This window comes from Kocuria soli (genome assembly GCF_003797835.1).
GTDB classification, from domain to species: Bacteria; Actinomycetota; Actinomycetes; order Actinomycetales; family Micrococcaceae; genus Kocuria; species Kocuria soli.
Window position 1 is genome coordinate 57672 of the sequence record NZ_RKMF01000003.1, and the last position, 55883, is coordinate 113554.

The 55883-nt window shown below is 64.7% G+C and carries 56 protein-coding genes (2 of these 56 cut by a window edge); 35 read left to right on the plus strand and 21 right to left on the minus strand.

Going from position 1 to position 55883, the window contains the following annotated elements; genetic code table 11:
* Together EDL96_RS03070 and EDL96_RS03075 are read left to right on the plus strand one after the other, a co-directional pair.
* Positions 1-58, plus strand: the end of a protein-coding gene (locus tag EDL96_RS03070; protein ID WP_123824355.1) for a hypothetical protein. Its footprint begins 314 nt before the window's first position; the window shows 58 of its 372 coding nt (coding positions 315-372); its start codon lies off the left edge, out of view; it ends in the stop codon at positions 56-58.
* Between the two features lie 105 nt (positions 59-163).
* Positions 164-958 (plus strand): hypothetical protein, encoded by a 795-nt coding sequence (locus EDL96_RS03075; RefSeq protein ID WP_123824356.1) that lies wholly within the window; start codon positions 164-166, stop codon positions 956-958.
* Positions 959-1012: 54 nt separating this feature from the next.
* Here EDL96_RS03075 and EDL96_RS03080 read toward each other — a convergent pair whose 3' ends face one another.
* Both EDL96_RS03080 and EDL96_RS03085 read right to left on the minus strand, forming a co-directional pair.
* On the minus strand, positions 1013-2725 hold the full coding sequence (locus EDL96_RS03080; protein ID WP_123824357.1) for a BCCT family transporter: 1713 nt from the start codon (positions 2723-2725) through the stop codon (positions 1013-1015).
* Between the two features lie 30 nt (positions 2726-2755).
* Positions 2756-3733 (minus strand): flavin reductase, encoded by a 978-nt coding sequence (locus EDL96_RS03085; protein WP_123824358.1) that lies wholly within the window; start codon positions 3731-3733, stop codon positions 2756-2758.
* 128 nt (positions 3734-3861) lie between these two features.
* Here EDL96_RS03085 and EDL96_RS03090 point away from each other — a divergent pair, with 128 nt between their 5' ends.
* From EDL96_RS03090 to EDL96_RS03120, 7 genes are all read left to right on the plus strand, one after another.
* Positions 3862-4557 carry a GntR family transcriptional regulator gene (locus EDL96_RS03090; protein ID WP_123824359.1) on the plus strand — a complete coding sequence of 232 codons (696 nt, stop codon included), beginning with the start codon at positions 3862-3864 and terminating at the stop codon, positions 4555-4557.
* Entirely contained in the window at positions 4541-5185 is a 645-nt protein-coding gene (locus tag EDL96_RS03095) for an amino acid synthesis family protein (RefSeq protein WP_123824360.1), read from the plus strand. The genes EDL96_RS03090 and EDL96_RS03095 overlap by 17 nt, the downstream gene beginning before the upstream one ends.
* Positions 5182-5733 carry an amino acid synthesis family protein gene (locus tag EDL96_RS03100; RefSeq protein ID WP_123824361.1) on the plus strand — a complete coding sequence of 184 codons (552 nt, stop codon included), beginning with the start codon at positions 5182-5184 and terminating at the stop codon, positions 5731-5733. The genes EDL96_RS03095 and EDL96_RS03100 overlap by 4 nt, the downstream gene beginning before the upstream one ends.
* 5 nt (positions 5734-5738) lie before the next feature.
* Positions 5739-6473, plus strand: a complete 735-nt coding sequence (locus EDL96_RS03105; protein WP_123824362.1) for an alpha/beta fold hydrolase — start codon at positions 5739-5741, stop codon at positions 6471-6473.
* A gap of 25 nt (positions 6474-6498) precedes the next feature.
* The gene (locus EDL96_RS03110; protein WP_123824363.1) at positions 6499-7980 is read left to right on the plus strand and encodes an aldehyde dehydrogenase; all 1482 of its coding nucleotides are present in this window, start codon (positions 6499-6501) and stop codon (positions 7978-7980) included.
* Between the two features lie 6 nt (positions 7981-7986).
* Positions 7987-8196, plus strand: a complete 210-nt coding sequence (locus tag EDL96_RS03115) for a tautomerase family protein (protein ID WP_123824364.1) — start codon at positions 7987-7989, stop codon at positions 8194-8196.
* A 74-nt stretch (positions 8197-8270) separates the two neighbouring features.
* Complete coding sequence (locus EDL96_RS03120; protein ID WP_123824365.1) at positions 8271-9317, plus strand: LLM class flavin-dependent oxidoreductase; 1047 nt, start codon at positions 8271-8273, stop codon at positions 9315-9317.
* Positions 9318-9384: 67 nt separating this feature from the next.
* On the opposite strand, the gene EDL96_RS03125 is transcribed toward EDL96_RS03120, so the two are convergent.
* On the minus strand, positions 9385-9834 hold the full coding sequence (locus EDL96_RS03125; RefSeq protein ID WP_123824366.1) for an RBBP9/YdeN family alpha/beta hydrolase: 450 nt from the start codon (positions 9832-9834) through the stop codon (positions 9385-9387).
* A 64-nt stretch (positions 9835-9898) separates the two neighbouring features.
* On the opposite strand from EDL96_RS03125, the gene EDL96_RS03130 reads away from it, so the two are divergent.
* Complete coding sequence (locus EDL96_RS03130) at positions 9899-10267, plus strand: MerR family transcriptional regulator (RefSeq protein ID WP_123824367.1); 369 nt, start codon at positions 9899-9901, stop codon at positions 10265-10267.
* On the opposite strand, the gene erm is transcribed toward EDL96_RS03130, so the two are convergent.
* Positions 10257-11030, minus strand: coding sequence for a 23S ribosomal RNA methyltransferase Erm (gene erm / locus EDL96_RS03135; protein ID WP_123824368.1), 774 nt, complete (start codon positions 11028-11030; stop codon positions 10257-10259). The genes EDL96_RS03130 and erm overlap by 11 nt on opposite strands.
* Before the next feature lie 413 nt (positions 11031-11443).
* Between erm and EDL96_RS03140 the strand changes: the two genes are divergently transcribed.
* Genes EDL96_RS03140 through EDL96_RS03150 form a run of 3 tightly spaced genes read left to right on the plus strand, consistent with a single transcriptional unit; the run spans position 11444 to position 15134 of the window.
* Positions 11444-12877 (plus strand): GntP family permease, encoded by a 1434-nt coding sequence (locus EDL96_RS03140; RefSeq protein WP_123824369.1) that lies wholly within the window; start codon positions 11444-11446, stop codon positions 12875-12877.
* 59 nt (positions 12878-12936) lie between these two features.
* Positions 12937-14193, plus strand: coding sequence for a CaiB/BaiF CoA transferase family protein (locus EDL96_RS03145; RefSeq protein WP_123824370.1), 1257 nt, complete (start codon positions 12937-12939; stop codon positions 14191-14193).
* Positions 14190-15134, plus strand: coding sequence for a beta/alpha barrel domain-containing protein (locus EDL96_RS03150; protein ID WP_123824371.1), 945 nt, complete (start codon positions 14190-14192; stop codon positions 15132-15134). Before EDL96_RS03145 ends, EDL96_RS03150 begins: the two co-directional genes overlap by 4 nt.
* Here EDL96_RS03150 and EDL96_RS03155 read toward each other — a convergent pair.
* Both EDL96_RS03155 and EDL96_RS03160 read right to left on the minus strand, forming a co-directional pair.
* Positions 15131-15928 (minus strand): IclR family transcriptional regulator, encoded by a 798-nt coding sequence (locus EDL96_RS03155; RefSeq protein WP_123824372.1) that lies wholly within the window; start codon positions 15926-15928, stop codon positions 15131-15133. The two genes, EDL96_RS03150 and EDL96_RS03155, sit on opposite strands and share 4 nt — an antisense overlap.
* A 42-nt stretch (positions 15929-15970) precedes the next feature.
* Entirely contained in the window at positions 15971-16735 is a 765-nt protein-coding gene (locus tag EDL96_RS03160) for a formylglycine-generating enzyme family protein (RefSeq protein WP_233568647.1), read from the minus strand.
* Positions 16736-16877: 142 nt separating this feature from the next.
* Between EDL96_RS03160 and EDL96_RS03165 the strand changes: the two genes are divergently transcribed.
* Positions 16878-17630 carry a 3-hydroxybutyrate dehydrogenase gene (locus EDL96_RS03165; RefSeq protein ID WP_123824373.1) on the plus strand — a complete coding sequence of 251 codons (753 nt, stop codon included), beginning with the start codon at positions 16878-16880 and terminating at the stop codon, positions 17628-17630.
* Positions 17631-17697: 67 nt separating this feature from the next.
* Positions 17698-18807, plus strand: a complete 1110-nt coding sequence (locus EDL96_RS03170) for an alcohol dehydrogenase catalytic domain-containing protein (protein ID WP_123824374.1) — start codon at positions 17698-17700, stop codon at positions 18805-18807.
* Here EDL96_RS03170 and mmsB read toward each other — a convergent pair.
* Together mmsB and EDL96_RS03180 are read right to left on the minus strand one after the other, a co-directional pair.
* Positions 18788-19720, minus strand: coding sequence for a 3-hydroxyisobutyrate dehydrogenase (gene mmsB / locus EDL96_RS03175; RefSeq protein ID WP_123824375.1), 933 nt, complete (start codon positions 19718-19720; stop codon positions 18788-18790). The two genes, EDL96_RS03170 and mmsB, sit on opposite strands and share 20 nt — an antisense overlap.
* Before the next feature lie 54 nt (positions 19721-19774).
* The gene (locus EDL96_RS03180) at positions 19775-21169 is read right to left on the minus strand and encodes an MFS transporter (protein ID WP_123824376.1); all 1395 of its coding nucleotides are present in this window, start codon (positions 21167-21169) and stop codon (positions 19775-19777) included.
* Positions 21170-21331: 162 nt separating this feature from the next.
* Here EDL96_RS03180 and EDL96_RS03185 point away from each other — a divergent pair, with 162 nt between their 5' ends.
* From EDL96_RS03185 to EDL96_RS03200, 4 genes are all read left to right on the plus strand, one after another.
* Positions 21332-22240: a LysR family transcriptional regulator gene (locus EDL96_RS03185; RefSeq protein WP_123824377.1), complete on the plus strand. Its 909-nt coding sequence runs from the start codon at positions 21332-21334 to the stop codon at positions 22238-22240.
* Positions 22241-22330: 90 nt separating this feature from the next.
* Positions 22331-23077: an NADPH-dependent F420 reductase gene (locus EDL96_RS03190; protein ID WP_123824378.1), complete on the plus strand. Its 747-nt coding sequence runs from the start codon at positions 22331-22333 to the stop codon at positions 23075-23077.
* A gap of 53 nt (positions 23078-23130) precedes the next feature.
* Entirely contained in the window at positions 23131-23718 is a 588-nt protein-coding gene (locus EDL96_RS03195; protein ID WP_123824379.1) for a flavin reductase family protein, read from the plus strand.
* On the plus strand, positions 23715-24416 hold the full coding sequence (locus EDL96_RS03200) for an MOSC domain-containing protein (protein WP_123824380.1): 702 nt from the start codon (positions 23715-23717) through the stop codon (positions 24414-24416). The genes EDL96_RS03195 and EDL96_RS03200 overlap by 4 nt, the downstream gene beginning before the upstream one ends.
* A gap of 33 nt (positions 24417-24449) precedes the next feature.
* Here the strand turns inward: EDL96_RS03200 and EDL96_RS03205 are convergent, their stop codons facing one another.
* Positions 24450-24965 carry a pyridoxamine 5'-phosphate oxidase family protein gene (locus EDL96_RS03205; protein WP_158609480.1) on the minus strand — a complete coding sequence of 172 codons (516 nt, stop codon included), beginning with the start codon at positions 24963-24965 and terminating at the stop codon, positions 24450-24452.
* 158 nt (positions 24966-25123) lie between these two features.
* On the opposite strand from EDL96_RS03205, the gene EDL96_RS03210 reads away from it, so the two are divergent.
* The 8 genes from EDL96_RS03210 to hchA all read left to right on the plus strand — a co-directional run bounded on the left by EDL96_RS03210 (position 25124) and on the right by hchA (position 36955).
* Entirely contained in the window at positions 25124-26110 is a 987-nt protein-coding gene (locus EDL96_RS03210) for an Abi family protein (RefSeq protein WP_158609482.1), read from the plus strand.
* A gap of 146 nt (positions 26111-26256) precedes the next feature.
* Complete coding sequence (locus tag EDL96_RS03215) at positions 26257-28221, plus strand: type I restriction-modification system subunit M (RefSeq protein WP_123824383.1); 1965 nt, start codon at positions 26257-26259, stop codon at positions 28219-28221.
* On the plus strand, positions 28218-29459 hold the full coding sequence (locus tag EDL96_RS03220) for a restriction endonuclease subunit S (RefSeq protein ID WP_123824384.1): 1242 nt from the start codon (positions 28218-28220) through the stop codon (positions 29457-29459). Before EDL96_RS03215 ends, EDL96_RS03220 begins: the two co-directional genes overlap by 4 nt.
* A complete protein-coding gene (locus tag EDL96_RS03225) occupies positions 29456-32581 on the plus strand; it encodes a type I restriction endonuclease subunit R (protein ID WP_123824385.1) in 3126 nt (1041 codons plus the stop codon). Before EDL96_RS03220 ends, EDL96_RS03225 begins: the two co-directional genes overlap by 4 nt.
* A 1-nt stretch (position 32582) precedes the next feature.
* On the plus strand, positions 32583-33866 hold the full coding sequence (locus EDL96_RS03230) for a hypothetical protein (protein WP_123824386.1): 1284 nt from the start codon (positions 32583-32585) through the stop codon (positions 33864-33866).
* An 82-nt stretch (positions 33867-33948) separates the two neighbouring features.
* A complete protein-coding gene (locus EDL96_RS03235; protein ID WP_123824387.1) occupies positions 33949-34761 on the plus strand; it encodes an NAD(P)H-binding protein in 813 nt (270 codons plus the stop codon).
* A gap of 112 nt (positions 34762-34873) precedes the next feature.
* Positions 34874-35908 (plus strand): NAD(P)-dependent alcohol dehydrogenase, encoded by a 1035-nt coding sequence (locus EDL96_RS03240; RefSeq protein WP_123824388.1) that lies wholly within the window; start codon positions 34874-34876, stop codon positions 35906-35908.
* 189 nt (positions 35909-36097) lie between these two features.
* On the plus strand, positions 36098-36955 hold the full coding sequence (gene hchA / locus EDL96_RS03245; protein WP_123824389.1) for a glyoxalase III HchA: 858 nt from the start codon (positions 36098-36100) through the stop codon (positions 36953-36955).
* Between the two features lie 36 nt (positions 36956-36991).
* Here hchA and EDL96_RS03250 read toward each other — a convergent pair whose 3' ends face one another.
* From EDL96_RS03250 to EDL96_RS03285, 8 genes are all read right to left on the minus strand, one after another.
* Positions 36992-38194, minus strand: coding sequence for an NAD(P)/FAD-dependent oxidoreductase (locus EDL96_RS03250; protein ID WP_199732521.1), 1203 nt, complete (start codon positions 38192-38194; stop codon positions 36992-36994).
* Between the two features lie 84 nt (positions 38195-38278).
* Positions 38279-39364 carry a hypothetical protein gene (locus EDL96_RS13610; RefSeq protein ID WP_233568648.1) on the minus strand — a complete coding sequence of 362 codons (1086 nt, stop codon included), beginning with the start codon at positions 39362-39364 and terminating at the stop codon, positions 38279-38281.
* Positions 39361-39996 carry a DUF6318 family protein gene (locus tag EDL96_RS03260; protein WP_123824390.1) on the minus strand — a complete coding sequence of 212 codons (636 nt, stop codon included), beginning with the start codon at positions 39994-39996 and terminating at the stop codon, positions 39361-39363. Before EDL96_RS03260 ends, EDL96_RS13610 begins: the two co-directional genes overlap by 4 nt.
* A 190-nt stretch (positions 39997-40186) precedes the next feature.
* A complete protein-coding gene (locus tag EDL96_RS03265; RefSeq protein WP_123824391.1) occupies positions 40187-41605 on the minus strand; it encodes a dihydrolipoyl dehydrogenase family protein in 1419 nt (472 codons plus the stop codon).
* 118 nt (positions 41606-41723) lie between these two features.
* On the minus strand, positions 41724-42359 hold the full coding sequence (locus tag EDL96_RS03270; RefSeq protein ID WP_123824392.1) for a DUF3618 domain-containing protein: 636 nt from the start codon (positions 42357-42359) through the stop codon (positions 41724-41726).
* A complete protein-coding gene (locus EDL96_RS03275) occupies positions 42356-42826 on the minus strand; it encodes a phage holin family protein (RefSeq protein WP_123824393.1) in 471 nt (156 codons plus the stop codon). Before EDL96_RS03275 ends, EDL96_RS03270 begins: the two co-directional genes overlap by 4 nt.
* Positions 42823-43449, minus strand: a complete 627-nt coding sequence (locus tag EDL96_RS03280) for a hypothetical protein (protein ID WP_123824394.1) — start codon at positions 43447-43449, stop codon at positions 42823-42825. The genes EDL96_RS03275 and EDL96_RS03280 overlap by 4 nt, the downstream gene beginning before the upstream one ends.
* Before the next feature lie 45 nt (positions 43450-43494).
* Positions 43495-44343, minus strand: coding sequence for a hypothetical protein (locus EDL96_RS03285; protein ID WP_123824395.1), 849 nt, complete (start codon positions 44341-44343; stop codon positions 43495-43497).
* 114 nt (positions 44344-44457) lie between these two features.
* On the opposite strand from EDL96_RS03285, the gene EDL96_RS03290 reads away from it, so the two are divergent.
* Positions 44458-44919, plus strand: a complete 462-nt coding sequence (locus EDL96_RS03290; RefSeq protein ID WP_123824396.1) for an Lrp/AsnC family transcriptional regulator — start codon at positions 44458-44460, stop codon at positions 44917-44919.
* A 14-nt stretch (positions 44920-44933) separates the two neighbouring features.
* On the opposite strand, the gene EDL96_RS03295 is transcribed toward EDL96_RS03290, so the two are convergent.
* On the minus strand, positions 44934-47120 hold the full coding sequence (locus EDL96_RS03295) for a catalase (protein ID WP_123824397.1): 2187 nt from the start codon (positions 47118-47120) through the stop codon (positions 44934-44936).
* Between the two features lie 356 nt (positions 47121-47476).
* On the opposite strand from EDL96_RS03295, the gene EDL96_RS03300 reads away from it, so the two are divergent.
* From EDL96_RS03300 to EDL96_RS03315, 4 genes are all read left to right on the plus strand, one after another.
* Complete coding sequence (locus tag EDL96_RS03300) at positions 47477-47968, plus strand: FBP domain-containing protein (protein WP_123824398.1); 492 nt, start codon at positions 47477-47479, stop codon at positions 47966-47968.
* Positions 47969-47994: 26 nt separating this feature from the next.
* Entirely contained in the window at positions 47995-48768 is a 774-nt protein-coding gene (locus EDL96_RS03305; RefSeq protein ID WP_233568649.1) for a tryptophan-rich sensory protein, read from the plus strand.
* Positions 48765-50231, plus strand: a complete 1467-nt coding sequence (locus tag EDL96_RS03310) for a protein adenylyltransferase SelO (RefSeq protein ID WP_123824400.1) — start codon at positions 48765-48767, stop codon at positions 50229-50231. The genes EDL96_RS03305 and EDL96_RS03310 overlap by 4 nt, the downstream gene beginning before the upstream one ends.
* Before the next feature lie 123 nt (positions 50232-50354).
* Positions 50355-51821: an MFS transporter gene (locus tag EDL96_RS03315; RefSeq protein WP_123824401.1), complete on the plus strand. Its 1467-nt coding sequence runs from the start codon at positions 50355-50357 to the stop codon at positions 51819-51821.
* A 27-nt stretch (positions 51822-51848) separates the two neighbouring features.
* On the opposite strand, the gene EDL96_RS03320 is transcribed toward EDL96_RS03315, so the two are convergent.
* Positions 51849-52622, minus strand: a complete 774-nt coding sequence (locus EDL96_RS03320; RefSeq protein WP_123824402.1) for an SDR family NAD(P)-dependent oxidoreductase — start codon at positions 52620-52622, stop codon at positions 51849-51851.
* 81 nt (positions 52623-52703) lie between these two features.
* On the opposite strand from EDL96_RS03320, the gene EDL96_RS03325 reads away from it, so the two are divergent.
* Positions 52704-53561 carry an arylamine N-acetyltransferase family protein gene (locus EDL96_RS03325; protein ID WP_123824403.1) on the plus strand — a complete coding sequence of 286 codons (858 nt, stop codon included), beginning with the start codon at positions 52704-52706 and terminating at the stop codon, positions 53559-53561.
* Positions 53562-53583: 22 nt separating this feature from the next.
* Here EDL96_RS03325 and EDL96_RS03330 read toward each other — a convergent pair whose 3' ends face one another.
* On the minus strand, positions 53584-54006 hold the full coding sequence (locus EDL96_RS03330; RefSeq protein WP_123824404.1) for an organic hydroperoxide resistance protein: 423 nt from the start codon (positions 54004-54006) through the stop codon (positions 53584-53586).
* A 47-nt stretch (positions 54007-54053) separates the two neighbouring features.
* Positions 54054-54500: a MarR family winged helix-turn-helix transcriptional regulator gene (locus EDL96_RS03335; protein WP_123824405.1), complete on the minus strand. Its 447-nt coding sequence runs from the start codon at positions 54498-54500 to the stop codon at positions 54054-54056.
* A 179-nt stretch (positions 54501-54679) separates the two neighbouring features.
* Between EDL96_RS03335 and deoD the strand changes: the two genes are divergently transcribed.
* Both deoD and EDL96_RS03345 read left to right on the plus strand, forming a co-directional pair.
* Entirely contained in the window at positions 54680-55399 is a 720-nt protein-coding gene (gene deoD / locus EDL96_RS03340; RefSeq protein ID WP_123824406.1) for a purine-nucleoside phosphorylase, read from the plus strand.
* Between the two features lie 297 nt (positions 55400-55696).
* On the plus strand, positions 55697-55883 hold the beginning of the coding sequence (locus tag EDL96_RS03345; protein ID WP_123824407.1) for a glyceraldehyde-3-phosphate dehydrogenase. 1271 nt of this gene lie beyond the right edge of the window; only the first 187 of its 1458 coding nucleotides appear in the window; it begins with the start codon at positions 55697-55699; the stop codon falls past the right edge of the window.

The following is a 55883-nucleotide window of genomic DNA, read 5'->3' on the forward strand; positions in this document are numbered from 1 at the left end:
TGGCACCGCCGAGCGGATCAACACTGCTGCTCACGGCGCGGGCGTGAGCGAGGCCTGAGGCCGGACACCCAAGACCGACCCCCAGCACAATCGCGTGACTACGAGCCCCGGGGACCAGGCCCACTCAAGGCGAGCCGCGCCGTCGTTGGCGTAGTCTCGCCCGGTGGCCACATCCCCCGAACCCCAATCGACCGAACCGCCGGCGCCGGAACCAACCACCCGCCCCGACGACCACGACGACGCCCCACCCCTGGGCAGTCGCTACCAACGTCTGGATGCGGCTGCCGTCAGGCTCTCCACCGCCACGCTCCAGGACCGCATCCGTTCGCGCTTCCCGGATCGCGGCCTGTGGGAGGTCTGCGGCGAGCTGCTGGCCATGGTGGACGAGGTCAGCACCGACAGCGGGATCAGCCGGCGCCGTGTCCGGCTGGCCCGGGTCCTGTCCCGGCTGGGCGTCCTGGCACTGGTGGCGTTCATGGTGGGCGCGATCGGCCTGGCCGCGGCCGACATCATGTCCACGCCGGACGCGCTCACGCCCGTGGACTGGCTCCCGCTGATCGAGACGATCATCAACGACCTGGTCTTCGTGGGCATCGCGGTGTTCTTCCTGGTCGCTGTCCCCGAACGCTTGGAGCGCGCTCGCGTTCTGCGCCTGCTGCACCGGTTGCGTTCGCTGGCCCACGTGATCGACATGCACCAACTCACCAAGGTCCCCGAACGGCTGGAACGCGGTTCCAGGGCCGACGGCGGCCTGGACCTCACTCGCGGGGAACTCACGCACTACCTGGACTACTGCACGGAGATGCTCTCCCTGGTGGGCAAGACGGCCGCGCTGTTCGCCGAGGACACCACGGACGGTGACGTGCTCGACGCCGTCGAAGGCATGGAAACCCTGACCTCGGACATGGCCCGCAAGGTGTGGCAGAAGATCGCAGTCATCCAGACCCAGGGGGCCTGAGCACGGGGCCCGGACCACGACGACGGCGGTCCGGGCCCCGCTGGCAGTTTGGGATCACTCGGGCCGGTCGACCTGACGCAGTGATCCGGTTCGGAGATCCTCTCGTCGCACCACGCGGTACCGGTCGAAGCGCCGGTCCTCACGCAACTGCAGGATCAGGGACACTCCGAGCAGCGCCACGATGATCGTGAAAGGCAGGGCTGAGATCATCGCCGTTTGTTGAAGAGCTGTGAGCCCGCCGACCAGGAAGAGGAACAACGCCACGATTCCGGTCAAGGCACCCCACACGGTCAGGACGGGACGGGTGGGTTCCAGGGTCCCTCGGGACGTGAGCATGGAGAGCACGAACGTGTTCGCGTCGGCACCCGAGACGAAGTACAGGATGACCAGGATGATGCCGATCACCGAGGTCACCTCGACCAGTGGCAGGTGTGCCAACGTGTCGAAAAACGCCTGATTCGGATTCTCCAGGGCGGCCTTGCCAATGGCACCGTCGCCGTCCATGTCGAACTTGATCGCGGTGCCGCCGAAGATCGTGAACCAGATGAAGAACACCAGGCTCGGCACACCCATGACGCCCAACACGAATTCACGGATCGTGCGCCCCCGGGAGATCTTGGCCAGGAACACCCCCACGAAGGCGCCCCAGCTCAACCACCAGGCGAGCATGAAGTAGGTCCACCACTGGTACCACTGCACCTCGTCCGGGGAGGCAGGGGTCATGAAGCTGACCTTGAAGAAGTCGTTGACGTACTGCCCCGAGGCCTCGAAGAAGATGTTGGAGATGAAGTTCGTGGGGCCGGTGACCAGCACGAACAGGGCCAGGCCAACCGAGAGCACGGCGGTGCTCTGGCTCAGGAACTTGATGCCGCGGTTCACACCGGACAGGGCGGAGAGCGTGAAGATCACCGTGATCCCGGCAATGATGGCGACCTTCACGAACGTTGTCTCCGGGATTCCCAGCACCCGGTTGATGCCTTCGGCGATCTGCGAGGCACCCAGCCCCAAGGACGTCGTGGTGCCGAACAGCGTGGCCAACACGGCGAAGATGTCAATCACCTTGCCCGCCCAACCATCCATCGCCTTGCCGAAGATCGGCTTGAGCATGGGGGAGACCAGCCCCGTGTTGCCGCGGCGGTGGGTCGAATAGGCGATGGCCAGACCGAAGACGCCGAACACACCCCAGGCGTGCGGGCCCCAGTCGAAATACGAGAACTGCAGGGCGCGCACGGCGGCCTCGTGCGTGCCGGTGTCCGCCATCCCGTGCGGGGGAGAGGCGAAGTGGCTGATCGGTTCCGCAACCCCGTAGCTGATCAGACCGATTCCCATGACGGCCGAGAGGATCATGGCCAGCCAGGAGAACGTGCTGAACTCGGGGCGCTCGCCGTCGGAGGCGCTCAGTCGGGTCTCCCCGAAGCGGCTGAAACCCAGGAAGACCATGAGCGCAATGCACCCGAAGGACACCAACAGGTAGGTCCAGCCCACGCTGCCGGCCACCCAGTTCATGATCCCGGTCAGGGAGCCGCCCAGGCTCTCCGGGGCCAGGGCCGCCCAGGCGGTGAAGGCCAGGACGAGGACGATGGAGATCCAGAAGACGGTGCCCGGACGGTGCCGTAGGCGATCCGCCTCCAGGACAGCCGGGGTGGGGCCGGACTCCGGTTCCAGCCCGTGTCCAGCGAATTCAGGCTCGTCCGGGTGTGCAACGTAGCCGGGGCCGTGCCCGTCCCAATGGATCCGGTGCCGCTTGTGGGGCGTGAGGTCGTCCATGATTTCATCCGTTCCTGTGGATCCGATGCCCTAGTCCAGGGGATCGAGATTTCGGCTGTCGAAGAACTTGCCGGCCTTGTAGATGATGGGTTCGTCCTCCGAGGTCTCGGCGTGGACCACCCGCCCGATGAACACGGTGTGGGTCAGGGCCTGGAAACGCTCCTTGACCTCCACCTCGACCGCGGCGGCCGAGCCGTCGATCAGGGGTGAACCATTGGGGCCTTCGTGCCACGGCACGCGGGCGAACTTGTCCTTGTCCTTGGAGGCAAAGACCCCAAGCGTCTCCCGCTGTTCACAGCTGAGGATGTTGATCCCCAGGTGCTTCCCGCGGAACAGGGACGGGTAGGTGGAGGAGGTCTTCTGCACGCAGAACAGCACCAGGGGCGGGTCCAGGGAGACGGAGTTGTAGGAGCTGACCGCCAGCCCCTTGGGGGTGCTGGTCTCGTCCAGGACGGACACCACCGTCACACCGGAGACGAATTGGCGGTTGAAGGCCTTGAGCATTTCTCGGTGCGGGGTGCCGTCCAGGTTGTCGACGACGGGGTCGACGGTGTGTTCCTCGAATGCCGAAGCCAGGGAGGACAGACCCAAGTCGTTCAACAGCTGTGTTGCATCCCAGGTGACGTCCTCGGAAATGATCTTTCCGTCCTGGACCGTCACCAGGTTCGAGCCGTAGGTCTCCACGGTGCCTCCGGTGGGCGGAACGCCGTTGAGGGCCTCGGTGAAGGTGCCCGTGGAATGCCAGTACACAGCCGCTGAGTCGCCTTCGACCAGGATCCGATCGATGGAGGTGTGGAGATCGGGCAGGGCTTCACGAATCCTGAGGATCTCGTCCTTGACTTCGTCGATCCCGGACCTGAGCCCGGAGTTAGTGAGGCGCCGGACGTAGCCAGGGCTCACTATTTCGTCCAGGGCATTGACGTTTCCGGAGTCCCAGGCCTTGCTCCAGGCGGATTCGATGTTGCTTCGGAGTGTGTCTTTGAGGTGTGAAATGCCTGTCTCTTGCATGCAAGGAAGGCTAGGGATGTGATGCCCGTTACGTCAAGAGGTCACCGAGAATCCGGATATATGCCGAGATCACGGCACTTGTCATGTGATCGTTGACACTTCAGGTGGGTAAGTCGTACGGTTCTTGTATGCAAGAAACGAACCAAAGCTCCGCGGTCAAGATGACTGACGTCTCACTGCTTGACAGGGTGCGTGACCTGGTCCTCGGGGGCGAGTACGAGCCGGGTGACCTGGTGCCGGAGCAGACGCTGGCCGAGCAGTTCGGGGTCAGCCGTACCCCGGTCCGCGAGGTTCTCAAGCAGTTGCAGAACGAGGGCCTGGTTGAGATTCGTCCCCGCGTGGGGACCTTCGTCCGCCACCCATCCCAGCGAGAGATCGTTGAACTGTTCCAGCTCAAGGAAGCACTGGAAGGTTTGGCGGCCGGCCTGCTGGCCCAACGGGGTGCTGTTCCGGAACTGCAAAGTCTTGAGGAGAATCTGGTGGCCTCCGATCGCGCTGCCTTGGACGGAGACAGTCAGCGCTATGCCGAACTGGTCCACGAATTCCACTGGACGATCGTGCGTGGCTCCGACAACCAGAAACTGCTCGAGCACTACCAACGGCTCATGAACCAGTTGGCGTATCACCGGATCGTGACTCGCACCGTTGCGGATCCCGCCCGGCTCATCAACTCCAACAGTGAACACCACAAGGTGGTTGACGCGATCCGCAACAAGAACGCGGTCAACGCCGAGTTCAGCATGCGCCAGCACGTCAACGCCTCGAGCCAGGCGGCACTGGTTTCCCGCGGGGACGAAGGGTCTAGTGATGACGTCACAGGCTGACCAGTCCACCACCTTCGCATCTCTCGGCCACCAGTTGGGTGTCCGCAGGATCTTCACCGTGCTCCAAGAAGTGCGGGAGGAGGGTGGCCACCCCTTGGACCGCCCCGTGCGTCAGGCCGCAGCGGTGGCTGTGTTGAGCAACCCTTGGTCCGGTACCGGCGTGTACCAGGACCTGGGGGAGCGAACCCGCGACGTCGCGCCCGTCCTGGCCAAACTGTTGACGGACCGCCTGCTCGTAGCGCTCGGCGGCAAGGACGCGATCCAGACCTTCGGCAAGGCCGCCCTGGTCGGAACCGACGGCGAGCTGGAACACGCGGCTGCACTGATCCATACGCCCTACTTCGGCAACCTGGTCCGCGAGATGCTGGGGGGTACCGCGATCATCTGCTTCACCGACGGTCGTTCCGAACCCGGTCCGGACCTCAAGGTCCCGCTGTGGCACAAGACCACGGCGGGATTGCGCGACTACTACCAAACCATCGACCTGCACCTGCCGGATGCCCCCCACCCGGACGAGATTTGCGTAATCGCGGCCGCCTCCGATGGCCCCAGACCGTTTCCCCGCATCGGGGACCGACAAACCGACCCCGACGTCGACACCACCATCCTGAAAGGACTCCTGTCATGAGAATCCGCAAAGTCACCACGATCGTCGAAGAGATCCTGGGAGAGGGCGGCCGGGAGGTCGACCCGACCGCGCGCGTCGCCGTCGTGGCCGCTGTGATCGATAATCCCTGGGCCGGAGAGGGATTCGTGGAAGATCTGGCCCCGGGAATCGACGCCGTGGCCTCTGATCTCGGAGCTGTCCTGGCTCCCCGTGTCATGGAGGCTCTGGGCGCTCCGCTGGAGGCCTACGGCAAGGCCGCGATCGTGGGTATCGACGGCGAGATCGAGCACGGCTCCGCGTTGATCCACACCCTCAAGTTCGGCAACCACTTCCGGGACGCCGCCAACGCGAGCACCTTGCTGCCCGCCGTCGAAAAGCGCGGACTGGCCGGAGCCACCTTTGACATCCCACTCAAGCACTTCACCGACGCCACGATCCGGTCCCACCACCAGACCACGGAAGTGCGGATCGCCGACGCGCCGCACCCGCATGAGATCGTGATCGCGCTCGCCGGGGCCACACGTGGCCGTCCGCAGCAGCGCCTGGCGGATCTCTCGACCGAGCGGTAGATCTCATGGCCGGCAATGACTCGTCGACTCCCGTGGTCCTGCTGCACGGGGTGGGCTTGGACCGGACGATCTGGGCCGAGCTCGAGGGGCTCTTGGACCGCCCCGTGCACGCTCTCGACCTTCCCGGACACGGTGAGCAGCCGCCCTTGACGTCGGAGACCACACTCGCGGAGCTCTCCCAGGACGTCTTGGACCGGCTTCCGGAGGGCAGGGTCCACCTGGTGGGGTTCTCGCTCGGTGCGCTGATCGCCATGCACATCGCTGCCCATCACCCCGAGCGGGTCGAGACCTTGGCCCTGCTCAGCGCGGTGTGTGAGCGCACGGAGGAGGAAGCTGCGGCCGTGGCCACGCGGTTGACCGCAGCCCGTCAGGACTTCGCGGGAAGCATGGCAACGGCACTGGACCGCTGGTTCCCGGAAACGACGGCGAACAGCGCGGTGCTGCGGGAGAGCACCCGTTCGATGCTGTTCGCCAATGACCCCGAGTCCTACGTGAGGGCCTACGAGGTCTTTGCCACGGGCGATCGGCAGATCGCCGGGGACCTAGCCCTGATCCAAGCCCCGACGCTCATGATCACCGGTGCGGAGGACCCTGGCTCCACACCGGACATGAGCCACAGACTCCACGACCGGATCCAGGAGTCCACCGTGACGATCATCCCCGATGCCCGCCACATGATCCCCGTTACCCACCCCCGGGTGCTCGCCCGTGAACTCACGCGGCATTTCGCCCAGGGGTAAGCCCCAGAACAGGAAGGACAGCGTGATGACTGAACTCATCAACCACTTCATCGGCGGCGAGCACGTTGCCCCCAGTTCCGGTGAATACATTCCCAGCACGAACCCCGCAACCCTGGACAAGTTGTACGAATTCGCCCGGGGCAACAAGGCGGACGTCGACCGGGCGGTTCAGAGCGCCAAGACCACGTTCGAGTCCTCCGCCTGGAAACGCACGACGGCAACCCAGCGCGGTCACCTGCTCCGTCGCCTGGCCGATCTGGTCGGAGAGAACACCGAGGAACTGGCCCGCAACGAAACCCTGGACAACGGCAAGCTGCTGAGGGAGATGGTGGGGCAGCTCAAGACCCTGCCGGAGTACCTCTACTACTACGCCGGTCTGGCCGACAAGGTTCAGGGTTCCCAGATCCCCACGAACTCGCTGGACATCATCAATTTCACGCAGCGGGAGCCCCTGGGCGTGGTCGGTGCGATCACCCCGTGGAACTCTCCGTTGACGCTGACGGTCTCCAAGCTGGCCCCCGCGCTGGCTGCCGGGAACACGATTGTCATCAAGCCCAGCGAGTACACCACGCGGAACATCGTGCGGCTCGCGGAACTGGCGTACGAGGCAGGGTTCCCGGCCGGTGCCGTCAACGTGGTGTCCGGAACCGGAGCGGAGGCGGGTGCTCCGCTGGTCGATCACCCGGACATCGCCAAGATCTCCTTCACCGGATCCACCGCCACCGGGTCTGCCATCGGTGCCTCAGCGGGTGCCCGCTTCATCGGGTGCACGCTGGAACTCGGTGGTAAGAGCCCCAACATCGTGTTCGAGGATGCGGACGTGTCCAACGCAGCCATGGGTGTGGTCGCGGGGATCTTCGCTGCGGCCGGTCAGACGTGCATTGCCGGTTCCCGGGTGTTCGCGCACCGAAGCGTGTACGACGAACTGCTCGCGCGGGTCAGCGAACGGGCCGCGACCATCAAGATTGGTGACCCGTTGGAGCAGAGCACGGAGCTGGGCCCGCTGGCTTTCGAGTCGCAGCTCGAAAAGGTCAGGTCTTACATCGACATCGGCGTGGGTGAGGGCGCCACGGTGTACTCGGGAGGCAATCGCCCCGAAATCGACCTCCCCGGGTATTTCCTGGAGCCCACCGTGCTGACCGGCACCACCAATGACATGCGGGTGTGCCGGGAGGAGATCTTCGGCCCCGTCGCAGCGGTCATGCCGTTCGACACGGAGGAGGAGGTGCTGCGGCTGGCCAACGACACGACCTACGGTCTGGCGGCGGGCGTGTGGACCTCCAACCTGCAGCGGGCCATGCGGATGTCCCAAGGGCTTCAGGCCGGGACGGTGTGGATCAACATGTATCGCGCCATGTCCCCGCAGTCCCCTCGGCAGGGGTTCAAGACCTCCGGGGTGGGTATCGAGCACGGACTGGAGTCCATGAACGAGTACACCAAGCTCAAGTCCGTGTGGATCAACACGGACGAAGGGCCCATGGCCGATCCCTTCGTGATGAGGGGCTGATCGCGCATGCCGATTATCGACATCTCCATTGCCAAGGGTCGCACCCCCGAACAACTGCGAAACCTCATCGACGGCGTTCATCGGGCCGCGGAAACGACGACGGGCGCCGCTCCGGAGAACATCACGGTTCTGGTCCGTGAGGTCGAGCCCAGCCTGTGGGCCCGGACCAACCAGACCATCACCGAGCGAACCAGCACGACCCGTACACAGTCCTGACTGCGGAACTGACCACAGAACTCACGAAATCGCGACGTCGCCGAGGACGTCGTGGGATCCGGAAGGGAGCAATCATGCGATTCTCACTGTTCATCCACATGGAGCGTTGGGACGACTCCGTGAGCGAGAAGGAGCACTGGGACAACCTGGTCGAACTGGTCCAGATTGCCGAGAAGGGCGGTTTCGGCACCGTATGGATCGGGGAGCACCACTCCATGGAGTACACCGCCTCGCCCAACCCGATGATCCAGCTGGGATACCTGGCGGCCAGGACCGAAAAGATCCGCCTGGGTGCGGGAACGATCGTGGCTCCGTTCTGGAACCCGATCCGCGCGGCCGGTGAGACCGCCCTGCTGGACGTCATCAGCAACGGCCGCGCCGAGGTGGGTGTGGCTCGCGGTGCGTACCAGTTCGAGTTCAACCGACTCTGCGGCGGCATACCCGCAGCCGACGGTGGCAAGTACCTCCGCGAACTGGTTCCCGCCATGGAGCAGCTGTGGAACGGGGACTACGAACACGACGGCGAGATCTGGCGGTTTCCGGTCTCCACCTCCGTTCCCAAACCCCTCAACCCCTCCAACCCGCCGATCTGGATCGCCGCGCGCAGCGAGGAGACCCATCACTGGGCCGTGGAGAACGGCTGGAACGTCCAGGTCACGCCGTTGATGAAGGGCGACGAGGAGGTCCAGGACCTCATGGACAAGTTCAACGCCGCCGTCGCAGCTCATCCGGAGGTGGAGAAGCGCCCGGAGATCATGGTGCTCAAACACACCTATGTCCACGCCACGGAGGATGCCGAGGGGTGGCGGCCCGCGGCGGATGCCATCAATCGGTTCTACCGGACCTTCCAGTCCTGGGCCTTCGGCAAGGACGAACCCGTCAATGGCTTCAAGGATCCGGCACCTCTGGAGGCTGTGGCCGAACGTCCCGAGTTTGCGGCTGACTCCCTGCACAAGACCGCGATGATCGGCACCCCGGACGAGGTGTCCGAACGGATCCAGCGGTACCAGGACATGGGCTACGACGAATACAGCTACTGGACCGACAACGGGATGACGCACGAGGAGAAGAAGCGCTCCCTGCAGTTGTTCGTGGACCAGGTGGTTCCGCGGTTCCAGTGAGGACAACTGCCTGACCGGCATCGGGCGGACAGTCGCTGAGGAGGCGGCTGCCCGCCCGGTGTCGTCGTCATGGGTGCAGAACCTCGAGTACGGCGGGCAGTTCGGTGACGCCGTCGTCGTCCAGGAAGTGACCGGCGCCGGGCACCACCCGAGCCTGGATACCTAGTTGATGTGCGAAGTCGTCGCTGAGGTCTGCCGGAACCAGCGCATCGTTGTCTGAGCGCAGGACTGCGCTCCGGCCCAGGGCGGGCCGAACCGCCGACAGATCCAGACTGCGGGCGACGACGGCGGTGCCGGGTTCTAGCTGCCCGATGGCATCCACCACCCGTGGGATCCAGGTGGCGGCATCAGGACGCTCGGGATCGGGGAGAGAGACCACGTTCGCGTGGGGGATCCGATCCGCAAGCCAGCCGAACCAGTGGTCGTGGGCCGTGGCGCCGAAGCCGTGGACGATCACGACCTTGTCCGGGAAGCTGATTCGATCGGTGCCAGCGGGAATGTGGTTGGTCGATGTCATGTTCGGGAGGTTAGACCTTGACGCCAGCGTCAGGGTCAAGTGCTGGCGTGGTGGGAGGAGAGCGGTGCAGATCGGGGAGTTCGCCGAACGGGCGGGTGTCAGTGCGCGGGCACTGCGGCATTACGAACAGCGGGGATTGCTGACGCCGCAGCGGTCCAGCGGCGGCTATCGGCAGTACACCGGTGACGACCTGGCGGATGTCGCACGAATTCGAGTGATGATCGAGGCCGGGTTGAGCACCGAGGCGGTGGGCCGCTATTTGGACTGCGTTCGCACCGGTGCCGATCGAACGGAGATTGAGCTGTGCCCTGCACTTGAGCGGGAGCTGAACGACGTGGAACGTCGCTTGTCGGCGGGCATGGAGCGCCTCACGCGTACTCGCGAGGCGCTCCATGCCTTGACCCGTGCCGTTGTTCCTGAGGTCAGCGACTGACGGTCCTGCCCAGGCTCGTCCACAGCGAAGCCCACTGGTCGACGGTCAGGTCTCGCGGCAAGCTGCGGTGGGGGACACCGGCTCTCACGATGGCGCGTCGAATTACTGGCATCTGGTGCCCGGTCGCTTTACAGAGAATCTGGGCCAAACTCCGGCCCCGGCCGGTGAACGACCGGTGCACGAACTGTTCGTACGCCACGCGCTCGCGGCCGGGGACCAAGGGCGGTCCTCGCCGGATGATGCTCAGAATGCCCCCGTCCACGCTGGGCATGGGCCTGAAGGCGGTGGCGGGGACGCGGCCCTCCAAGCTGAACTCGAACCACGGTGCGGCCTGAGCGGTCATCATCGTGGACCCGCCGACTCCCGCGCGCTTGCGCGCCACTTCCCACTGCGTGAGCAGGACGGCGTGCCGCCATTCGCCCGAGGAGAGGAGGCGGCGCAGTAGGGGTGTGGTCAGGTGAAACGGGATGTTTCCGACGACGACCCGTGAATCCAGCGGATACCGCATGGCGTCCGCGCATTCGACCTGAACCGTCGGGAAGCGGTTGGTCAGACGGCGGGTGCGGTGCTCGTCGATGTCGATGGCCGTCAGCGGTCGGTTGAGCTCTGCGAGTCGGCGTGTCAGGGCGCCGTCGCCGGCACCGATTTCCAGGATGGGTCCCGACGTCGCCGAAACCAGGTCGACGATGCGGGCGATGGTCGGTGTGTGGCTGAGGAAGTTCTGGCCCAGTTCGTGGCGTCCGCCATGGCGAGAACGTGGCATGAGTGCGCTCCAGAGATTAGGTGTGGAGCACCTCGGGGAAACGGGATCACTCAAGCGGGTACGGCTCAGTGGCCCCACCGAGGTGCCTTGCATCTCGGTGGTGACGGCGCGCTACAGCGAAAGAATCTGCGACGACGCCGTCAGTGGCGGCGGTCGCGATACGTGAAGAAGCGCCCCATCACGGGCGCTGAAACCAGTGTTCCCATGGGTCAGGACGATAGCAGAGGATTCGTGACAGGTCTGTTGCGACAGCAAAATCCCGCCCGTGACCAGCAATGGCGCCGATCGGAACGGATCAACCCCAGATTTCCATTGCTCACTATGTGGTGTGTGACCTACATTGTGGGCTACACGAAGAAGTGATCCCGCCCACATCGAGTGATGGCTGCGGGTGGAACAGAAGGTGGGAATCAATGGCTGATTGGCTGATCCTGACCATTACCGGCGTCGTGATCCTGGGGATCGTCGTCATGATCGTGAAAATGCGGATCAACCCCGTGGTCTCGTTGGTCATCGGAGCCGCGGTGCTGGGGTTGGCCACCGGAATGGGTGCCGCGGGTACCACCGAGACGGTCATGCAGGGCTTCGGGGACATCATGTTCGAAGTCGGATTGTTGATCGCCTGGGGAGTCCTGATGGGGTCGATCCTCAATGAGATGGGGGCCATCCATCGCCTGGTCGACGGTCTGCTGCGCATATTCGGGCCGCGGGGGGTGCCATATGCCTTTGGCCTGACCCTCGGAACCTTGTTGCAGTCCATCTTCTTGGACGTCCTGTTGGTCATGAGCGCACCTCTGGCTCGGAGGATGGCACCTCACCTGGGCAAATACGGTACGGCCAAAATGGCGACGGCGATGGCCATCAGCCTCGAATGCGGCATCGTCCTGATGGTGCCGGGGGTGGCAACTTTGGCGCTCGCGGGGTTGCTGAGCGTCCCGCTGGGCAAGATGCTCATCTTCGGCCTGATCGTCATCGTGCCGACGATCGTGATCTCCATCGCCATCATGAACTTCTTCATCCCCCGAGGGCTCTGGAAGATCGAACAAGATCAGGAGTCCCCGGACGACGGCGAATCCGAAATCGCCGCGATGAACACCGACCCTTCTCAGGCTGAAGCCAAGGAGGGACTGGTTGACGGGCACGGGACCCGCGTGGGTCTGCTCCCGCATCAAGTCCACCAGGGTGTGGCCCGCCAGGAGAAGGAACCGCCCTTGATCCTGCTGTTCACTCCCATGCTGTTGGCCCTCGCCCTCATCGCCAGCGGCGCCATCCTCGAAATGGTGGGGCTCTCCAGCCCGCCGATGGACTTCCTCTCGTCCCCCGTGATTGCTCTGCTCATCAGCCTGTTGGGGACCAGCTACGTCGGGAGGTTCACCATCGGCCGCAAGCGCGTGGAGTCGGCGGTGGTCGATGGATTCCGGGAATCCGGGCAGATCCTGATCCTGACGGGAGCGGGTGGCTCATTGGCCGCTGTGGTCGCGGGAAGCGGCATGGGAGACATCTTGGGTCAGTACTTCTCCGCCGGTTCCTTTGCTCCGCTGCTCACCGTGTGGGCGATCGCCGCGGTCCTGCACATCGCGGTCGGATCCGTGTCGATTTCCGCCATCACCGCGGCCGGCCTCTTGGCCCCGGTGGCCCCGCAGATCGGCCTGGATCCGGTTCTCATCGCGCTGGCCGCAGGGGCGGGATCACTGTTCCTGGTGCACGTCACGTCCAACACCTTCTGGCTGCTGCAATCCATGCTCGGACAGACCACCAAGGGGACGTTGAAGTCCTGCTCGCTGGGGGTATCGGTCGCGTCCGTGGTGGCCCTGTGCTGCACATTGGTCCTGGGGCTGTTCATCTGACGCGATGCTCCGGGCCGCTGCCCGTCGTCGTACGCATACCGACTTCTGGAGGAGAACTCATGACTGACACTTCGATCAAGCCCTTGGACGGGGTCCGTGTCCTCGAACTGGGCAACTACATTGCAGCTCCCACCGCCGGGCGCCTGCTTGCAGACTTCGGGGCGGAGGTCATCAAGATCGAGCGCCCCGCCACGGGAGATGAACTGCGGAACTGGCGTCTCTACAAAGGCACCACGTCCATGCTCTTCCGCACGATCAACCGGAACAAGAAGTCCGTGACGCTGGACCTTCGGTCTGAAGCAGGGCGTGAAGCGGTCAAGGGCCTTGTTGCAGAAAGTGATGTTTTGCTGGAGAACTTCCGGCCGGGAACGTTGGAGAAGTGGGGCCTGGGCCCCGACGTGCTCAACGAACTCAACCCGGAACTGGTCATCAGCCGAATATCGGCGTTCGGGCAGACGGGTCCCCTGTCCCAGAGACCCGGGTTCGCGGCCGTGGCCGAGGCCTACGGCGGATTCCGTAACCTGGTGGGCGATCCGGACCGTGCACCGGTACGCGTCGGTGTGTCCATCGGTGACTCCATCGCGGGTCTTTACGCTGCATTCGGCGTCGTCATGAGCCTGTTCCAGAGGGAGGTGCGTCGTGGCCCGGACAGTTCCTCCCAGGGCGTGCCGCTCAGGGAGCGGATCATCGACGTCGCCCTCCACGAAGTCATGTTCTCGATGATGGAATCGCTGATACCGGACTACCAGGCTTACGGGATCACTCGTGAGCGTCTTGGTGGGCGGATGGAAGGCATCGCGCCGTCCAACGCCTATGTCTGCTCCGACGGGGCGAGCATCGTGGTGGCCGGCAACGGGGATTCGATCTACCAGCGGTACATGACCACCATCGGTCGTCCGGATCTCGGAGCCGATCCGCACTTGCAGACAAATGCTCAACGGTGGGCACGCCGCGAAGAACTCGATGCGGCCATCGGGGAATGGGCGGCGGCTAGGACCTCCGTGGAGGCCCTCGAGGTCTTGGACGCCGCAGGTGTTCCCGCGGGGCCGATTCTCACGGCTGCCGACATCAGCGACGACGAACAGTATGCGGCTCGCAACATGATCCAGAAGATGGACGTCTCAACCGGGGACGAGACGCTCACCGACGTCGGCTTCCCGGGCATCGTGCCCGTCATCGGTGAGGAGTCGCTGCCCATCGACCACCTGGGCCCGGATCTCGGCGCGAACACCCACGAGGTCTTGGGAGGTCTTCTGGGCCTCACCGCGGAGCAGATCGCTGCCGCATCCACCACCGAAGAGAGGCTTTCGGCATGAACTCCACCCACGAACACCCTGTTGAACTGCGCGATGTGACCCTCCGGGACGGACTGCAGCTGACGGGCAAAGTCCTCCCGACCGACAGGAAGGTCGAGGTGGTGCGGGAGCTCATTCGACTGGGCGTACCGGAAATCGAGCTGGGGTCGATGGCTCGCCCTGACCTGGTGCCGCCGATGGCCAACACCTTGGAGGTGGTCGAAGCCCTGACTCCGGAGGAGCTGGAACGCTGCTGGATCTGGGTGGCGACCCCCCGGCACGTCGCAAAGGCCGCAGCAGCGGGCGCGCGGAACTTCCAGTACTGCTTCTCCGTCACCGATTCCCACAACCAGGCGAACATCGGCCGCACGACCGAGGCCAGCTTGGAGGCTCTTCCCGAGGCTGTCCGACTGGCCCAGGAAGTGGGCGGGAAGATTCAGCTCTGCCTGGCGACGTCGTTCACGTGCCCGTTCGAAGGGCAGGTGGATCCTGAGCGGGTCCTGGCCATCGCGAACGACCCCCGCGCGGAGGGAACCCAGGACATCGTCATCTGCGACACCTTGGGGCAAGCCGTCCCCTCCGAAGTCAGTGCGTTGATCTCACGTGTCCAGCAGGAAACGCCGCCCCGACGCATCGTCTTCCACGGGCATGACACCTGGGGTCTGGGGGTGGCCAATGCGTTGGCAGCCGTGTCTGCGGGGGCGAGCGTCGTCGACGGTGCACTCGGGGGTCTAGGAGGCTGCCCGTTCGCCCCCGGTGCCAGTGGCAACACCGCCAGTGAGGATCTGCTCTTTGCAACCCGGCCCGAGTGGTTCAAGGCTGAGACCCTGTGGAGTTTGGTCGACCTCTCGGAGGGACTGCTCGATGAACTCGGGGAGCCCAACCGTTCCCGGACAGCACAGGGCGTCCATTCGAATGCCCCGGCGTTCAGGTGGACGAAGGCCAGCGGCACGGCCGCTTAAGAACCGGCTTCGTCGGGGAATCTGCCGCCCATCAGCCGGGTCATGCGTTCGGCAGTCGACAGGAGTGATTCGACCCAGCCTTCGCACACCGAACGCGGCATCCTCAAGGTCGGACCGCTGATGGTCACCGCGCCGATCAGAACACCGGAAGCATCGAACACCGGAGCCGACAGACCCGAGGCGCCGTCATCTCGTTCACCCACCGTGATGGAAAAGCCGTCACGGCGGGTCCGTCGAGCCGCGGCCTCAAGGTCCTGGGAACTGGTGATTGTGAACTCGGTGAGCGGTTGCAGCGGTGAGTGGCGGATCTTCTCCAGCAGTTCCGGGCGCCACGCCAACAGCACGTGGCTTGCAGACCCGGCATGCAGCGGCAGGATCCGACCGACGTGCATCTCGCGGCGGAGCGCGTGGCGGGTCTCTGCCAAGGCGACGCAGACCCTGTACGCCTCTTCGGCTTTGAAGAAGGCGGTTGTCTCACCCGTGAGGTCGCGGAGGTCTTTGAGCAGAGGTGTGAAGAGGTCGAGCATTTCGATGCCGCGGGTCGCCGGAGCGGCCCAGTAGGCCATCTTCATCCCGACTCGGAAGGAATCCTCTTCACGGTCGAGGAATCCTTGCGCCACCAGGTTGGTGACCAAGCGCTGAACGGTGGACGTGGGCATGCCGGTTGCCTCACGGATTTCGGTCAGCGTCAAAGTTGGGCGGCTCAAGGTGAACGCGTCAAGGATTGCGCTGATCTTCCCGAGGACCAGGAGAGGGTTGTTCGGCCCCTGGGGTTTTGTGTCCGACGCTGCCATGGGTTCACGCTAACCCAAGCCGACGGCGGGCTTCCTGATCGGTCAGGTCGGAAAATCGGACAGGGGTGTCCATCCGAAGGGGATGAACCCCTTGACGCGGGCACGCACCCTGTCGGCGTCGTCGGACCAGCCCTGGAAGGCGGCGGTACCGGAGTCGCCCAATGGAGCGGCCCCTCTGGCCGGGCGAAAGCCGATGTCCTCGATCACCGCATCGGGAGCGGTGGAGCGACGAACCGAGGCGCGGCAACTCCAGTGCGGATCGGCCCAGCCGCCACCTCGAATCGTGCGGTAGCGACCGTATCGAGCCGGGTCGGCCAGGTCCCAGCACCACTCCCACACATTGCCCAGGGTGTCGTGCAGCCCGAAAGCGTTCGGCTGTTTGAGCCCCACCGCCTGTGGGCCCGCCAGGTCGTCGAGAGCTGTCCAGGCGATGTCCTGCAACGGTCCGTAGGTCGGACCCGTGGTGCCTGCTCGGCAGGCGTACTCCCATTCGGCTTCGGTAGGGAGCCTGTAACCCGGGGAGGTGGTGTCCCACCAGGCCCAATCATTGGTGAAGTCATAGGCAGGACTCAAGCCCTCTTCGAGGGAACGTCGGTTGCACCATGTCAGGGCGTCGTACCAGGTCACGCCCGTAGCCGGCTGTTCGTCCTGGCGCGTTGACTCCGAGTGGCCCTCGAACTGGGCAACGGTCACCGGGGTGGATGCGATGCTGAACGGGTGCAACTCAACGGTCGACTTCTGTTGGTTGCGGGCGTCCGCCATGGTCAGCGATCCGGCCGGTATCTGGACCATGGGTGAACGGAGCATGGTGTGAGTATCCACGGTACGTCCAGCCAGGCGCCAACCCCTGCGTTCGTTCGCCGCACGCCCCTCAGCCGCGTCCCTGCGCATCACCTATGACCCGCATACTGTGTGAGACGTACATCACTCATGACCCAGGAGCCGTGGCATGTCAGAACACACTCTCAAGGACAAGCGGGCGCTTGTCACCGGTGGCGCGAGCGGTATCGGTGCCGCGGCGGTTCGCGCCCTAGCGCAGCGCGGGGCCCACGTGATCGTGGCGGACATCGACCCTGAAGCAGCCGAGAGTGTGGCGCACGAAGTCGGCGGCGAGTCCTGGGCCGTTGACCTCACGGACACCGCAGCGCTCGCGGACCTGAGCCTGGACGTGGACATCCTGGTCAACAACGCCGGTATCCAGAAGGTGGCCCCCATCCAGGATTTCGACCCGGCGGACTTCCACCGGATCCTGATGCTCATGCTGGAGTCCCCCTTCCTCCTGATCCGTGCTGCGTTGCCGCACATGTACGAACAGGGGTGGGGCCGTGTGATCAACGTGTCCTCCATCCACGGCCTCCGCGCATCGGCATTCAAATCGGCCTACGTGGCTGCCAAACACGGGCTGGAGGGCCTTTCCAAGACAGTGGCGTTGGAGGGGGCGCCGCACGGGGTGACCAGCAACTGTGTGAATCCCAGCTACGTGCGAACGCCTTTGGTCGACCGGCAGATCAAGGATCAAGCCGCCACGCACGGAATTCCGGAAGATGAGGTGATCGAGAAGATCATGCTCACCGAATCCGCCGTCAAGCGCCTGGTGGAACCCGAAGAGGTCGGCGAACTCATTGCCTTTCTGGCGGGGCCATCGGCGGGCATGGTCACGGGCGCCGCCTACACCATGGACGGCGGCTGGACGGCCTCCTGACCAACCCCCGACGACGACCGCTGGACAAGGGTCCACGGAACAGACGACCTTCGGAACAGGAGTCATCATGAAGATCACCGGAGCCGTGCTCGAGGACATCGGCCTGGAACGTCCGTACGTCACCTCGGAACCACTGAAGATCGTGGAGCTGGACCTGGACGACCCGGGCCCTGACGAGGTCCTGATTCGGATCCGGGCCGCGGGTCTGTGCCATTCCGATCTTTCCGTGGTGGACGGCAACCGAGAACGTCCCACTCCCATGCTCTTGGGCCACGAGGCGTCCGGCGTCGTGGAACGGGTGGGGTCGAACGTGACCGATCTGGAGGTTGGTCAGCAGGTCACCACCGTCTTCCTCCCGCGCTGCGGTGAGTGCAGGAACTGCCTCACCGACGGCAAACTCCCCTGCATTCCGGGAACGGCGGCCAACAACGACGGCGTCCTGGTCGGCGGCCACCGGCGACTGCACCGCGCGGGCCACGAGGTGCACCACCACCTGGGTGTGTCCGGTTTCGCGACCCACGCCGTGGTGAACCGGCGGTCCGTCGTCCCGGTGGACGCGGACGTTCCGGCGGAGATCGCCGCCGTTCTGGGCTGCGCGGTTCTCACCGGGGGAGGTGCCGTCCTCAACGCCGGGCGGCCGGCAGACGGGGACACCGTGATGGTCGTGGGCCTGGGCGGCGTGGGCATGGCGGCTCTGCTCACCGCCATCTCGCTCGGCAAGGGGAAGGTCATCGGCGTCGACGCGAACCCGGACAAACTGGCCCGCGCCGGGGAACTGGGCGCGGACGCGACGTTCACGCCCTCCGACCTGGCGGAACAGGGCATCAAAGCGCCCGTGGTCATCGAGGCCGCGGGGCACCCGAAGGCCTTCGAGACGGCCGTGGCCGCGACCGACGTCGGCGGCACCACGGTGACCGTGGGGCTCCCCTCACCCGACGCCCGGTCGACCATTTCACCGCTGGTGCTGACCGCGGAGGCCCGCACGATCGTGGGGTCCTACCTCGGTTCCGCCGTGCCGTCGCGGGACATACCGATCTACGCCCAGCTGTGGCGCGACGGAAAGCTGCCGGTCGAGGAACTCATTTCCGGGCACATCACCCTGTCGGAGATCAACAGCTCACTCGATCAACTCGCGGACGGTCGGGCGGTTCGCCAGGTCATTCTGTTCGACCGGTGACCTCTGGGTCCCATCCGCGGATCTTCCCGTCGGGGGCCGCGTACTTGGCGATCAGGCTGCAGTCCAGGTTGCCGTAGCCCTCGTCGATCAGTTGCTGGAACCGTTGTGCGGCGATCTCCGCGGCGGGCAGATTGACTCCCGTCTGCTCACCGGCGGCCAACGCCAACCCCGCGTCCTTTGCGGCAAGAACCGCTGAGAACGTGGCCTGGAAGTTGTTGTTCGCCGCGGCGGAATCCACCAGACCGGGGGACGGGTACCAGGTCTGCAGCGCCCAGGAATTGCCCGAGGACACGGACGCGATGTCCCAGAACACCTTCGGGTCCAGGCCCAACCGGTCAGCCAGGACGGAGCCTTCCGCGCAGGCCTCCAGGCTGATGAACAGCATCATGTTGTTCACGATCTTGGCTGCTTGCCCGGTCCCGGCTTCCCCGGTGTGCACGATGCGCCCCGCCATGGGCTCGATGAACTGCTTGGCCTTCTCGAAGACCTCGGTGGCGCCTCCGATCATGAACGTCAACGTGGCGGCCGCAGCGCCACTGATCCCGCCGGAGACCGGCGCGTCCAGGAACTCGAAGCCGGCCGCCTGTGCCGCCCGGTGCAGTGCGACGGCGGTCTCCACGTCGATGGTCGAGCTGTCGATGAGCAGCGCGTCCTGGGACGCAAGGGCCAGAACGCCGTCGTCGCCGAGGTAGACGGCCCGGGAGTGCTCGCCCTTGGGAAGCATGGTGAAGACGACCTCCGCTCCTTGCAGTGCTTCCCGCATGGAGCCGAAGGTCTGCACTCCGCCGGCCCGGGCGGCCCCCATGGCTTCCTGACTGAGGTCGAAACCGCGGACCTTGTGGCCCGCCTTGACCAGGTTCGCGGACATGGGCCCGCCCATGTGGCCCAGGCCGATCCAGGTGATGGTGGTCATGATCGATGTCCTTTCGACTGTTTCCAGGGGTCGTCGGGTCTTGTCGGGTCCGGGTCAGCCCTGGGCGGAGCGCTCCTCGTCCAGCCGCCGTCGGTCCTCGGCGTCGATCGACTGCAGGGAAATCCCCTTGGTCTCACGCAAGGTGACGACGGCGATCAGGGTGATCAGGCAGGCCACGGAAATGTAGATGGAGATCGGGACCCAGGTGCCGAACTGGCGCAGCAGGGTGGTCGCGATGATGGGTGCCAGCGAACCCGCGATGATCGAGGTGACCTGGTAACCCAGCGAAACCCCGGAGTAGCGCATGCGGGTGGGGAACATCTCGGCCATGATCGCCGGCTGCCCCGCGTACATGAACGCGTGGATCACGAGCCCGAGGACGACTGCGGCAAGGATGATCCACTCGTTCTGCGTGTTGAACATCGGGAAGGCGATGAAGGCCCATCCGATGCCCAGGACGGCGCCGGTGGCGTAGACGGGGCGGCGGCCCAGGTTGTCTGTCAGCCGCCCCATGATCGGCACCAGGATCACGTGCACCACGTGGGCGATCAGGAGCAGCAGCAGGATGTTGGAGGTGTCCATCTTCAGTTGGGTGGACAGGTACGTGATCGAGAACGTGACCACGATGTAGTACAGGATGTTCTCCGCGAACCGCAGTCCCATGGCACCGAAGACTCCGCGCGGGTACCGACGGAACACCTCGGCCACGCCGTAGGCGGCACCCTTGGCCTCGATGACCTCCTTCTGGGTCTCCTTGAAGATCGCGGCGTCCGACACGTGGGTGCGGATGTAGTAGCCCACGGCCACGATGACCACCGACAGCCAGAAACCCACGCGCCAGCCCCAGGCCAGGAACTGGTCGTCGGTGAGTGTGCGGGAGAGGATCAGCAGCACGATCGTGGCCAGCAGGTTGCCCAGCGGAACCGCAGCCTGGGGCCAGCTCGCCCAGAATCCGCGTTCCTTGTTGGGCGAATGCTCGGCGACCAGCAGAATCGCGCCGCCCCACTCGCCACCGACGGCGAAGCCTTGGGCGAAGCGCAGGATGACCAGGAGCGTGGGCGCCCAGTAGCCCACCTGGTGGAACGTGGGCAGGCAGCCCATGAGGAAGGTCGCGGCACCGACCAGGATGATCGCGACCTGGAGGAGGTGCTTGCGCCCGTACTTGTCACCGAAATGCCCGAAGACGATGCCGCCCAGCGGACGTGCGATGAACCCGACCGCGTAGATCAGGAAGGCCTTGATGATCCCGTCCAGCGGGTTGCCGGTGTCCACGAAGAACAGCGGGCCGAACACCAACGTGGAGGCGGTGGCGAACAGGAACAACTCGTACCACTCGACCACCGTGCCCGCCATGGAGGCGGCCACGACCTTCTTGAGACCGCCCCGGTTCTCCGGGGTGTCGTTCGGGTCGAGTTCAGCTGCGGGGGTTGCCGGGTCCGCAGTGCTCATGGGCGTCTCCTGTTCGTCCTGAATTGTGACCGCGATCACGCCGCAGTGGCACCAACGTACTGTCCGCAGGAGAGTGCTTCAATGACCAGAACCTGGCTGGCCCTGTGCAAAAATGCACATCCGATCTGAATCGGGTACGCGGACGAAGGGGCCGAGAGCTGCATGGGGCACGACGTCGACAACCTCCTGCTGCTCCTCTCCGTGGTGCGCCACGGGTCCTACGCCGGTGCCGGTGCCTCTCTCGGCCTGAGCCACACGACCGTTTCCCGCAGGATCGCCGCCGTGGAGAAATCCGCCGGCGCCCGGTTGCTCGTGCGCGCCGGTGGCGTGTGGGAGCCCACCGAACTCGGCCGCGAGTTCATCGCCGCGGCGGAGGACATCGAACACACCCTGGGATCCCTGACGTCGGGCGTGGGTGGCCAGGGTGGATCGGTTCGCGGCGTGGTCCGTGCTCTGGTGCCCGAAGGATTCGGAGGCCTGGTCATCGGCGAGGCCATGCGGCGTCTGGGTGAGACCCACCCGTTGGTGCGGCTGGAGATGATCAACGCGGCCAGGCGCGCCCGGGCCAACCTGGTGGGCATTGATTTCGAGGTGGTGGTGGGCCGCCCGGAGGTCTCCAGGAACGAGGCATTCCACCTGGCCGACTACTCCCTGGGCCTGTACGCGGCGCCGTCGTACCTGGAGACGCACCAGGCCATCACGGAGCCGGAGCAGGTCCAGGAACACCCGCTGGTCTATTTCGTGGAGTCGATGCAGGACGTCCCCGAACTCACCAACCCCGTGCGTCACCTTCCGCGGATGCGGCAGTCGGTGGGTGCGACGTCGTCCATGGTTCACGTGGAACTCACGCGGGCCGGTGCCGGAATCGGGCTGCTGCCCTGCTACATGGCCGAACGTGCCGGGGGACTGGTCCGCCTGTTCCCGGACGACCTGACCTTCCCCGTTTCCTACTGGGTGGTGTCCCGGCCGGACCTGATGCGCCGCCCCGCGGTTCACGCGGTCCTGGACGCCATCCGAGGGACGGTGGACGACATGCGCGACGAGCTGATCGCGGCACCCCAAGGCGCCTGACGGGCGGAAATAATCCGGATCCGCTCCCCGTTGCGTGTGGGTCGGCGGTTGCACCAACCGCTCCTCACCTCGAGATGGGATGGATCAGTCATGAAAATCGGCATCATCGGCACGGGTCACATCGGAAAATCGCTCGTCCGTAAGCTCAGTGCGGCAGGACACGCTGTCACCGTTGCCAATTCCCGCGGGCCGGAGACCGTCGATGCGGACCTCCTGACCGACGGCGCCCGTGCTGCGACCGTGACGGATGCAGTGCCCGGGGCCGAGGCCGTCGTCGTCACGGTTCCGCTCAGTGCCATCCCCGACCTGGCTCCGGTTCTTTCGACTCTGCCTCCGGAGACGGTGCTCATCGACACCTCGAACTACTACCCTCAGCGGGACGGTGCCATCGAGGCGATCGATGGCGGTCAGACGGAAAGTTTGTGGGTGGCCGAGCAGCTCGGCCGTCCCGTGGTGAAGGCTTGGAACATGACCGGCTCCCATGCCCTGGCTACGAAGGGCGCACCTGCGGGTACCGAGGGGCGAATCGCCCTTGCCGTTGCCGGTGACGACGAACGGGCGCGTCAGGTGGCCATGTCCTTGGTGGAGGAGACGGGCTTCGACGGGGTCGACGCCGGGCCGCTGGCAGATTCCTGGCGGCAACAGCCAGGAACGCCGGCGTACTGCACGGAGTTGACCCGCGCTGAGTTGATCGATGCGCTCGCTGCGGCTGAGCGTGCCCGGGCCCCGCGTCGTCGGGACATCTCGGTCGCCGCCATTGCCGAGCGGATGGGTGACGGCACCACCAACCCGGACGTCGACTATTCGGTTCGCTTGGCACGGGTGCTGTTCATGTAGGTGTCCCGCATCGGAGGAGGGCCAGGTGGAGGTCCCGTCGATACACTCGCCGCATGGCCTACCGCACCTTCACCATGTCCGAGCTGGAAGGCCGGGCGCCCTACTGGTTGCTGACCGGGCTGGTCATTCCGCGGCCGATCGCCTGGGTTAGCACGCTGGATGAGCGCGGGATTCTGAATCTGGCACCGCATTCCTTCTTCACCGTGGCCTCTGCCGATCCCCCGGTGGTCCAGTTCACGTCCGTCGGACGCAAGGATTCACTGCGGAACGTGGAGGCCACGGGCGAGTTCGTGGTCAACCTCGCCTCGCGCTCGCTGTTGGAACAGATGAACACGACGGCGGCCACGGTGGGCCCCGACGTCGACGAATTCGACCTGGCGGGGCTCACGCCCGAGCCCTCTGTGTACGTTCGCCCGCCCCGAGTTGCCGAGGCCCCGGCCGCGTTGGAGTGCGTGGTGCACGACGTGATTCCCGTGGGCAACTCATTCGTGGTGATGGGGCGGGTGCTTGCCGCTGTCGTGGACGAGGACGCACTGGACGGTGACCGGCCCCGTGAGGACGTCCTGGACCCGTTGGGCCGCCTGAGCGGTTCCCGGTACGTGACCTACGGGGAGACGGTGACGCTTCCCAGGCCCGAATGACGCGGCGCGTCGAGCACTTGGGATCGGCCCTGGTCAAGGGCCTGTCCTGGACCTCACGTGACGCTGTGCGGGTCACGCACGACGGCGTGGTCGGTGACCGTCACTGGTCCCCGGTCACGCCCGAGTTGCGGTGCATCAAGGCCACGGATTTCCCGGGCATGGTGGGCCTGCCCGCTTCTGCAGCCGACCTACCCACGGAAGGTGACGCGTTGTTCGGCGGGGAGCCACAGACCGTCAGTTATTACTCGCAGCAGGTCTCCGCCATCACGTACGGGGGAGTGCTGGCGGACCGGATTTCTGAAGCCGCGGGTCAACGCCTGTATCTTGCTCAGGTCCCGGGGCCGGGGAGTTTCCTGTGGTCGTCGCCGATCAGTGTGCTGTTGCGTTCGGAACTGGACAGGCTTCCCGACGACGTCGGGCGTTACCGCGCCAACGTGGTGGTGGATGACCGAGCTGACCCGTTGAGTCTGGCTCCTGGGGCGCAACTGTCTCTGGGGGATGTGCTGCTGGAGGTCGAGCGGGAACTTGAGCGGTGCGTGATCATCAACCATGACCCGGTGACGGGTGAGCGGGACGCGTCCCTGCTAGGTCATCTGCGTTCGGGGGTCCTGCTGGGGTACGGGTGCCGCGTGGTGGAACCGGGGCGGGTGCGCGTTGGGGACGTCGTAGAACGAAGGAGTCCCCGCGCGCAACGGTGACGCACAGGGACTCCTGGCTGAGGGGACCTGGTCTCAGGGGAGATCGACGGTGGTGGGGCCGCCCTGGTTGTCGTCGTCCTTGTTGCGGATGGCGCCGATGGTCTTGACTGCGGTGCCGATCAGCGACTCGCCGCCCCAATAGGTGGCGGTGTCACCGTTGATCTTGAGGACCACGTTGTCCTGGTTCTCCGGGCCGCCCTCCATGAACATGTCCGCGCCCTTGGACCAGAGCTTCTCCACCAGGTCCCGGTCGTGCACGACGGTGGCTGCCCCGGAGACGGAGACCCACGCCTTGTTGGACGAGTAGGCCACGTTCACGTTGGGGTTGGCGCGTACGTCCGCGGCCACGGAGCTGGAGGAGCGGACCAGGAAGAGGACGTCACCGTCTTCGGCCACCTGCGTCGAGAGTGGGCGGCTGACCAAGCGGCCGTCGCCTGCCGTGGAGTCGGCGGTGGTCAGCATCGCGATGTCGGTGCTCTCGATGAGGTCGTGCACCTTCTTGACCTCGGTGGGGTCGGTGGTGAGCTGCTGATCCTGTGAATTAGTCATACTCCTTACTGTATGGGTGGTTGGGGTTGTAGGGCGAGGGGTGCACTGCCATGCATAACCCTCGACACAGGTGGCGCGCGTGCTACGATCAGCGCAATCGTTCAGCCCGCCCGGAGTCATCCGGTGTGGGCTGGATCTCTTTGTGGCATCGTTGGACTGTGCCAAAGCCGATTAAGGACTTCCTAGAGATCGACGAGCAGATCAGTAGGCTCAGATCACGGGGAATGTCCTTCTCCGCTCGCTCTGACGCGTTGCGCTGGCTCACAGCCGTGAACTACTACCGCCTGAGCGGGTATTCCTACCCTTATCGCCAGATTCTCCCCAGTGATGGCGGTCGTTCTAGGCGTCGGAGCGATCACTTCGTCCGAGGAACATCGTTTGACTCGATTACGGCTCTTTACGAGTTTGATCGAAAGCTCCGCTCCCTGGTTCTGGATGGGTTAGAACGGGTAGAGGTAGCCGTACGCAGCACGGTGAGCCACCATCTAGGACGGCAGAATCCGCTGGCACATGAGGATCCTGCCCTCTTCAGGCCAACTTTCGACCATGCATCTTGGTGGAGGACTGCAGAGCGCCGGCTCAGTAGAGCTCGGCGGCACTCGGAGTTCGTTAAGCACCACGAGCAGGAGTACGGCGGGAAAGTCCCCATTTGGGTCCTTGTGGAGGTATTGGACTTTGCCGATGTATCTAGGCTCTACGACGACATGCTCACCGTCGACCAGTACGCAGCCGCGGAGAGCCTCGGGATCCGCGTAGATACCTCTATCTTGAGCAAGAGCCAGCGGGCGAAAGCTCTCAAGGGGCACCCATTTGCCCGCTGGCTTGAACAACTGACGGTCGTGAGGAACACCGCGGCGCATCACGGACGCTTGTGGAATCACAAGTTTCCACCGGTCAGCACGGCGGCCTTCCGGACGCTTCCAGGGCTGGAGGACCTTCCTGACGGCCAGAGTGAGCGTTTGTACGGAGCGCTGTGCATGATCGCGTTTGAGTTGCGAACCCTCTCGCCTGGGTCCAAGTGGCCAACCAAGGTTTCACGATTGATTCGTCAAGACCTGCGCAGTATCCCCGGGCGGACTGAGACTGAGATGGGTTTCCCCGACAGATGGGAGCAACAAGTCCTGTGGCGCCCCTACTCGAGCTAGCGAGCAAAAAAGGCTGTCACGTCCATCGGATACTGCATGCTGGCCGTGGTACTGGCTGCCTACGATGAACCGTGCGACCGCAACGCACCCAAACCTCTCCGGCCAACAGACAACGAAGAACTCAACCCAAGGCAGGCACCCCTACCGTGTTCAACCACGCATCCTTCATCTGGTCCGCCGCTGACCTGCTCCGCGGCACCTACAAGCAGCACGAATACGGAGACATCATCCTCCCGTTCACGGTGCTCGCCCGCCTGGATGCCGTTCTTGCACCCACCAAGGAAGCTGTCCTGGCGGCCATCGCCAAGAGCCCGGGTGATTCCGTCCCCAGCGCCCCCATGCTGCGTGCCCGCGCCGGCCACAACTATGACTTCTTCAACGTCTCCCAGCACAACCTCAAGACCCTTCAAGGGGACCCGGACAATCTGGAGCAGAACCTCCGAGACTACGTGCTGGCCTTCTCCCCGAACGTTCGGGAGATCTTTGACAAGTACAAGTTCGAAGAGACCGTGGCTCTGCTCAGCGCCAACGACCTCCTGCTCCAGATCCTCCAGCACTTCGCCAAGGCCAATCTCCACCCGGACAACGTGTCCAATGAGCAGATGGGCCACATCTTCGAGGAGTTGATCCGCAAGTTCGCGGAGGCCTCCAATGAGACGGCCGGTGAGCACTTCACTCCGCGGGAAGTTGTGGACCTGATGGTCACTCTGCTCCTCACAGATGAAACAGACCTCATGACCCCCGGCATTACCCGATCGGTCTATGACCCGACGGCGGGCACCGGCGGCATGCTGTCCACCGCCGCAGACAAGATCGTCAGCCACAACCCAGACGCTGCCGTCGAACTCCTGGGCCAGGAGATCAACGCCGCCTCCTACGCCATCTGCAAGGCCGACATGGTGGTCAAGGGCCAGCCAATCGAGAACATCGTCCACGGGAACACCCTGACCAACCCCGCCTTCGAGGATCGACAGTTCCACTACGGTCTCTCCAACCCGCCCTTTGGCGTGGACTGGAAGAAGGAGAAGGCCTCCGTGGACCGTGAGCATCAGGTCATGGGCCACGCTGGCCGCTTCGGCCCCGGTCTTCCTCGCGTCTCAGATGGCTCTCTGCTGTTCCTGATGCACCTGATCTCCAAGTTGCAGGAACCCAAGGGTGATCAGAAGGCCGGCCGCGGGGCGATCGTGCTGAACGGTTCCCCGCTGTTCACCGGTGGTGCTGGGTCTGGTGAGTCCAATATCCGCAAGTGGGTGCTGGATAACGACTACCTGGAAGCCATCATCGGTTTGCCCACGGACATGTTCTACAACACGGGTATCAGTACCTACATCTGGGTGCTCAACAAGCAGAAGGAACCTGCTCGCAAACGCAAGGTTCAGCTGATCGATGCCACCCAAATGTTTCGCAAGATGCGCAAGTCCGTGGGTTCCAAGCGCAAGGAGCTTGGGACGGACGACATCAAGCGCATCGCTGAGATCTTCTCCAACTTCGAATCTGCAGACTCTGAGCACTCCAAGATCTTCAACGTGGAGGACTTCTTCTACCGCACCATCACCGTGGAGCGCCCGCTCAAACTGAACTACGCGTTCAGCCCGGAGCGCGTGGAGCGCGCCTTGGCGCTCAAGGCAGTCACCAAACTCAACGACGACGACCGCTCCCGCCTCCGCGTGGCCCTCAGTGCTGCCCAGATCGACGACGGTCTTGTCTCCACCAACCGCCAGCAGTTCCAAGCTGACTTGATGAAGGCCTTCAACCAGCAGAACCTGGCGCTCAAGCCGGCTTTGGTTCGCGCGTTGGTCTCCGAGCTCGGCGAACACGACGACGACGGTGAACTTGTCGCCAAAGCCGGGAAACCTGAAGCCAACACCGCCCTGAGAGACACGGAGAACGTTCCGTGGGACCAGGACATCCACGACTACCTGGAGCGTGAGGTCAAGCCCTTTGTGCCCGATGCCTGGATCGATGAGTCCAAGACCAAGGAAGGTGCCGAAATCCCCTTCACGCGGCACTTCTACAAGTATGTCCCACCCCGCCCCCTGGAAGAGATCGACCGCGACCTGGACGAAGTCCTCGGCCGCATCCGCGCCCGCCTGGAGCAGGTGAAGGCATGAGTACCGTGGATCCTCCATTGTGGAACTTCAGTAGTGCTCCCGCCGGTTGGACAAGGACAACGCTGGGTCGAGTGCTGAGGTTTGGCAACGGTTCGGATTATTCCGATGTTGAAGTCGATGAACCGGGATACCCTGTCTATGGTTCAGGCGGTCAATTTCGATGGGCCAAAGATTGGTTATATGATGGTCCATCGATTCTATTCGGTCGCAAAGGTACCGTTGACCGCCCACTCTATGTTGAAGGCCGTTTCTGGACGGTCGACACCATGTATTATACGGCGCTTGACAGCAAACTTGCATGGCCAAAGTTTGTGTATTATTGGGCAACGAGAATTCCGTTCGATTATTACCAGACCAATACGGCGCTGCCCAGTATGACGCAATCTGACCTGGCTGGTGAACCAATCCTGCTACCGCCGCTCAATGAGCAGCGGGCGATCGCGGACTTCCTCGACCATGAAACCGCCGAGATCGACGCCATGGTGTCAGATCTCGAAGTGTCTCTCGATCTGCTGCGTGAACGACGCACTGAGGTTGTTAACCAGTATATGTACCATGCGGTTGATGATCGGTTAGCGATCAAGTACCTGGGGTGTTTACAGGCAGGCCTGACGTTGGGCGCCACATACCAGGAGCCGATCGCAGAGTATCCATACTTGCGTGTGGCGAACGTTCAGGTTGGCCGCGTTGATCTCAGGGACGTGGCTACGGTGGCTGTTCCTGAGCGCACCGCAAAGACCTCACGGCTCAAAGCCGGTGACGTTTTGATGACTGAAGGCGGTGACCGCGACAAGCTCGGTCGTGGGGCACTGTGGTCAGGCAAAGTTGACCCCATGCTCCACCAAAATCACGTATTTGCCTTTAGATGCGATAAGGCACTCTCCCCTAAGTATTTGGTTTATGCGCTGGAAGCCTCCGAAGCTCGGATGTACTTTGATTTGACGGCTCGACAGTCGACGAATCTTGCGTCGACAAATTCGACAATCGTGAAGAATTTCAAGATTCCGAGACGAGATATTCTAGAGCAAGAAATGATTGTTGGGCAGATCGAGTTTGAGGTGGCGGAGATCGCGCAAGCGAGCGACGACATTGATCGCGCCATCACTCTCGCCAAAGAACGCCGTGCAGCATTGATATCGGCCGCCGTGACGGGGCAGATTGATGTGACCGCCAAGCGGAAGCCTGTTGCAGAGCAGTTGGAAGACGACATCGCCCAAGGAGTGCACACGTCATCATGAGCGCCGTCCACCAGGAGAAGTCCTTTCAACGCGAGATCGCGGAGTATCTGGAGCAGCACGGTTGGCTGCATTCGCCCAACTCTCAGGGTTACGACAAAGAACGTGCTCTCTACCCGGAAGATCTCCTGGGCTGGCTGGAGGGCACCGCACCGGAGGATTTCGCGCGGATCGTGCCTCCGCAGGGGACGGAGGCTCAACAGGAGAAGGGGCGGCGTCGAATCCTGGATCGCGTGGTGTCCCGATTGTCAGCACGAGAATCAGATGGTGGCGGCACTCTCAACGTGCTGCGCAAGGGGTTCAGCGTCCCGGGCGCTCGGCGTCCCTTCGACATGGTGGGTTTTCCGCCGCAGGATGCGCTGAATCCGAACGTCGTCGTGAAGTACGGGAAGAACCGTCTGCGTGTGGTGCAGGAGGTGGTGTACTCCTCCAAGAAGGCCGACCGCATCGACCTGGTGCTGTTCCTCAACGGTCTGCCCATGGCCACGGTGGAGCTTAAGACCGACTTCACGCAGGGGCTGGAGGATGCCAAGCGCCAGTATCGCCAAGATCGTGCGCCCAAGGGTGAGCCACTCCTGACGGAATTCCGAGGGGCGTTGGTTCACTTTGCGGTGAGCAATCAAGAGGTGGCTATGACCACCAAGTTGGCCGGGGACAGCACGTACTTCCTTCCCTTCAACAAGGGCCACGAGAACGGGAAGGGCAACCCGCCGGTGGAAGGTGGAACGGCGTCGTCGTACTTCTGGGAGGACCTCCTGGATCGGGACGCATGGCTGACCCTGCTGACTAAGTTCGTCTACGTCAAGCATGAAAAGGCGGTGGATCCCAACACTGGGCGGGACAAGAGCACGGCCTCCATTCGGTTCCCTCGCTACCACCAGTGGCGCGCGGTGAACCGAATGACCGCGGATGCACGTGTAAACGGTCCGGGTCAGAAGTATCTGATTCAGCACTCGGCGGGTTCGGGCAAGACGGACTCAATCGCGTGGACGGCTCACCGGCTCGCATCCCTGCATACGGAGGACGGCCAAAAGGTCTTTGACACCGTGGTGGTCATTGCTGATCGGCAGGTACTGGATCAGCAACTCCAGGACGCGGTGGACCAACTCGTCACCCGTACCGGAACTTTTGAGGCCATCACTCGCGGGGGCGAGGGTTCTAAGGCGCAGCAACTCACGGAGGCGCTGGCCAGCGGCGTGCCAATCATTGGCGTCACGCTTCAGACCTTTCCCTATGCGCTGGAGAAGATGCGTGAATCCAACGGCGAGCTGGCGGGTAAGCGCTTCGCGGTCATTGCTGACGAGGCACACTCCTCTCAGTCAGGTGAGTCCTCCAAGGCACTGAAGAAGTTGCTGTACTTGGCCGAACCGCCGTCGTCGGTGGAGTCCGATGATTTGACGCCGGATGAGGACCAGGACGCACTGAATGAGATGGCGTCCACCGTGGATGAGGACGGACGCATCAGCTTCCTGGCGTTCACCGCAACGCCCAAGGAGAAGACCCTGCAGCTGTTTGGTCGGCCGGACTCCAATGGGCGCCCGCAGCCGTTCGATCTGTACCCGATGAAGCAAGCCATTGAAGAGGGCTTCATCCTGGACGTGCTGCGCAATTACACGACCTACGACATGGCGGCGCGCATTGGCCAGAGGGTCGACGACGGCGGGGTTGAGCATGAGGTCGACATCCGCAAGGGCACGCGCACGCTCATCAACTTTGTGGAGCTCCACCCGACAAATGTGTCGACCAAGGTGTCGGTGATCTTGGATCACTACCGGGGGACAGTACAGCGGCACCTCGGTGGGCAGGCGAAGGCGATGGTGGTGACCTCGTCGCGCACTCAGGCCATCCTGTATCAGCGCGCGTTTGAGAAGGCTATTGAGGAGGGCAACTACCCACTTAAGACCCTGGTGGCTTTCTCTGGGGAGGTGCCGGACCCGGACGTTGTTCCTCTGCCCGGTGGCGAGGCCCCCAAGGTCACAGAATCCACTATGACCCCGGGACTGCGTGGGCGTGACTTGGCGAAGGTGTTCGGTCAGGACGATCAGAACATCCTGGTGGTCGCCAATAAGTTCCAGACGGGCTTTGACCAGCCGCTTCTGGTGGCCATGTACGTGGACAAAAAGCTGTCCGGAATCTCTGCGGTCCAGACGTTGTCACGGTTGAACCGCGTGAAACAAGGCAAGACAGACACCTACGTCCTGGACTTTGTGAACGACGCCGAGCAGATCGAGGCTGCGTTCCAGGAGTACTACGAAGATGCCCGGGTCGAGAAGGAATCTGATCCTGACCTGGTGATGCGTCTGATGGACAAGCTGCTGGCGCAGAACATCTTCACGGAGTCTGCGGTGGATTCGGTCTGGCGTGAGTGGAACTCCACCAGCGGGCGCAACATCCGACTGTCCGGACTCTTGGGGTCGGCCGTGGATCGGTTCGGGTACCGATGGAAGGAGGCCGTTTACGCCTCCGACACCACTGAGCTGGAAGTTCTGGACGAGTTCCGCGGGAACCTCCGCGACTACGTGAAGGCGTATGCCTTCTTCTCCCAGATCCTTCACTTTGGCGACCCGCGCTTCCTGAAGCTGTCCGTGTACGCGGACCTCTTGGCCCGCAAGCTCCGAGACTTCCGCGACGACGACGCCGAAGCACCAGATGTGGATGTCTCCGACGTGGTGCTGACGCACTATCGCCTGACTAAGTCTCTGGAACAGCACGAGATGCAGCTGGTTTCCGACGGCGCAGCTGGCCTAGTGGGTATGACTGAGGCGGGAATGAAGCGGTCTCAGGAGGCTCAACGAGCGGGCGTTGCTGACGTGATTGAGAAGGTCAATAAGTACCTGGGTGACCTGGACGTGGACGATCAGTACAAGATCAATGGAATTGACCAGCTGATCGGTGAGATGGCCAGCGAGGAGAGGCTGACAACGCAGGCTCGCCATAACAGTTCAGCGGAATTCCGGTACTCCCCGACTGTAATCCGCCTAGCGGAAGACGCGATCTGGCGCCAGGAGGAAGCCAGTACCGAGGTGGTCAAGTACCTCCGCGACATGGACTCCCGGACGTTAGTGGACATGCTGATGGACTTCGGGCTGTACGACACTCTGCGCGAGCGGGGGAGTGCGGGGTGACATGAATCTCTGGAAGAAAGCTCGTTCAAAGAACTCTGATCTTCCGAAACATGAACGAGGGCTGTCGGCTAGATTAGAAGCCACTCTCTATCCCTCTTGGTCGAGGAGTGATGCCAAGAGTGCAATGCCATGGGTTGATAGAGAAGGAATTCAGCAAGAAATACACAAACTCACATCTAACTCAGACTACAAATGGAGTAAATCACAAATATTCAAATTCTCCTTTGGTGGGGTCCTTGGCGCCATAGTCTGGCTTGGGGTGTCATTGGCGATTCTATCGGGCACCCTGGAACCAGTGGTCTGGTTTGACCGGGATACTATTTCGGCATATATGTATGCCGTGTACGGAGCTGAGGAGATCTATAGAATACCCTCAATCCTGATTGCCTTAGTTGGTATTCAAGTTACTTTTGTGATTGCTACTGCACTCCAGGAGCTTCCAGCACGTGAAGCGTTATCCGACCAGGACAGCAATCAGGCAAAACTCGAGCCGCTGCAGGCATTCCTTGGAGTTGGGATCAGTGTCTTCTCCTGCTATTTTCTAGTTCTCGAATTCGTCAACGCCCTATCGGGGGTAATCAATGGGCAGCTCGCGTCTATTGACATTTTACGAGGCTTCATTTACGCGATGCTATTTTCTATAGCATTCGCGCTCATGAATATCAGACGTGCAACTCCTCTGACAAGAGCAGATCAGTGGGGGTCGCTAGAGGAGTACCATCAGCGATACGCGGAGTCAATGTCGAAGCTGAATAAGACTTGGTCGAACATGTCCTGGCCTCGCCGTGTGGCTGTGAAGTTGGGGCTGTCCGCATGGGGATTTGTCTTGGTATTTCTGACTTTCGTAATACCGGTAGCCATAATTCTGATAGGTATGCCAGAAAGCGCTCGTGCTGCCGTGCCGCTGCTGATACCCTTCGAGGTATTGATCGGCGTGTGGTGTTTTTTCTGGAGATATTATAATACGGTTGGGATGCCTGACGGTAACAATCCGGTTGGTCGCACCATGGACAACCTTCTCATAGTGTACCTCCTTGTGTCCGTGGGAGTCTCCCTAGTTTTGATGATGGTGATGATGATTGGACAGGTTCATCTGGTGTTGATTCTGTGCTTGGGGGTGCATGGTTTCGCTGTATCAGTTGTCGCGTGGGTTAGACAGAGAGCTTCTCCGAATTCCCGACGCCGGATAAATGGTAGGGGCGGCAGGACTTTACGGAAAGTCGACGAACTGAAATTTGAAACAGAAGTCGCATTCGATAAGCTTAGTAAAGCTAGAGAAAAATAGAGCGAATTAATGTCGAGTGAATCAATGACGTGCAATTCCTTAATGGCGATCGTTCGCCCTATGCCGGTTGCACCCTGATCCCATGACCCACCACCTCATCCTCGCCGGATGCGGCGACCTCGGCACCGAGCTCGGGCGCCGGATGACCCAGAAGGGCTGGCAAGCCACCGGTGTCCGCCGCTCCACGGACAAGCTCCCGGAGAGCGTCGTTCCCATCGGCATGGACCTGACCAATCCGGGCGACCGCGCGCTCCCACACGCAGACGCCGTCGTCATCACCCTGACGGCCCGGGCGCGGGAAATTGACGAATACCGCAGCACCTACATCGGCGCACTCCACGGCCTGCGTAGCGCGCTGGACAAAGGCGGGAGTAACCCGCAGCGCGTGCTTCTGGTCTCGAGCACCGCGGTGCTCGGGGACCCGGACGGGCAGACCCTCACGGAAGACGCAACACCAAACCCCCAAAGGCCCACCGCCAAGGTGCTCCTGGAGGCCGAACACTTGGCTCAGGAGCTGTTTCCCAACGTGAGCATCATCCGCCCGGCGGGGATCTACGGACCTGGCAGGTCATCGTTCATCGGCCGGGTGCGTAATGGCGAACCCATGAACCACCGCAAGATCACCAACCGCATCCACCGGGATGACCTGGTCACAGTCCTGGAACGCGTGCTGGAAGCCGACCGACCGCCGTCGTTGCTGCACGCAGTGGACACGGAACCGGCGCCCATGGGCGATGTGGCCGCCTACGTCGCGGGGCTGCTCAACGTGCCAGTCCCGCCGGACAAACCCGGGGGCCCACAAGGCAAGGCCCTGGACAGCGCACGGATGCAGGAACTCGTGGGAATCCTCCGGTACCCGACCTACCGCGAGGGCTACTCCGCACTGCTGACCTGACCGGTTGCTAGGGCGGCCGTGAGGTTGCCGCAACGCAACCGGGCGCAGCCGGGCACGAGGGGTCGATGCAATATCCTGGAGACAGTCCATTGGACCCGTCGAAGGAGACGAGATGCGCGCCCTGCAGTACGTGGAGATCGGCAAGCCGCCCCAGGTGGTGGAGATCGACAAGCCCACGCCCGCCCCGGGCGAGGTCCTGCTCAAGGTCACCGCAGCCGGTGCCTGCCACTCGGACGAATTCATCATGTCCCTGCCCGAAGACCAGTACATCTACGGTCTGCCGCTCACCCTCGGCCACGAGGGCGTGGGCATCGTGGAGGAACTCGGCGAGGGTGCCACGGGCGTGAAGGTGGGCGACGCCGTCGCCGTCTACGGCCCGTGGGGCTGTGGCGCGTGCAAGAAGTGCCAGGAAGGCCACGAGCAGTACTGCCCGCACGCGGCCGAACTCGGCATCGCCCCTCCCGGGCTCGGCAGCCCGGGTTCCATGGCGGAGTACATGATCGTCAAGTCCCCGCGGCATCTGGTCCCGATCGGTGACCTGGACCCCGTGGCCGCCGTGGCGCTCACCGATGCCGGCCTGACCCCCTACCACGCGATCAAGTCCGTCATGCCGCGCCTTTCCGGCGCCTCTTGGGTGGTCACGATCGGCGCCGGCGGCCTGGGTCACATGGCCATTCAGCTGCTCAAGGTCATGACCGGTGCCTCCGTCATCACCTTGGACGTCAACGAGGAAAAGCTCGCGTTCGCCCGGGAGATGGGCGCGGATCACACGGCCCTCTCGGACGAGAACGCCCCCGAGGAGATCCGGAAGATCACCGGCGGCGCCATGGCCGACGTGGTGTTGGACTTCGTGGGCATCCAGCCGACCGTGGAGACCGCGGGCAAGTGCGTGCACACGGAGTCGGAGATCGTGATCGTCGGCGTGGGCAACGGTGCCCTGCCCGTCGGCATCTTCACCCTCCCCTACGAAACCGTGGTGCGCGCGCCCTACTGGGGTTACCGCCAGGAACTGGCCGAAGTGGTTGACCTGGCTCGCCGCGGCAAGATCACGGTGGAGACTGAGACCTTCCCGCTGGACGAGGGCTTCAAGGCCTACGAGCGCATGCACGAAGGCTCGCTGCGCGGCCGCGCCGTCGTGGTGCCGTAACCGCAGGACCAAGCAGGGGGGCGACGGCGGAACTCACGTTCCGCCGTCGCCCCTTCGCCATCCGTGGCTCGGGGCTGTTCGCGGGTACAGGAATTCGGCAGCGCACTGGGTTCCCGGACGTACCGTGGAGGAAAAGCTCGCTGTCGACCTGAACAGCGCAGCCGCAGCAAGCCGTCGAAAGGATCCGTGATGGACCAGAACCAGGACCGCACCCCCACCGCCGACCAGGCCGAGGACAACGCGTTCTTCCCCTCGCCGTATTCGCTGTCCCAATACACCGCCAGCCGCACGGACTTCGACGGCCTGGGCACCGACCAGAAGTACGACGGCGGCCGCTGGAAGGTGCTGGTGGTGGCCACGGACGAGCGGTACATGCTCATGCAGAACGGCACGTTCTTCTCCACCGGCAACCACCCCGTGGAGACCCTGTTGCCCCTGCACCACATCGCGGAAGCGGGCTACGGCATCGATGTCGCCACGGTCAGCGGCGGACCCGGCAAGTTCGAGTGGTGGGCCTTCCCCCACGACGACGACGCCGTCAAAGCCGCCTGGCAGCTCACCCAAGAGAGCTTCAAGTCGCCCAAGAAGCTGGCTGACGTGCTGGAAAGCGGTCTGGACGACTACGCTGCCATCTTCATCCCCGGCGGTCACGGGGCCATGAACGGCCTTCCCGCCAGCCCGGAACTGGGCAAGGCCTTGGAGTTCTTCCTGGCCAACGACCGCCTGGTCATCAGCCTGTGCCACGGCCCTGCGGGACTGTTGGCTGCGGGTCTTGGTGGTGACTCCAACCCGTTCGCCGGGTACAAGATCGTGGCGTTCCCGGACGCCCTGGACTTCGGGCCCAACGTGGAGATCGGCTACCTGCCCGGCAAGATGCCGTGGGCCTTGGGCGAGGCGTTGCAGGAGGCCGGTGTCGAGGTCACCAACTCGGACATGTCCGGGGCGACCACCCGTGACCGCAACCTGCTGACGGGGGACAGCCCCTTGGCCGCCAACCAGCTGGGCAAGGAATCCGCCGCTGCGTTGTTGGAGGTTTTCGGGGACTGAAGCCCTGCCCGCCGGCCCGTGCCGTCCGGAAACGGGTCAGTCGATCGGCCAGGTTCGCCGGTGATCCGCGAGGTCCAGGATGGCCGCGCGGTCGTCCACGGGCGGATAGATCCACTCGGTGTTGATCTGCGACTTGAGGGTCTTGGCCTCCTGCCCGGTCATCTGCACCTGACGGTCCCATCCCGTGGTGAACACGGCATCACCGGGGCCGAGGTCCAAGCACGTCACGTACTGATCCGGGGCGAACTCCACGGGCTCGAGCCCCAGGAGATCCGCTGCCACGTTGTACCCGGCGTGCTTGCCGAGCGGCACAGCGTGCTGGCAGGCCTGCATGGCAAGGTGGTCAGGGTCGGCCTGGGCCGCTGCACAGTCACCCGTGGCGTACACGTCCGGGACGCCCACCACCTTCAGGTTCCGGTCCACGGACAGGCGCCCCAGCCGGTCCTTCTCGGCGGGGATCTGCTCCGTGAGGGCGCTGGCCTTCATGCCCGCCGTCCAGATGACCGTGGCGGCAGGAATGGCCTCGCCGTCGGTCAGTACGACGCCGTCGGCCGTCACCGATTCCACGGAGGCCGCCTGGCGCACCTCCACGCCGTGCCGCTCGAGTGCTGCGGCAATGGTGGTGCGCGGGCCCTCGCCCAAGGGTGCCGCCAGCTCCTCTGCACGATCGACCAGAATCACGCGCACGGGCTGGCCGCCCGCAACACGCTCCAACCGTGACGGAAGTTCCGTGGCCACTTCCAGACCCGTGAACCCTCCACCGACGACGACGGCCGTGAACTGACCCGGGTGCCCCTGGAACGTGTCCAGGCGGTTGATGTGGGAGTGGAGACGAGCCGCGGACGGCATGGTGTCGACGTCGAACAGGTGCTCTGCCCCGGGAATCTGGGGGCGGACAAGGGAACTGCCGGCAGCCATGACCAGGCGGTCGTAGGGCAGTTCGATGTGGCGCCCTTCCCGATCCAGCGCGGTCACGGTGTGGGCGTCGGTGTCGATGCCCGTTACTGTGGCCGCGATTCGATCGACGTCGATCGGCCCCAGCACGCGGTCCAGGGCCACTCGCATGGTCTCCGGGTTGTCCTCGTAGAGACGTGGGCGGATCACCATGTCGTCATTCGGTGCGACGACCGTGACGTGTACGGGTTCTCCGGTGCCCTCCGATTCGGCGAGGCGGGTGACTCCCGCCGCAGTCCACACTCCGGCGAACCCGCCCCCGATGACAACGACTCTGGACATCATGACCCCCAACTATGTCAGTACTTGCTGACCTGGTGCTATACAGCCGGTGACACCCTACGCCGCCGACAACCCCGCTGGGGCCGGTCAGCAGCCGGCTCCGGCAGGGTTCTCGTTGCAGTCATCGGCGTAGTTGCGGACTTTCGCTCGCCACACGCTCACATCCACCGGGGCGCTGTCCACGGTGGAGGTCCCGTCGACGGCGAGCCAGGGCCCGCCGGCCACGGAGTACTCGCCCTCGAAGGTGGTGGACAAGCCGACCTGGACGTCCCCGGTCTCCGTGTAACGGTGGCTCGTGTCCGTCTCGAGGTCCCATTCGTTCTCGTCCAGCGGGTACCCGGTCAACTGCGTGGGGCCCAGGGTGGCTCCGTCCCCGTAGTCCCAGGTGTATTCGATCGGGTAGACCCTCACTGTCACGGGATATCCGGCCAGAGTGGTGGTGAACTCCTGGGCTTCAGCTTCCGCATAGACGTTGGTGTTGTAGTTGACCAGCGTGTGCGGGGCGGGTTCCACCACCGAGGTCGCAGCAGCGATGTCCAGGCGTTGCAGGTCTTCGACGGTGAACACCGGGATGGGCATGGACCCTGAGTCCGGGACCTCACCGGCGGGCAGGCACAACGGGCGGGACACCCGCTGGGTGTCGGACTTGCCGGGGCCCTCGGCGAACTCGACGTAGTAGTTCTGCCCGGTGCCGCCGTCGGCCATGGTGCAGGACTCTTCTTCCTGGCAGGCCTCCTGGTCTTTCGCGTCCGCGCAGGTGTCCACCACGGAGTACTGACCGGAACCGGCATCGGGCAACTTGCCACGAACCCCGGAGTTCTCCCGGTCCTCATCCATCACGGTGGTCGTGTACTGCACCAGCGAGGACTCGTAGTCCAGAAGGCTCAACGGTTCCCCGCCGCCCGCCGACTCCGCAGAAGCCACTGCCTCCTCCGCGATTTCGATCTCCATCGACCCGCCGGAAGATCCCGAAGAGCCCGGGGACCCGCCTTGGGAGTCCGAACCCCGCACCACCACGGACCCGCCGTCGGCTTGGGCGCTGGTGACTGGGTTGTTGGAGTAGCTATAGGGGGTGGAGTAGAAACCGTCCTTCTCGTCTGCCGACGCCTGTGGCAGGCCGCAGACAACGACAGCTATTAGGGTGGCTAGTCCGGCTGCGCCCGAGCGTTTCACGATGATCCCAGGGGAGCAGTGGTGACGTAGGTCCACTGGCCTTCCCGATAGTCCAGGTGAACCAGGATGCGATCTTCGCTCCCGTCCTCACCACGGGCTTCTTGGACCACTTGACCCTTGTCGTCCCAGATTGTGATGTCGTCAGCCTCGATGCTGATTTCAGGGGCGTAGAGGCCATACGAGTCAACGGGAAGGTCTTCGCTGAGAATGGTGAATTTCTCGTACCCTTCGGATGCCCAGCCACCTGCCTCGTAATGGGAGTCCAGATTGTCGTAATGCTCCGTGCACGAGTAGCACTCTTCCGCGGTGACCTCGCGGGCCAGCGAGGTGTCCCCGGTCTGTTGCGCATAGGCCCGCGCATCCGAGAGGTAGTCGAGGAACGCCTGGGCGCCTTCCACGGATTCTTCGTCGGCCAGGTCCGGTTTGGTGGGCTTGGGGACATTCTTGGCCGGGCCCTCGGAGGAGGCCGGAACGTATTCGTCCTTGGCAGGGGCCGATGACGCCGCAGCGGCAGAGGTGGTTGTTTCCGTGGGGGCCGGGTCGCCTCCGTCGTCGTCGTTGTTGCACGCGGTCAGGACCCCCGAGAAAAGGAGGACGGCGGACGCACTCAGCACAGCGAAACGACGGGACACAGCGGGGCCTCCTGCACACGATCAACATGACCCCGGCGTATGTGAGTCAGGTCTCACCAGGGTGAACGTGCCTTGACCCTAAGCAACCGGCCGCCCCTCAGGGAACTCTCGCCGCCAAACTGTGGAAAAGCGCCCTCGAATCACCGTCACGCACTGTCATCACACCCGAAATCATGAACCCCGACGCACGTCACCGCAGGTCCGCGGGGAGCTCCTCCAGCAGTCGCAGCCACAGTTCGGAGGCCGTGGGGAAACTCGGAATGGCGTGCCGGAGCACGTGAACCGGAACGGCGCCCGCGATGGCCACGGTGGCCGCGTGCAGTTGTTCCGCGGCGTCGGGACCCACGAACGTCGCGCCCACCAATGCACCGGTCCGTCGATCCACCACGATCTTGGCCGCCCCACGCACGGTGTCCCGGAGCAGGGCAGTCCCGGCTGCGGAGTTGTACGGCACCTGGGAGACCGCAACGTCCACGTCGTCCGCACATGCCTGCGCCTCGGTGCGCCCCACCGTGGCAGCCTGCGGCTGCGTGAACACGGCTTGCGGAACGGGAATCACATCCGGTGCAGGGCGATCATTGCGGCCCCCGGCATCGGCGGCCAGCCGGGTTCCCAGAACCCGCGCGTGGTATTTCCCCACGTGAGTGAGGGGAGCGGTGCCGCCGGCGTCTCCGACGGCGTGGAGCCAGGCGGGCAGGGCGCCGGACAGGACGTCCGCCGGAGTGAGTCCCACGGCGTCCAGACCGACTGACTCCAGGGCGGGGCGTCGGCCCGTTGCCGCCAGGACCTCATCGGCTTCCAGCGCGGAATCGTCGCTCAAGGACAGTGTCACCGGCCCGCCGTGGATCCTCCCCAATCCCGTGGCGGCCGGACCCTGGCGGGATGCCCAGGCCACTTCGGTCGTGAACCGCACATCCACACCGCTGTCCCGCAAGGATTCGACGACGGTCCGGCCCGCGAACTCCTCCCACCCGGACAGCAGGCGGTTGCCGCGGACCACCATGGTGACCTGCGAGCCCAGAGCGGCCATCCACGTGGCGGCCTCGCAGGCCACGACACCACCGCCGACGATCACCAGGCGTTCCGGAATCTCCTGAACTCCGGTGGCATCGCGGGATGTCCACGGTTCCACCCCGTCGAACGCCGGCGGGATCACGGGGGAACTTCCCGTGGCCAGGACCACTGCCCGCTGGGCCTCCAGCGCAACGGGGCCATCGGCGCCCTCGACCCGCACCAGGCGCTCGCCGACCAACTGCCCGTGACCGCGCACCACGGCCACGCCCGCATCCGCCGCCCAGGTGCGCTGACCGGCGTCGTCGTAGTGGGAGACCCAGGCGTCACGCCGGGCCAGGAGGCCGGAAATGTCCACGGAGGAGCCAGTGACACCCGGCAGGTCGCGCGTGGTGCTCGCGACGTCGACCGGTCGGAGCAAGGCTTTGCTGGGAATGCAGGCGTGGTAGGAACACTCGCCTCCCAGCAGCTCGTGCTCCACCAGGGTTGCGGACAGCCCACCCTCCACGGCGTACTGCGCCACGTTCTCACCCACGGGGCCGGCGCCGATCACGACGACGTCGGTGCGGATCCGCTGGTCCTGGGGTGGGGTGCTCATGCCCTTGACGCTACGCCTGCTGTCAACGACGGGCACCTGGCCCCTGAACGACGACGGTGGCCCCGTTGCTGCCTGAGCAACGGGGCCACCTCTGCCGGGGTTTCGGTCTGTCAGGGCGTCAGTTGTTCTGTGCCTCGTTCTTGACCGACTTGGCGGAGTCCTGGGCCGAATCCTTCAGGTTCCCGGCTTCTTGCTGCCCGTGGGACTTGACGTCCTGTGCGCCGGATCGGGCGGTTTCCTTCACGGACTGGGCGGCCTCCTGCGCGGGCTGCTTCATGTCCTGCGCGATGTCCTGAGCCGCGCCCTTGACGGACTGAGCCGCCTGCTGGGCGTGAGGTTGCACGCGATCCGCGGCCTGGCCCACCAGCTTCTGCTCCTTGGAACTGGAGGGCAGCAAGGAGCCAACGAGCAGACCGGCACCCAGGGCGATGAGGCCCGCGGCAAGCGGGTTGCCCTGGGTCTTGGCCTTGGCTGCACCGGGTGCGTTGCCAACCGCCTGGCGGGCCTGGTCGGCCTTCTCGCCCGCGGAATCCCGCAGGTTGCCCAACGTGTCCTCCGTGGAGGCGCGGGCGTCGTCGGCCGAGCCCATGACGCGCTCGCGGGCGTTCTGGAACTTGCCGCGCACCTTGCCCTTCTGGCGCGCCACCACGTTCTCGGGCGTGACCTTCTCGGTCACGGCGTCGACGTCGGCACCCAGTCGCAACCGCGTGGCTTCGATCTCGGCACGGATCTCTTCGGGGGTCTGCTGGCTCATGGGGTCTCCTTCGACGGATTCACGGTGTCAGGGATTTCGGTGACGGTCTGACGTGTTTGCGCCATGGGGTCGTGGGTGGCCTGCTGCAACGTCTTCTGGCCGCGGTCCAGGTTCTTCTTGCCGATCATGGCCAGGACCCCGGCGATCACGCCCCAGAGGACGGCGACGATCAGCGCCGCCAACGCCAGGTTCATGACGTTGCCCAGCGCCCACATGATCGCGAGGGACAGGAACAGGAGGACGAAGTGGCCGGCAACTCCGGCCCCGCCCAGCATCCCCGCACCCTTGCCCATGACCTTTGCGGAGTCCTTGGTCTTGTTGGCCGTCTGCGTGACCTCGGCCTTGGCCAGGGCGATTTCCTGGTGGATCAAGGTGGTGAGGTTGGTGCTCAGAGACTTGAACATGTCTCCCAGGGATTCACGCTCCGCGCGGACCTGGGTCTCTGACGGGGGCACTGGGTGGCTCATCGGGCCTGTCCCTCCTGTCCCGTGGTGTCGGACTCCGCGGTGCCGAAGAACTCCTTGGCACCCTGGGCGTCGGTGGGAACCTCGTCGCTGTCCTTGGCGCCACGGGTGGCACGTCCGGCCAGCAGACCGATGCCGACGGCCAACGCCAGGAACGTGCCGGGGCGGCGGGAGGCGAAACGGCGGACATCACCCAGAAGTTCTTGGGGGTCCTTGTTCTCCAGGGCCGACGCGAACGAGTCCGCGTACCCGGAAAGGCCGCCGAGGGCGCCACCCACGTAATTCGACTGGGGCTGCTCACCGCGGGAGATGGCACCGATTTCGTCACTGATGGACCGGGCGGTGGACGCTGCCCGCTCCTGCTGGGGACCCACGTAGCCCTGCACGTCGCCCTTCAGTTGACCGAAGAGATCCTGGGCCTGGTTGACGGCCTCGTCCTTGACGTTGCCTGCCTTGTCCTTGGCCGTTTCGGCCACGCGCTCACCGGATCCGGCGGCCTGGTTCTTGAGTTGGTTGGCCTCGTTCTTGCTCTTCTGGGCCACAACATCCTTGGTGTTCGACTCGTCGTTCACGCGAGTTGCTCCGGTGTCTCGGGGTGTGGGACGAGCATTGGGATGGTTGCTCACGGTGGGTCCTTTCTGAGACGCAAGTGACGACAGTAAGCATACATATCATCTCTGGGTCAGGACCGGTCCAGGGCGAGAGCGTTCAGGCTCGGATGTGCCGCTGGTGGTCAGGGGCCTGCGGAATCGGACCACTTCTCTGAGCAGCACGGGTCCGCGGGAGACTGCCACGGTTGTGATCGGGATGGCCACCAGGCTCACGGCCAGTGCCCACCACATGCCGACGTGCGGAGCCAGAAGCACGAAACTCACCAGGTACACCACTGTGGCGGGAATGGAGGTCAGGGTTCCGCGGGTCAGTTCCACGGCATTGCCCACCCCTTCCGCGTGGTGGACGGCTGGGCACATGACCATGAGGATCGTGGGCAGGGAGGCCACGGCGCCTGCGAGTGCAGTGCCCAGGTAGGGCTGCAAGGAGGACACCGTCACCACGGTCACGCAGGCCATTCCCATGCGCAGCGGGAGGTCCCACCGCCGATTCCGGGCCGGGGTCAGTTCCCCCGTGACCGCCGGCCAGGTCAACAGTCCGGCCAGGATGACCACCAGGGCCAACCCCGCCACGACCATGGGCGCCCCAAGCGCCACGGTGGCCAGCCCCAGGACGGCGGCGACCGCCAGTGCGGCAACCATTGAACTCAAGGCTCCCAGGCGGGGCCCGGTGCGGGGGTAGGCAATGCAGAAGAGCGCGCACGTCAACTGGCCGGTGATTGCGCCGGTGGCGGTGACCACCGCGGACTCCAGGCCCAGCATGAGGTACATCGTCGGCATGAACGGCAGAGCCGTGGTGGGCAGCCCGATGAAGAAGCCACCCGCGCGCGGGCCCAGGCGGCGAGCGATCAGGGTTGCGATCAGGATGATGAGCGGCGCGAGTGCCACCTTGACGAAGAGGAGGTCCATGGCCCGAACGGTACGCAACAAAGACCCGATTTATACGCCGGATCATCGAGTGCAATAGAGCTGTTGGTGAGAGAATCTCACCAAGTTTCGAGTTTCGGGGAGGATTTCTCAATCATGGCATTGGACGGCATCGATCGAGCCATCATCGGAGAACTCTCGCGGGACGGACGCGCGTCCTACCAGCAGCTGTCCCAAGCGGTCGGCCTGGCGCCGAACACCGTGGCCGACCGCATGAGACGGCTGCGTGAAAGCGGGGTCATCACGGGCAGCACCGTGGTGATCGACGAACGTGCCCTGGGTATGGAGCTCGGCGTCCTCAGCGACATCAAACTTCACGACGGCGTCTCCCGGGTCGAGTTCGCCGAATCCCTCACCAAGGTGCCCCAGGTCATCGGCGCCCTGCGCTTGACAGGGGAGTACGACTACCAACTCCACATCGTCTGCTCCGGGGCGTCCGAGCTGGAGTCGGTGATCGAGGTCCTCAAGTCCGAGTACGACGTCGCCTCTGTGAACTCGCGCCTGATCCTCCGCGAGGTCCCGGTGGACAAGGCCAAGCTGCTGGAGGTCGTGCCCTGACCCCTCGGGGGCGGTCAGCGCGCCCAGACCCGGTGCCGGGACAGGGCGGAGCGCAAGGCCGGCAGCGCCTCCCCGGTACTGGCGATACGCGAGGTGCCCTCGTACTCCCGGTCCAGCCCGATGGCGACGGCAGCCTCCATCGCTGAGTCGAGCACCGCGACCGCCTTGCCCTGCCGCTGGAGTTCTCCGAACATCACGCCCACGGCGGGCTCGGGTTCGGCGGGCAGGTCCACGACCACTGCGGCGTCGAACTCGATGGAGCGGGCGGTGAAGTAGGTGCGGGCGATGGCCACGGCACCGTCCTCGCCGCCCAGGGGCTCGCCGGTGGGGGCGACCACCAAGGGCACCAAGCCGGCGTCGAAGATCTGGTCCACCAGGGCGCCCACCGCGTGGGGGTCGGATTCCTCGCACGTGAGCACCGCGATCTGGCGACCGCTCACGGGCCATTCGCTTCCCACCTGGGACAGGGCGGGGCTGACGTCCACCGGGTCCAAATCCAAAGGCCCGGGGGCGGGAAGCCCCAGCTTGGCCGCCACCGATTCGGCCAACTCCTGGTCCACCTGGGTCAGTACGTCCACGGCACGTTGCCGGATCACCGGTTCGTAGCACTTGGCCAGTTCGAACGCGTATGCCGAGGCCGTGTGCTCCTGCTCCACCGGTGCCAGGCTGCGGTAGAACAGCCGCGCCTGGGAGAAGTGGTCCTCGAAGCTCGCGGGCTTCTCCCGCGTGGCCTCGCCCTTGATCGCGACGGGGACGTCGATCAAAGCGCCCTGGTCCGCACCGGCAAAGAACGGGCAGCCACCGTCCAAGGAATTCGGCTTGTACGGTGCCACGCCCGCATGCACAGCACTCTGGTGCATGCCGTCGCGCTGCATGTCATTGACCTGGGCGTGGGGCCGATTGACGGGGAGCTGGGCGAAGTTCGGGCCACCCAGGCGACTGATCTGGGTGTCCAGGTAGGAGAACAGGCGGCCCTGCAGCAGCGGGTCGGCGGTGACGTCGATGCCCGGGACCAGATGACCGGGGTGGAAGGCCACCTGCTCGGTCTCCGCGAAGTAGTTGGTCGGGTTCTTGGTCAACGTCATGGTCCCGATGATCTTCACGGGGGCCAGCTCTTCCGGAACGATCTTGGTGGGGTCCAGCAGATCGATGCCTTCGAACATCTGGTCCTCGGTGTCCGGGAACACCTGAACTCCCAAGTCCCATTCGGGGAGGGCACCGGACTCGATGGCGTCCGCCAGGTCGCGGCGGTGGAAGTCCGGATCCATGCCTCCTGCGATCTGGGCCTCCTCCCACACCATCGAGTGCACCCCCAGCCGGGGCTTCCAATGGAACTTGACCAGGCTGGTGGTGCCGTCGTCGTTGCTCATGCGGAAGGTGTGGATGCCGAAGCCCTCCATCATGCGGTAGGAGCGCGGGATGCCGCGGTCGGACATGTTCCACAGCGTGTGTGCGGTGGCTTCCGTGTGGAGCGTGACGAAGTCCCAGAAGGTGTCGTGGGCGCTTTGGGCCTGCGGGATCTCCCGGGTGGGGTGGGGTTTGGCGGCGTGGACGACGTCGGGGAACTTGATGGCGTCCTGGATGAAGAACACGGGGATGTTGTTGCCCACCAGATCCCAGGTGCCCTGATCCGTGTAGAACTTGACGGCGAAACCGCGGGTGTCGCGGACGGTGTCGGCGGAACCGCGGGAGCCCAGGACCGTGGAGAAGCGCACGAAGACCTCTGTCTCCTTGCCCTGGTCGAACACGCTCGCCCGGCAGATGGACTTGGCGGCCCCGTTGGCGCGGAACACCCCGTGGGCCGCGGCACCGCGGGCGTGGACCACACGCTCGGGGATGCGTTCGTGGTCGAAGTGGGTGATCTTCTCCCGGAGGTGATGGTCCTGAAGGAGTACCGGGCCGCGCTCACCGGCGCGCAAGGAGTGATCCGTGGTGGGGAGCCGTCCGCCCTGGGCGGTGGTGAGGTAGGTCGACTGCTGGGCGCGCAGCGTGGGCTCCGCCCCGGTGGAGTTTCCCGTGGCCGTCACGGTGGCGGGTGCGGCCTGATCGGAGGCGGGCGGCAGGGGTGCCTGTGGCTGAGTCGGTTCCTCGGGGGCCGGCGCCTTCGGGGCGGGGGCACCCGGGAGGGCGTGGCCGGAAGGGGTGGCTTGGCGCGGTGTGCCGTGGGTCTCTGTGGATTCGGCGCCGTTGTTCTCAGCCATGATCGCTCCTTGGGGTGGTCTCTCGCCGGTGCCTGGGGACAGGCACAAGAAGAAGGCGTGGATCGATGAATTAATCAGCCTGCTGCGTATAGACGATACGCCCTCATGTGGCGTGGCGCACCTGATCGGACGTGAAGGAGCCCCGCCGGTTCAATAACGGTCCGGGTGTAGCCTCGAAGCCGTACGCATCCGTACCGCAATGTGAGCCAAAGGCGTCAGGAGGTTGTCGGCTTGTTCAGTGCCGACAGAAGACAGAGCTGATGCAGCCAATCGGATCTCGACCACGTTGATCTCGATTGGCCATCTCGTTCTGCCCATCCGTCCCGGACGGACCCCTGACCATTCGAGGAATCGCCATGCTCACGTACACCGAAACCCAGATCCGCAAGAGCTTCATCAACTGTTCCAAGGGCGAGGCCCAGCGGATCAATCTCCCCAAGGATGTCCTGGGCGGTTGGGAATCGAGGATCTTCCTGGCCTGGATCGACCCCAAGGCTCCGCAGAACGGCTACATGGTCGCGGAGACCGAGGACGGCCTGCGCGGGATCGTTCTGCAGAAGAAGGCAGGCAAGGGCAGCGGCAACGCCCAGATGTGCCAGCTCTGCATGACCCTCCACCCCGGCAGCGGAATCTCGCTGGTCTCCATCCAGCGGCCGCACACCAAGCGCGACCACTACAACTCCCTGGGCGCCTACGTGTGTGCGGACCTGGCCTGCAGCGACTACACCCAAGGGCGGAAGAAGCCCGACGGCATCCGGCAGATGGGCGAAACCCTGACACCGGAGCAACGTGCGGCCCGTACGCTCGACAACGTCCAGGGACTGATCGGAAGGGTGCAGCAGAACTGATGATGCGGACGGACAAAGTGGGACTGATGACCCCGATCCTGACGCTCGTGGCGGTCGCCGTCGCGATCCTGGGTGCCTTCCTGGGCAGCGGTGCGATCGGCGGAACCCCGGTCACCGAGGCCGTGGACGGGTGGTTGGCCGCGGACGCCACACCGGTCGCCCCCGGTGCGTCGGCCTTCAGCATTTGGAGCCTGATCTACCTGGGGCTGGGGCTCTACGCCCTGTGGCAATTGACTCCGCGGGCTCGGTCCTCTGACCGTCAGCGACGACTGCGCCCGTGGGCGGTGGCCGCGGCCCTGCTCAATGCCCTGTGGCTGGGAGTGGTCCAACTCGACGGGCTGTTCCTGAGCGTCGTGGTGATCCTCGTCCTGCTCGTCGCGCTGATCCGCACCTTCCGGCTGCTCATGGCCGACCCGGCGGAGTCCACGGTCGAGGCAGTTCTCACCGACGGCACCTTCGGGCTGTACCTCGGCTGGTTGTGCGTGGCCACGGTCGCGAACATCACCGCATGGCTGGGTGCGGCCGGGCTGGCCGGGTTCGAGGGGTGGCGGTGGGCCGCTGCCGTTGTGGTGCTGGTTGCTGCGGCCATCGGCATCGCCCTGGTGGTCACCCACCGCAACGGCTTCATCCCCGGACTCGCCATAGCCTGGGGCGTCGCGTGGATTGCCGACGCACGCATGGAGGGCCAGTGGGAATCGCCCGCGCTCGTGTGGACCGCTGCCGCGGCAGCCGGGGCGGTCCTGGTCGCGATCCTCCTCAAACCTGCCACTCACCGCGCCCCGTCCGGGAGGCAGGCATGACGGAACGTCCGCACCTTGAGCACACCTACGCGAAAGACATCCCACAGATGTCCGTGCGTTGGTCCGCCGAACGGTCGCCGTCGCCGTCGTTGGTGGTGCTTAACGACCGCTTGAGCCGAGACCTCGGTCTGGACCCCGACTTCCTGCGCTCGCCCGACGGACTCGCGCTGCTGACCGGATGGGCCGACGACGACGAACCGGCCACCTATGCCCAGGCCTATGCCGGGCACCAGTTCGGGCAGTTCGTCCCGCAACTCGGCGACGGGCGCGCCCTCCTGGTCGGCGAGGTGCTGGATCGGCAAGGTACCCGGCGCGACCTCCACCTCAAGGGGAGTGGCCGCACGCCCTTCTCCCGCGGTGGCGACGGCAAGGCCCCGCTGGGCCCCATGCTGCGCGAATACCTGGTGGGCGAGGCCATGCACGCCCTCGGCATCCCGACCACTCGCGGCCTGGCGGTGGTGGCAACCGGTGAACGCATCCAGCGCCAGCAGCCCGACGCGGAGCCCGCGGCCATCCTCACGCGCGTGGCGTCAAGCCATCTACGGGTGGGTACGTTCCAGTTCGCCGCCGTGCACCGGACCACCGAGGTCAAGCGTGCGGTGGCCGACCACGCCATCCGACGCCACTGGCCAGAGGCGGCGGAGGCCGAGAATCCGTCCCTGGAACTGCTGCGAAGCGTGATGCGCTCGCAGGCCGAACTGGTCGCGCGGTGGATGCTCGTCGGTTTCGTCCACGGGGTCATGAACACGGACAACATGACCATCTCCGGGGAGACCATCGACTACGGCCCCTGCGCCTTCGTGGACACCTTCACCCGCAATGCGTTGTTCAGCTCGATCGACCGCGGTGGGCGCTACGCCTTCCGCAATCAGCCCGCGGCGGCTCTGTGGAACCTCTCCCGTTTCGCCGAAGCCCTGATCGATCTGATCGACGACGACGCCGACACCGCGGTCGACGCCGCGACCACGGTGCTCGAGGAGTTCGAGCCCACCTACGACGCCGCCTTGGCCCGAGGAATGGCGGCCAAGCTCGGCGTTGACCTGGCAGGGGCTCCCGATGATGCCGTGCGGGAGTACCGGGCTTTCGTGGAGACGACCTTCGATCTTCTGGAAACGAGCGGGCTCGACTTCACGCTGTTCTTCCGCGCCGTGACGGAAGACCGCCTGCCGGACGTGGTCCAGGGCGATGACGCCGCCGCCTGGGTCGCCGAAAGGGAACGTCTGGCACGGGCTTGGGCCCCCGACGGTGCCGCGGACCCGCAGCTCATGGCGCGGACCAACCCGGTCTACATCCCGCGCAATCACCACCTGGAGCGTGCACTGCGCGCGGCCGAGGACGGTGACCTGGGGGAGTTCACCCGACTGCTCGGCGCTGTGCGGGCACCGTTCGAACCGGATGAGCGTTTCGCCGGGCTGGAGGGGCCCGGTTCGTCGTCGTCGTTCGTGACCTTCTGTGGAACGTGAGGCGAACGACCACGCCGTAGGGCACGGGCAAGTGGACAGCCGTTGCCCCGATTGAGACAGTCGGAGGGAACGCTGAACACCCAGAGCGAACACCCAAGCGAACACCTACAGGGGGAGAGCAGTATGTCTGAGTCCACCGAGGCGGCCCCCTCAGCAGCCGCTGGTTCCGCCCGGCAGCCGACCGATCGAGCGGCGAAGCCCAAGCGTGCCGTACCCGTCCTGCTGTTCCTCTTCGTGTTCTGCCTGGTCATGGACAACGGGTTCAAGAGCCTGAACCTGCCGATCTCCGAAGACCTGGGGTTGTCCGTGGACGCCGTGAGCCTCCAGGCCACCCTGGCCGGTGTGATCATCGGCATCGGTGCGGTGGTCTATTCGTCCCTGGCCGACTTCATCAGCATCCGCAAGCTCCTGTTGGCAGCGTTGAGCATGGTGGGCATCGGATCGGTCATCGGCTACCTGGGCCAGGAATCCTTCGCCTGGGTGCTGACCGGCCGCATCATTCAGACCGCAGGTTTCGCCGCGGCGGAGACGCTGTACGTGGTCTACGTGACCAAGTACCTGCCCAAGAAGGACCAGAAGACCTACCTCGGGTTCTCCACCGCAGCCTTCCAGCTGTCGCTGCTGATCGGTGTGGTCGGCGGCGGGTTCATCGCGACCTACGTCGGCTGGACCGCCCTGTTCCTGGTCTCCCTGATCGCCGTACTGGCCATCCCCGGGGTGCTCGCCTTCGTGCCCAAGAGCGCCTCCACCCGTTCGAGCTTCGACATCCTGGGTCCGTTCCTGATCGCCGTGATCGCGGGCGGGCTGATCATGTTCATGCAGGCGTTCAACTGGATCTGGCTCCTGCCCGTGGCAGTGGGCATCGCCGTGTTCGTGTGGCACATCAGCACACACGCGAACGCGATCGTGACCAGCGAATTCTTCAAATACAAGCCCTACGTCTTCGTGCTGCTCGTGGTCTTCGTGGTCTACTCCGTGAACCTGGGCTTCGTGTTCGTCCTGCCGTTCCTGGGCTCGGACCTGTTCGGCATGGACGTCGCCCAGACATCGCTGCTGTTCGTCCCGGGGTACATCCTGGCCGTCGTCGTCGGGACCCTGTCCGGGGCCATCGCCAAGGTGCTGAACTCGCGCCAGGCCGTGACCATCGCCCTGGCCATGATCGCCGCAGGATTCCTGGTCCCGGCGGTGTTCACGGATCAATGGATCGGGTTCTACGTGATTGGCATCGGGCTGTTCGGTGCCGGGTACGCGCTCATGTACGCCCCGCTGCTGTCCACGGCGGTCGGGGAGATCGCCCCGGAGAAATCGGGTGTGGCCATCGGCTTCTACAACCTGACCATCAACATCGCCATCCCGATCGGCATCGCCTACACGGCCGCCATCACGAACTCGAGGGTATCGTTCATGGGCTTCGCGTCCCTCGCCTCGAGTGAGCGGGCGGCCAGCTACGCCACGATCTTCTTCATCCTCGCGGCCGTTTCCCTCCTGGCCCTGGCGCTCTACTGGTTGCTCAGCGGGAACCTCAGGCGTTCAGGCCACGAGATCTACCACGTGCACACGGAGGACGACGACGCCGTCGCGGCCCACTGACCGCCGCACGGCAAGCAGACGCCGGGGTCAGGACGTCGGCTTGCTGTCCTTGGCGAATCGGGCGGCCTTGATGCGTTCCGGGAGGAACTTGTTGACCACCGCTGCGCGCCGGGTCTTGGCGTCCCCGCCGATCACGTGGTCCTTCCCCGCGAACAGGGCTTCCACGCCGCGTTGGGCCACCAGCGTCGGATCGTTCTTCCAGTCGTTGGAGCCGAACATGGTGTTGCCCATACCCGCGGTCTGGTGGAAGTCGGTGGCCGTGGCCCCGGGCAGCAGCGCGGTGACCGTGACGCCGTACTCCTTCATCTCCTCCCGCAGGCCTTCGGCGAAGCTGAACATGAAGGCCCTGGTGGGGCCGTAGATCGACTCGTACGGGGTCGGTGTGAGAGCGGACATCGACGTCGTGATCAGAATCCGTCCGTCGCGTTGGTCGGCCATGGTGCGAACCACCTTCTTGGCCAGCAGGACCTGGGAGGTGATGTTGAGGGCGATCATCTCCTTCTCCGTCTCCAGGTCCGTGTCCAGGAACGCGCCACCCAGGCTGCGCCCGGCGTTGAGCACGGCCACGTCCAGGGGACGGTTCAGCGCCTCGACCTGGGACCAGACCTGCTCGATGCCTTCCTCGGTGCGCAGGTCCGCCTGGATCGGCGTCACGTTCACGCCCGGCAGTTTGGCCTGGAGGTCGTGGATGCGGTCCCCGGAACCGACCCCGGCGATGTCGTAGCCACGGTCGGCCAGCTGCTTGGCGATTTCCAGGCCGATACCGGCCGATGCCCCGGTGATGAGCGCGAGCTTGTCCATGGATTCATCGTGCGCGCTTCAGGAAGTGCGATTCAACCGGGTGTTACGGAAGGGAACAGGGCCCACCGATAGGCTCGCGCCATGAGCACCGCAGCATTGTCCGGAGCGTCCTGGCAGACGGAGGACTTCGACGTGCCCGCGTACCTGGAAGCCATCGGGCTGGCGGGCACCCCGGTGCCGTCGTCGGTGGCTCCGGACCTGGACCTGCTGACGGAACTCCACGACGCCCACGTGCGCACTCTGCCGTTCGGCAACGTGGATGTCCTCCTGGGGCGGCACCCGGGGGTCGAGCCGCGCAACGTCCAGCAGCAGTTGGTCGTCAAGGGCCGCGGTGGGTACTGCTTCGAGCACTCCCAGCTCTTCGCCGCAGCACTCGAACACCACGGCTACACCTTCCGCCGGGCCCTGGGGCGGGTGCGAGGGCTGGATTCGCCGCGGACGCACATGAGCGTCGTCGTCACGCTCGACGGTGTCGACTGGCTGTGCGACCCGGGCTTCGGGTTCAGCATCACCCGTCCGATCGAGCTGCGCGACGGCGCAACCCAGGGGGAGGGCGACCGCCAGTTCCGGATCGAACGGTGGGGCGACCACGGGGATTCGGTCTGGGCGCTGACCAGGAACGGGGCCCTTGAGCACGTCCACGACGACCTCCCCGTGCACCCCGTGGACGTGACCATGGGACACCACATGACCTCCAAGTGGCCGGAGTCCAAGTTCCGTTCGAACCTCATGGTCATGCGGCACCTGGATCACGGGCACGTGACGCTCACACAGAGCACCCGCACGGAGCGGCACCCGGGACAGCCGACGGCGTCGCAGGAGATCTCCGTGGCGGAGGTCGTGGACGGTGTGCGGGAACTCGGGATTCGGCTGGGGGACGACGACGCGGCGGCCCTCGCCCGGAAGGTGTCCGAGCTGAGGGCCGCTGCGTCCGACTGATCCCTGTGCTGCTCGCCGGGTCTCAGTCGTCGGTGACCACGAGTTCCACGGGGATGTTGCCGCGGGTGGCGTTGGAGTAGGGGCACACCTGGTGCGCCTTCTCGGCCAGTTCGACGGCCTTCTGGTGCTCCACCTCGGGGATCACGATTTCCAGGGTGACCTCCAGGTCGAAGCCGCCGGCGTCGTTGGGGCCGATGCCCACGCGGGCGCCGACGCTGGAATCACCCAGGTCGACCTTCTCCTTGCGGGCCACCAGCTGCAGTGCCGAGTGGAAGCACGCGGCGTAGCCGGCGGCGAACAGTTCCTCGGGATTGGCGCCCTCGCCGGAGCCGCCCATCTCCTTGGGGACGGCCAGATCAAGGTCCACCCGACCGTCGGTGGTGCGGGTGTGGCCGTCACGGCCTGCTCCGGTGGCGATTGCTTCAGCGGTGTACACGCTTGCCATGGTGTCCTCCTGGGTGGTTGGTGCTGGATTCTTTCGGTCACGCTTTGTCAGCGTGAAGTCTGTGTGGTCGATTCGGCCGCCGCCGTGAACCGGTGGGCGAGGGAGAGCAGCGCCTCCGCTTCGCTGTCCGTGATGTCGATGCCCTGGAAGATGTCGCGCTGGATCGCGGCCGCCCGGCTCTCCAACGCGCGGCCCTCGGGGGTCAGGTGGATGCTCACCCGGCGTTCGTCGGCGGCCTCCCGCCGTCGTTCGATCAGGCCCATGCCCGCCAGGCGTTTCAGCAACGGGGACAGGGTTCCGCTGTCCAGGTGAAGGCGCGCGCCGAGTTCGGAAACGGTCGTGCCGTCCTGTTCCCACAGGGCCACCAGGGTGATGAACTGCGGGTAGGTCAATCCGATCTCCGGCAGACCTGCCCGGTAGGCGTTGGTCATGGTCCGGGACGCCGCGTGAAGCGCGAAACACAGCTGGTCGTCCAGCCCGGCGATCTTGGTCATGATCCAACCGTAGACCGCAATTGAGTTGTGCGCAATGTACTTTGGCTGCAGAGATCATGCTTTCCAGCGTGGTTCACGCCTACGAAAGCCGGAAACCATGATCTCGATGCAGCATGAATGAGGCAGCGTGGCATCCTGGCGGTTCCATCACGCTTCGGTCGTTCACCTCGAGGAGACCCATGCTCGACACCCACGGCAAGTCCACGCCGCACATCCAACCCGACGGCGCCCCCATCGCCGAGACCATCCTGCTTCCCGGTGACCCGCTGCGCGCCAAGTTCATCGCGGAGACGTACCTGGAGGGGGCCGAGTGCTTCAACCAGGTGCGCGGGATGCTCGGCTTCACCGGCACCCACCGGGGCAAGGAGGTCTCCGTCATGGGGACCGGCATGGGCATGCCGTCCATGGGGATCTACAGCTGGGAACTCATCAATGTCTTCGGGGTGCAGAACCTGATCCGCGTGGGTTCCTGCGGGGCCCTGCAGGACCAGCTGAACCTGTACGACGTCGTCATGGCCCAGGGGGCCTCCACGGACTCGAACTACGCGAACCAGTACCAACTGCCGGGCACCATTGCCCCGTTGGCCTCGTATCAACTGCTGGAGCGGGCCAAGCGCGCCGCGGACGAACTCGGTGCCACCACGCACGTGGGTGGGGTGGTCTCGAGCGATGTCTTCTACAACGCCAATGACCAGGTCAACCAGCGCTGGGCGTCCATGGGCATGCTGGCGGTGGAGATGGAGGCTGCGGCGCTCTACTTGAACGCGGCAGCGGTGGGGGTGAATGCACTGGCGCTGTTCACCGTGAGCGACCACATCATGCGCCAGGAGGAGACCACGCCGGAGGAGCGGCAGACGGCCTTCACCCAGATGATGGAAATCGCCCTGACCCTGACCTGACACCCGCGTGCCTCGTGCCGCGACCCCTCGTGTGCGCGACGCTCGTCGAGACCTCCGAAACGGCCCTTCGCAGCGCGAAACCTGGGCCTTTTCGGAGGTCTCGACGCGGGCGGGCTGCGCGGTCCGCGGCGGCTTTCGGCGCGGGGCCGCCGGGTAGGATCGACGACGGGCGCGGGACCTCGCGTCCGTGGCGGTCGCAGGAGCGATCGCGTGCGTGATCCCACCGTGTGATCGCGCGGCATGACTGACAACCAAGCGGCTGACACAAGGACGTGCGGCCGAGGAAGCAGGGCATCAGTGTCTGCAGTTGAAACTTGGGCCGAACGCGAGACCCGCGCCGAGGCCATGGTTCCCGTGATCGGCCGCCTCTACCGTGAGAACAAAGTCGTTCTCAACATCCACGGGCGCTCCCTGGTCCACAAGTCCGTGACGGACATTCTCAAGGCCCACCGCTTCGCCCGCCGCGTCGTCGGCGAGGAATTGA

Excerpts from the sequence above, each read along its gene's own strand:
- EDL96_RS03095 (WP_123824360.1), top strand. The coding sequence starts at position 4,541 with ATGACGTCACAGGCTGACCAGTCCACCACCTTCGCATCTCTCGGCCAC.
- erm (WP_123824368.1), bottom strand. The coding sequence starts at position 11,030 with ATGCCACGTTCTCGCCATGGCGGACGCCACGAACTGGGCCAGAACTTC.
- EDL96_RS03140 (WP_123824369.1), top strand. The coding sequence starts at position 11,444 with ATGGCTGATTGGCTGATCCTGACCATTACCGGCGTCGTGATCCTGGGG.
- EDL96_RS03100 (WP_123824361.1), top strand. The coding sequence starts at position 5,182 with ATGAGAATCCGCAAAGTCACCACGATCGTCGAAGAGATCCTGGGAGAG.
- EDL96_RS03230 (WP_123824386.1), top strand. The coding sequence starts at position 32,583 with ATGAATCTCTGGAAGAAAGCTCGTTCAAAGAACTCTGATCTTCCGAAA.
- EDL96_RS03110 (WP_123824363.1), top strand. The coding sequence starts at position 6,499 with ATGACTGAACTCATCAACCACTTCATCGGCGGCGAGCACGTTGCCCCC.
- EDL96_RS03265 (WP_123824391.1), bottom strand. The coding sequence starts at position 41,605 with ATGAGCACCCCACCCCAGGACCAGCGGATCCGCACCGACGTCGTCGTG.
- EDL96_RS03320 (WP_123824402.1), bottom strand. The coding sequence starts at position 52,622 with ATGGACAAGCTCGCGCTCATCACCGGGGCATCGGCCGGTATCGGCCTG.
- EDL96_RS03200 (WP_123824380.1), top strand. The coding sequence starts at position 23,715 with ATGACGCGGCGCGTCGAGCACTTGGGATCGGCCCTGGTCAAGGGCCTG.
- EDL96_RS03285 (WP_123824395.1), bottom strand. The coding sequence starts at position 44,343 with ATGGACCTCCTCTTCGTCAAGGTGGCACTCGCGCCGCTCATCATCCTG.
- EDL96_RS03170 (WP_123824374.1), top strand. The coding sequence starts at position 17,698 with ATGAAGATCACCGGAGCCGTGCTCGAGGACATCGGCCTGGAACGTCCG.
- EDL96_RS03300 (WP_123824398.1), top strand. The coding sequence starts at position 47,477 with ATGCTCACGTACACCGAAACCCAGATCCGCAAGAGCTTCATCAACTGT.
- EDL96_RS03180 (WP_123824376.1), bottom strand. The coding sequence starts at position 21,169 with ATGAGCACTGCGGACCCGGCAACCCCCGCAGCTGAACTCGACCCGAAC.
- EDL96_RS03195 (WP_123824379.1), top strand. The coding sequence starts at position 23,131 with ATGGCCTACCGCACCTTCACCATGTCCGAGCTGGAAGGCCGGGCGCCC.
- EDL96_RS03115 (WP_123824364.1), top strand. The coding sequence starts at position 7,987 with ATGCCGATTATCGACATCTCCATTGCCAAGGGTCGCACCCCCGAACAA.
- EDL96_RS03205 (WP_158609480.1), bottom strand. The coding sequence starts at position 24,965 with ATGACTAATTCACAGGATCAGCAGCTCACCACCGACCCCACCGAGGTC.
- EDL96_RS03335 (WP_123824405.1), bottom strand. The coding sequence starts at position 54,500 with ATGACCAAGATCGCCGGGCTGGACGACCAGCTGTGTTTCGCGCTTCAC.
- EDL96_RS03145 (WP_123824370.1), top strand. The coding sequence starts at position 12,937 with ATGACTGACACTTCGATCAAGCCCTTGGACGGGGTCCGTGTCCTCGAA.
- mmsB (WP_123824375.1), bottom strand. The coding sequence starts at position 19,720 with ATGACCACCATCACCTGGATCGGCCTGGGCCACATGGGCGGGCCCATG.
- EDL96_RS03155 (WP_123824372.1), bottom strand. The coding sequence starts at position 15,928 with ATGGCAGCGTCGGACACAAAACCCCAGGGGCCGAACAACCCTCTCCTG.
- EDL96_RS03165 (WP_123824373.1), top strand. The coding sequence starts at position 16,878 with ATGTCAGAACACACTCTCAAGGACAAGCGGGCGCTTGTCACCGGTGGC.
- EDL96_RS03270 (WP_123824392.1), bottom strand. The coding sequence starts at position 42,359 with ATGAGCCAGCAGACCCCCGAAGAGATCCGTGCCGAGATCGAAGCCACG.
- EDL96_RS03330 (WP_123824404.1), bottom strand. The coding sequence starts at position 54,006 with ATGGCAAGCGTGTACACCGCTGAAGCAATCGCCACCGGAGCAGGCCGT.
- EDL96_RS03085 (WP_123824358.1), bottom strand. The coding sequence starts at position 3,733 with ATGCAAGAGACAGGCATTTCACACCTCAAAGACACACTCCGAAGCAAC.
- EDL96_RS03105 (WP_123824362.1), top strand. The coding sequence starts at position 5,739 with ATGGCCGGCAATGACTCGTCGACTCCCGTGGTCCTGCTGCACGGGGTG.
- EDL96_RS03080 (WP_123824357.1), bottom strand. The coding sequence starts at position 2,725 with ATGGACGACCTCACGCCCCACAAGCGGCACCGGATCCATTGGGACGGG.
- EDL96_RS03295 (WP_123824397.1), bottom strand. The coding sequence starts at position 47,120 with ATGGCTGAGAACAACGGCGCCGAATCCACAGAGACCCACGGCACACCG.
- EDL96_RS03120 (WP_123824365.1), top strand. The coding sequence starts at position 8,271 with ATGCGATTCTCACTGTTCATCCACATGGAGCGTTGGGACGACTCCGTG.
- EDL96_RS03250 (WP_199732521.1), bottom strand. The coding sequence starts at position 38,194 with ATGATGTCCAGAGTCGTTGTCATCGGGGGCGGGTTCGCCGGAGTGTGG.
- hchA (WP_123824389.1), top strand. The coding sequence starts at position 36,098 with ATGGACCAGAACCAGGACCGCACCCCCACCGCCGACCAGGCCGAGGAC.
- EDL96_RS03315 (WP_123824401.1), top strand. The coding sequence starts at position 50,355 with ATGTCTGAGTCCACCGAGGCGGCCCCCTCAGCAGCCGCTGGTTCCGCC.
- EDL96_RS03310 (WP_123824400.1), top strand. The coding sequence starts at position 48,765 with ATGACGGAACGTCCGCACCTTGAGCACACCTACGCGAAAGACATCCCA.
- EDL96_RS03125 (WP_123824366.1), bottom strand. The coding sequence starts at position 9,834 with ATGACATCGACCAACCACATTCCCGCTGGCACCGATCGAATCAGCTTC.
- EDL96_RS03290 (WP_123824396.1), top strand. The coding sequence starts at position 44,458 with ATGGCATTGGACGGCATCGATCGAGCCATCATCGGAGAACTCTCGCGG.
- EDL96_RS03190 (WP_123824378.1), top strand. The coding sequence starts at position 22,331 with ATGAAAATCGGCATCATCGGCACGGGTCACATCGGAAAATCGCTCGTC.
- deoD (WP_123824406.1), top strand. The coding sequence starts at position 54,680 with ATGCTCGACACCCACGGCAAGTCCACGCCGCACATCCAACCCGACGGC.
- EDL96_RS03220 (WP_123824384.1), top strand. The coding sequence starts at position 28,218 with ATGAGTACCGTGGATCCTCCATTGTGGAACTTCAGTAGTGCTCCCGCC.
- EDL96_RS03240 (WP_123824388.1), top strand. The coding sequence starts at position 34,874 with ATGCGCGCCCTGCAGTACGTGGAGATCGGCAAGCCGCCCCAGGTGGTG.
- EDL96_RS03325 (WP_123824403.1), top strand. The coding sequence starts at position 52,704 with ATGAGCACCGCAGCATTGTCCGGAGCGTCCTGGCAGACGGAGGACTTC.
- EDL96_RS03185 (WP_123824377.1), top strand. The coding sequence starts at position 21,332 with ATGGGGCACGACGTCGACAACCTCCTGCTGCTCCTCTCCGTGGTGCGC.
- EDL96_RS03275 (WP_123824393.1), bottom strand. The coding sequence starts at position 42,826 with ATGAGCCACCCAGTGCCCCCGTCAGAGACCCAGGTCCGCGCGGAGCGT.
- EDL96_RS03305 (WP_233568649.1), top strand. The coding sequence starts at position 47,995 with ATGACCCCGATCCTGACGCTCGTGGCGGTCGCCGTCGCGATCCTGGGT.
- EDL96_RS03225 (WP_123824385.1), top strand. The coding sequence starts at position 29,456 with ATGAGCGCCGTCCACCAGGAGAAGTCCTTTCAACGCGAGATCGCGGAG.
- EDL96_RS03235 (WP_123824387.1), top strand. The coding sequence starts at position 33,949 with ATGACCCACCACCTCATCCTCGCCGGATGCGGCGACCTCGGCACCGAG.
- EDL96_RS03150 (WP_123824371.1), top strand. The coding sequence starts at position 14,190 with ATGAACTCCACCCACGAACACCCTGTTGAACTGCGCGATGTGACCCTC.
- EDL96_RS03160 (WP_233568647.1), bottom strand. The coding sequence starts at position 16,735 with ATGCTCCGTTCACCCATGGTCCAGATACCGGCCGGATCGCTGACCATG.
- EDL96_RS03090 (WP_123824359.1), top strand. The coding sequence starts at position 3,862 with ATGCAAGAAACGAACCAAAGCTCCGCGGTCAAGATGACTGACGTCTCA.